The organism is Streptomyces sp. NPDC093591, from assembly GCF_044764885.1.
GTDB lineage: Bacteria > Actinomycetota > Actinomycetes > Streptomycetales > Streptomycetaceae > Streptomyces.
Genome location: NZ_JBIWIY010000002.1, coordinates 572,417 through 626,995, shown reverse-complemented (window position 1 = coordinate 626,995; position 54,579 = coordinate 572,417). Strand labels below are relative to the sequence as shown.

At 70.0% G+C, this 54,579-nt stretch carries 44 protein-coding genes, 1 other RNA gene and 5 pseudogenes (1 of these 50 running past the window's edge); 30 read left to right on the top strand and 20 right to left on the bottom strand.

Translation table 11 applies throughout. The annotated features are described in order from the left end of the window. The 3 genes and pseudogenes from ACIREI_RS06120 to ACIREI_RS06110 all read left to right on the top strand — a co-directional run. Window positions 1-190 (top strand): annotated as a pseudogene (locus ACIREI_RS06120) (glycosyltransferase family 1 protein); the annotation flags it as partial. Between the two features lie 61 nt (window positions 191-251). Further along, complete coding sequence (locus ACIREI_RS06115) at window positions 252-1,004, top strand: class I SAM-dependent methyltransferase (protein ID WP_403327825.1); 753 nt, start codon at window positions 252-254, stop codon at window positions 1,002-1,004. After that, entirely contained in the window at window positions 1,001-2,071 is a 1,071-nt protein-coding gene (locus ACIREI_RS06110) for a prenyltransferase (RefSeq protein WP_403327823.1), read from the top strand. The genes ACIREI_RS06115 and ACIREI_RS06110 overlap by 4 nt, the downstream gene beginning before the upstream one ends. A gap of 81 nt (window positions 2,072-2,152) precedes the next feature. Here the strand turns inward: ACIREI_RS06110 and ACIREI_RS06105 are convergent, their stop codons facing one another. Continuing rightward, window positions 2,153-2,446, bottom strand: coding sequence for a hypothetical protein (locus tag ACIREI_RS06105; RefSeq protein WP_369168975.1), 294 nt, complete (start codon window positions 2,444-2,446; stop codon window positions 2,153-2,155). Window positions 2,447-2,629: 183 nt separating this feature from the next. On the opposite strand from ACIREI_RS06105, the gene ACIREI_RS06100 reads away from it, so the two are divergent. Genes ACIREI_RS06100 through ACIREI_RS06090 form a run of 3 tightly spaced genes read left to right on the top strand, consistent with a single transcriptional unit; the run spans window position 2,630 to window position 6,184 of the window. Further along, a complete protein-coding gene (locus ACIREI_RS06100) occupies window positions 2,630-3,820 on the top strand; it encodes a hypothetical protein (protein ID WP_403327821.1) in 1,191 nt (396 codons plus the stop codon). Next, window positions 3,817-5,454, top strand: a complete 1,638-nt coding sequence (locus tag ACIREI_RS06095) for a VWA domain-containing protein (protein WP_403327819.1) — start codon at window positions 3,817-3,819, stop codon at window positions 5,452-5,454. The genes ACIREI_RS06100 and ACIREI_RS06095 overlap by 4 nt, the downstream gene beginning before the upstream one ends. Further along, window positions 5,441-6,184, top strand: coding sequence for a hypothetical protein (locus ACIREI_RS06090; RefSeq protein ID WP_403327817.1), 744 nt, complete (start codon window positions 5,441-5,443; stop codon window positions 6,182-6,184). The genes ACIREI_RS06095 and ACIREI_RS06090 overlap by 14 nt, the downstream gene beginning before the upstream one ends. 45 nt (window positions 6,185-6,229) lie before the next feature. Here the strand turns inward: ACIREI_RS06090 and ACIREI_RS06085 are convergent, their stop codons facing one another. From ACIREI_RS06085 to ACIREI_RS06065, 5 genes are all read right to left on the bottom strand, one after another. Next, window positions 6,230-7,246, bottom strand: a complete 1,017-nt coding sequence (locus tag ACIREI_RS06085) for an LLM class F420-dependent oxidoreductase (protein ID WP_403327815.1) — start codon at window positions 7,244-7,246, stop codon at window positions 6,230-6,232. Window positions 7,247-7,350: 104 nt separating this feature from the next. Beyond that, window positions 7,351-8,178: a hypothetical protein gene (locus ACIREI_RS06080; protein ID WP_403327813.1), complete on the bottom strand. Its 828-nt coding sequence runs from the start codon at window positions 8,176-8,178 to the stop codon at window positions 7,351-7,353. 164 nt (window positions 8,179-8,342) lie between these two features. Further along, window positions 8,343-9,278, bottom strand: a complete 936-nt coding sequence (locus ACIREI_RS06075) for an N-acetylmuramoyl-L-alanine amidase (protein ID WP_403327811.1) — start codon at window positions 9,276-9,278, stop codon at window positions 8,343-8,345. A gap of 75 nt (window positions 9,279-9,353) precedes the next feature. Then, complete coding sequence (locus tag ACIREI_RS06070) at window positions 9,354-10,004, bottom strand: class I SAM-dependent methyltransferase (RefSeq protein ID WP_403327809.1); 651 nt, start codon at window positions 10,002-10,004, stop codon at window positions 9,354-9,356. Window positions 10,005-10,137: 133 nt separating this feature from the next. Further along, window positions 10,138-11,880: an MFS transporter gene (locus ACIREI_RS06065; RefSeq protein WP_403327807.1), complete on the bottom strand. Its 1,743-nt coding sequence runs from the start codon at window positions 11,878-11,880 to the stop codon at window positions 10,138-10,140. A gap of 174 nt (window positions 11,881-12,054) precedes the next feature. Between ACIREI_RS06065 and ACIREI_RS06060 the strand changes: the two genes are divergently transcribed. Genes ACIREI_RS06060 through ACIREI_RS06050 form a run of 3 tightly spaced genes read left to right on the top strand, consistent with a single transcriptional unit; the run spans window position 12,055 to window position 14,976 of the window. After that, window positions 12,055-13,548: an MFS transporter gene (locus ACIREI_RS06060; protein ID WP_403327805.1), complete on the top strand. Its 1,494-nt coding sequence runs from the start codon at window positions 12,055-12,057 to the stop codon at window positions 13,546-13,548. Between the two features lie 52 nt (window positions 13,549-13,600). Beyond that, a complete protein-coding gene (locus ACIREI_RS06055) occupies window positions 13,601-14,140 on the top strand; it encodes a SigE family RNA polymerase sigma factor (protein WP_403327803.1) in 540 nt (179 codons plus the stop codon). Beyond that, entirely contained in the window at window positions 14,140-14,976 is an 837-nt protein-coding gene (locus ACIREI_RS06050) for a hypothetical protein (RefSeq protein WP_403327801.1), read from the top strand. The genes ACIREI_RS06055 and ACIREI_RS06050 overlap by 1 nt, the downstream gene beginning before the upstream one ends. A 36-nt stretch (window positions 14,977-15,012) precedes the next feature. On the opposite strand, the gene ACIREI_RS06045 is transcribed toward ACIREI_RS06050, so the two are convergent. Further along, on the bottom strand, window positions 15,013-15,654 hold the full coding sequence (locus ACIREI_RS06045; RefSeq protein WP_403327799.1) for a response regulator: 642 nt from the start codon (window positions 15,652-15,654) through the stop codon (window positions 15,013-15,015). Window positions 15,655-16,624: 970 nt separating this feature from the next. Between ACIREI_RS06045 and ACIREI_RS06040 the strand changes: the two genes are divergently transcribed. The 3 genes from ACIREI_RS06040 (at window position 16,625) to ACIREI_RS06030 (ending at window position 19,717) form a co-directional block, all read left to right on the top strand. Further along, complete coding sequence (locus ACIREI_RS06040) at window positions 16,625-17,485, top strand: MaoC/PaaZ C-terminal domain-containing protein (RefSeq protein WP_403327797.1); 861 nt, start codon at window positions 16,625-16,627, stop codon at window positions 17,483-17,485. A gap of 191 nt (window positions 17,486-17,676) precedes the next feature. Continuing rightward, window positions 17,677-18,753 carry a Zn-dependent alcohol dehydrogenase gene (locus tag ACIREI_RS06035; RefSeq protein WP_403327795.1) on the top strand — a complete coding sequence of 359 codons (1,077 nt, stop codon included), beginning with the start codon at window positions 17,677-17,679 and terminating at the stop codon, window positions 18,751-18,753. A gap of 25 nt (window positions 18,754-18,778) precedes the next feature. Then, window positions 18,779-19,717 carry a 3-oxoacyl-ACP reductase gene (locus ACIREI_RS06030; protein WP_403327793.1) on the top strand — a complete coding sequence of 313 codons (939 nt, stop codon included), beginning with the start codon at window positions 18,779-18,781 and terminating at the stop codon, window positions 19,715-19,717. Between the two features lie 351 nt (window positions 19,718-20,068). On the opposite strand, the gene ACIREI_RS06025 is transcribed toward ACIREI_RS06030, so the two are convergent. After that, the gene (locus ACIREI_RS06025; RefSeq protein ID WP_403327792.1) at window positions 20,069-21,277 is read right to left on the bottom strand and encodes a hypothetical protein; all 1,209 of its coding nucleotides are present in this window, start codon (window positions 21,275-21,277) and stop codon (window positions 20,069-20,071) included. A gap of 256 nt (window positions 21,278-21,533) precedes the next feature. On the opposite strand from ACIREI_RS06025, the gene ACIREI_RS06020 reads away from it, so the two are divergent. Genes ACIREI_RS06020 through ACIREI_RS06010 form a run of 3 tightly spaced genes read left to right on the top strand, consistent with a single transcriptional unit; the run spans window position 21,534 to window position 24,505 of the window. Continuing rightward, window positions 21,534-22,388, top strand: coding sequence for a Nif3-like dinuclear metal center hexameric protein (locus ACIREI_RS06020; RefSeq protein WP_403327791.1), 855 nt, complete (start codon window positions 21,534-21,536; stop codon window positions 22,386-22,388). Then, the gene (locus ACIREI_RS06015; protein WP_403328059.1) at window positions 22,385-23,128 is read left to right on the top strand and encodes a zinc ribbon domain-containing protein; all 744 of its coding nucleotides are present in this window, start codon (window positions 22,385-22,387) and stop codon (window positions 23,126-23,128) included. Before ACIREI_RS06020 ends, ACIREI_RS06015 begins: the two co-directional genes overlap by 4 nt. A gap of 51 nt (window positions 23,129-23,179) precedes the next feature. Further along, complete coding sequence (locus ACIREI_RS06010) at window positions 23,180-24,505, top strand: bifunctional RNase H/acid phosphatase (RefSeq protein WP_403327789.1); 1,326 nt, start codon at window positions 23,180-23,182, stop codon at window positions 24,503-24,505. On the opposite strand, the gene eda is transcribed toward ACIREI_RS06010, so the two are convergent. Beyond that, on the bottom strand, window positions 24,488-25,162 hold the full coding sequence (eda, locus tag ACIREI_RS06005) for a bifunctional 4-hydroxy-2-oxoglutarate aldolase/2-dehydro-3-deoxy-phosphogluconate aldolase (RefSeq protein WP_403327787.1): 675 nt from the start codon (window positions 25,160-25,162) through the stop codon (window positions 24,488-24,490). The two genes, ACIREI_RS06010 and eda, sit on opposite strands and share 18 nt — an antisense overlap. A gap of 162 nt (window positions 25,163-25,324) precedes the next feature. Continuing rightward, a complete protein-coding gene (gene yaaA / locus ACIREI_RS06000; RefSeq protein WP_403327785.1) occupies window positions 25,325-26,107 on the bottom strand; it encodes a peroxide stress protein YaaA in 783 nt (260 codons plus the stop codon). 73 nt (window positions 26,108-26,180) lie between these two features. On the opposite strand from yaaA, the gene ACIREI_RS05995 reads away from it, so the two are divergent. Continuing rightward, window positions 26,181-27,629: an RNB domain-containing ribonuclease gene (locus tag ACIREI_RS05995; RefSeq protein WP_403327783.1), complete on the top strand. Its 1,449-nt coding sequence runs from the start codon at window positions 26,181-26,183 to the stop codon at window positions 27,627-27,629. A gap of 15 nt (window positions 27,630-27,644) precedes the next feature. Here the strand turns inward: ACIREI_RS05995 and ACIREI_RS05990 are convergent, their stop codons facing one another. Both ACIREI_RS05990 and ACIREI_RS05985 read right to left on the bottom strand, forming a co-directional pair. After that, window positions 27,645-28,292: a hypothetical protein gene (locus ACIREI_RS05990; protein ID WP_403327781.1), complete on the bottom strand. Its 648-nt coding sequence runs from the start codon at window positions 28,290-28,292 to the stop codon at window positions 27,645-27,647. Further along, window positions 28,289-29,056: a MerR family transcriptional regulator gene (locus ACIREI_RS05985; protein ID WP_403327779.1), complete on the bottom strand. Its 768-nt coding sequence runs from the start codon at window positions 29,054-29,056 to the stop codon at window positions 28,289-28,291. Before ACIREI_RS05985 ends, ACIREI_RS05990 begins: the two co-directional genes overlap by 4 nt. 163 nt (window positions 29,057-29,219) lie before the next feature. Between ACIREI_RS05985 and ACIREI_RS05980 the strand changes: the two genes are divergently transcribed. The 4 genes from ACIREI_RS05980 to ACIREI_RS05965 all read left to right on the top strand — a co-directional run bounded on the left by ACIREI_RS05980 (window position 29,220) and on the right by ACIREI_RS05965 (window position 33,951). Then, a complete protein-coding gene (locus ACIREI_RS05980) occupies window positions 29,220-29,798 on the top strand; it encodes a Uma2 family endonuclease (RefSeq protein WP_403327777.1) in 579 nt (192 codons plus the stop codon). A 108-nt stretch (window positions 29,799-29,906) separates the two neighbouring features. Continuing rightward, an RNA gene (rnpB, locus tag ACIREI_RS05975) (RNase P RNA component class A) lies at window positions 29,907-30,320 on the top strand. Between the two features lie 1,992 nt (window positions 30,321-32,312). Next, window positions 32,313-33,107: a transposase gene (locus ACIREI_RS05970; protein WP_403327775.1), complete on the top strand. Its 795-nt coding sequence runs from the start codon at window positions 32,313-32,315 to the stop codon at window positions 33,105-33,107. Window positions 33,108-33,258: 151 nt separating this feature from the next. Further along, entirely contained in the window at window positions 33,259-33,951 is a 693-nt protein-coding gene (locus tag ACIREI_RS05965) for a transposase family protein (RefSeq protein ID WP_403327773.1), read from the top strand. A 132-nt stretch (window positions 33,952-34,083) separates the two neighbouring features. Here ACIREI_RS05965 and ACIREI_RS05960 read toward each other — a convergent pair whose 3' ends face one another. Then, window positions 34,084-34,392: a hypothetical protein gene (locus tag ACIREI_RS05960; RefSeq protein ID WP_403327771.1), complete on the bottom strand. Its 309-nt coding sequence runs from the start codon at window positions 34,390-34,392 to the stop codon at window positions 34,084-34,086. Between the two features lie 1,639 nt (window positions 34,393-36,031). On the opposite strand from ACIREI_RS05960, the gene ACIREI_RS05955 reads away from it, so the two are divergent. Both ACIREI_RS05955 and ACIREI_RS05950 read left to right on the top strand, forming a co-directional pair. Then, a complete protein-coding gene (locus ACIREI_RS05955) occupies window positions 36,032-36,571 on the top strand; it encodes a hypothetical protein (RefSeq protein ID WP_403327769.1) in 540 nt (179 codons plus the stop codon). Window positions 36,572-36,716: 145 nt separating this feature from the next. Continuing rightward, the gene (locus ACIREI_RS05950) at window positions 36,717-37,622 is read left to right on the top strand and encodes a transposase family protein (protein ID WP_403327767.1); all 906 of its coding nucleotides are present in this window, start codon (window positions 36,717-36,719) and stop codon (window positions 37,620-37,622) included. A 114-nt stretch (window positions 37,623-37,736) separates the two neighbouring features. Here the strand turns inward: ACIREI_RS05950 and ACIREI_RS05945 are convergent. Beyond that, window positions 37,737-38,108, bottom strand: a pseudogene (locus ACIREI_RS05945) (transposase family protein); the annotation flags it as partial. Window positions 38,109-38,125: 17 nt separating this feature from the next. Then, window positions 38,126-39,316 carry an IS110 family transposase gene (locus ACIREI_RS05940; RefSeq protein WP_403327765.1) on the bottom strand — a complete coding sequence of 397 codons (1,191 nt, stop codon included), beginning with the start codon at window positions 39,314-39,316 and terminating at the stop codon, window positions 38,126-38,128. 316 nt (window positions 39,317-39,632) lie between these two features. Between ACIREI_RS05940 and ACIREI_RS05935 the strand changes: the two genes are divergently transcribed. Next, the gene (locus tag ACIREI_RS05935) at window positions 39,633-40,661 is read left to right on the top strand and encodes an IS110 family transposase (protein WP_403327763.1); all 1,029 of its coding nucleotides are present in this window, start codon (window positions 39,633-39,635) and stop codon (window positions 40,659-40,661) included. Window positions 40,662-40,949: 288 nt separating this feature from the next. Here the strand turns inward: ACIREI_RS05935 and ACIREI_RS05930 are convergent. Further along, window positions 40,950-41,347: pseudogene (locus ACIREI_RS05930) on the bottom strand (transposase family protein); the annotation flags it as partial. Between the two features lie 287 nt (window positions 41,348-41,634). Between ACIREI_RS05930 and ACIREI_RS05925 the strand changes: the two are divergent. Then, a pseudogene (locus ACIREI_RS05925) lies at window positions 41,635-42,820 on the top strand (IS110 family transposase). 294 nt (window positions 42,821-43,114) lie between these two features. Continuing rightward, complete coding sequence (locus ACIREI_RS05920) at window positions 43,115-43,567, top strand: hypothetical protein (protein WP_403327762.1); 453 nt, start codon at window positions 43,115-43,117, stop codon at window positions 43,565-43,567. A gap of 304 nt (window positions 43,568-43,871) precedes the next feature. On the opposite strand, the gene ACIREI_RS05915 is transcribed toward ACIREI_RS05920, so the two are convergent. The 4 genes from ACIREI_RS05915 to ACIREI_RS05900 are packed head-to-tail and all read right to left on the bottom strand — an operon-like array spanning window position 43,872 to window position 48,534. After that, a complete protein-coding gene (locus ACIREI_RS05915) occupies window positions 43,872-44,105 on the bottom strand; it encodes a hypothetical protein (RefSeq protein WP_403327760.1) in 234 nt (77 codons plus the stop codon). Continuing rightward, a complete protein-coding gene (locus ACIREI_RS05910; RefSeq protein WP_403327758.1) occupies window positions 44,081-44,365 on the bottom strand; it encodes a hypothetical protein in 285 nt (94 codons plus the stop codon). The genes ACIREI_RS05915 and ACIREI_RS05910 overlap by 25 nt, the downstream gene beginning before the upstream one ends. A 48-nt stretch (window positions 44,366-44,413) precedes the next feature. Beyond that, window positions 44,414-45,556: an NAD(P)/FAD-dependent oxidoreductase gene (locus tag ACIREI_RS05905; RefSeq protein ID WP_403327756.1), complete on the bottom strand. Its 1,143-nt coding sequence runs from the start codon at window positions 45,554-45,556 to the stop codon at window positions 44,414-44,416. Beyond that, on the bottom strand, window positions 45,553-48,534 hold the full coding sequence (locus ACIREI_RS05900) for a LodA/GoxA family CTQ-dependent oxidase (protein ID WP_403327754.1): 2,982 nt from the start codon (window positions 48,532-48,534) through the stop codon (window positions 45,553-45,555). The genes ACIREI_RS05905 and ACIREI_RS05900 overlap by 4 nt, the downstream gene beginning before the upstream one ends. A 255-nt stretch (window positions 48,535-48,789) precedes the next feature. Here ACIREI_RS05900 and ACIREI_RS05895 point away from each other — a divergent pair, with 255 nt between their 5' ends. From ACIREI_RS05895 to ACIREI_RS05875, 5 genes and pseudogenes are all read left to right on the top strand, one after another. After that, window positions 48,790-49,176, top strand: coding sequence for a hypothetical protein (locus ACIREI_RS05895; RefSeq protein ID WP_403327752.1), 387 nt, complete (start codon window positions 48,790-48,792; stop codon window positions 49,174-49,176). Window positions 49,177-49,180: 4 nt separating this feature from the next. After that, window positions 49,181-49,341: pseudogene (locus tag ACIREI_RS05890) on the top strand (DUF3151 domain-containing protein); the annotation flags it as partial. Window positions 49,342-49,793: 452 nt separating this feature from the next. Beyond that, window positions 49,794-51,539 carry a relaxase/mobilization nuclease domain-containing protein gene (locus ACIREI_RS05885; RefSeq protein ID WP_403327750.1) on the top strand — a complete coding sequence of 582 codons (1,746 nt, stop codon included), beginning with the start codon at window positions 49,794-49,796 and terminating at the stop codon, window positions 51,537-51,539. 68 nt (window positions 51,540-51,607) lie between these two features. Then, entirely contained in the window at window positions 51,608-52,015 is a 408-nt protein-coding gene (locus ACIREI_RS05880) for a hypothetical protein (protein WP_403327748.1), read from the top strand. Between the two features lie 372 nt (window positions 52,016-52,387). After that, on the top strand, window positions 52,388-54,579 hold the 5' portion of the coding sequence (locus tag ACIREI_RS05875) for a sacsin N-terminal ATP-binding-like domain-containing protein (RefSeq protein ID WP_403327746.1). 3,109 nt of this gene lie beyond the right edge of the window; only the first 2,192 of its 5,301 coding nucleotides appear in the window; its start codon is at window positions 52,388-52,390; its stop codon lies off the right edge, out of view.

Sequence of the window (54,579 nt, the reverse complement as noted above, 5' to 3'; positions counted from 1 at the left end):
CGTCAGGGCCGGTGAGCCCGCCCGCGTCGCCGGGGCCGCGAAGGATGGCGAGTCCGTCCGGCTGACCGAGGGCGTCAGGGCCGGTGAGCCCGCCCGCGTCGCCGGGGCCGCGAAGGATGGCGAGTCCGTCCGGCTGACCGAGGGCGTCAGGGCCGGTGAGCCCGCCCGGGTCTCCGAGGGTGCCCAGTGAGCGCCGTGCGCACGATCGATCCCCGTCCCTCCAACCGTTCCGACCGCGAAAGCAGGCCCACGTGCTGACCGTCGACTTCTCCCGGTTCCCGCTCGCCCCGGGCGACCGCGTCCTGGACCTCGGCTGCGGTGCCGGCCGGCACGCGTTCGAGTGCTACCGGCGCGGCGCCCAGGTCGTGGCGCTGGACCAGAACGGTGAGGAGATCCGCGAGGTCGCGAAGTGGTTCGCGGCGATGAAGGAGGCGGGGGAGGCGCCGGAGGGGGCCACGGCCACCGCCATGGAGGGCGACGCCCTCGCGCTGCCCTTCCCGGACGAGTCCTTCGACGTCGTCATCATCTCCGAGGTCATGGAGCACATCCCGGACGACAAGGGCGTCCTCGCCGAGATGGTGCGGGTGCTCAGGCCCGGCGGCCGTATCGCCATCACCGTGCCCCGCTACGGCCCCGAGAAGGTCTGCTGGGCGCTGTCCGACGCCTACCACGAGGTCGAGGGCGGCCACATCCGCATCTACAAGGCGGACGAGCTGCTCGCGAAGATCAGGGAAGCCGGGCTGAAGCCGTACGGCACCCACCACGCCCACGCGCTGCACTCGCCGTACTGGTGGCTGAAGTGCGCGTTCGGCGTCGACAACGACAAGGCGCTGCCCGTGCGGGCGTACCACAAGCTGCTGGTCTGGGACATCATGAAGAAACCGCTGGCCACCCGGGTCGCCGAACAGGCGCTGAACCCGCTGATCGGCAAGAGCTTCGTGGCGTACGCGACCAAGCCCCACCTGCCCCGCGTCGACGAGACCCCCGAGGCGGCCGCCAAGTGACCACCCCCCGGACAGAACACCTCGTCCTGCCCGGGGTCCTCACCGCCGAGCAGGCCGCCGCGACCGTCGCCGGCATCCTCGCGGTCCAGCGGGAGGACGGGGCGATCCCGTGGTTCCGCGGACACCACCTCGATCCGTGGGACCACGTCGAGGCGGCGATGGCGCTGGACACGGCCGGTGAGCACACGGCCGCCGAGCGGGCGTACACCTGGCTGGCGACCCACCAGAACGAGGACGGCTCCTGGTACGCCGCCTACGCGGACGGCGCGCACGACGACGTCACCGACACCGGCCGCGAGACCAACTTCGTCGCCTACATAGCCGTAGGCGTCTGGCACCACTACCTCGCCACCGGCGACGACACGTTCCTCGACCGCATGTGGCCCTCCGTCTACGCGGCGATCGAGTTCGTCCTCCAGCTCCAGCAGCCGGGCGGCCAGATCGGCTGGCGGCGCGACGAGGACGGTACGGCGACGAACGACGCGCTGCTGACGGGCTCGTCGTCGATCCACCACGCGCTGCGCTGCGCGCTGGCCATCGCCGAGCAGCGGGAAGAGCCGCAGCCGGACTGGGAGTTGGCCGTCGGTGCGCTGCGGCACGCGATCCGTCGTCACCCGGAGCGGTTCCTGGACAAGGACCGCTACTCGATGGACTGGTACTACCCGGTGCTGGGCGGCGCGCTGACGGACGCCGAGGCCAAGTCCCGCATGGAGGAGAGCTGGGAGCGTTTCGTCGTTCCCGGACTCGGGGTGCGGTGCGTCGTGCCCAACCCGTGGGTGACCGGCGGGGAGTCCGCCGAACTCGCCCTGGCCCTGTGGGCGATGGGCGAGTCCGACCGGGCGCTGGACATCCTCCAGTCGATCCAGCATCTGCGGGATCCGGAGAGCGGGCTGTACTGGACCGGGTACGTCTTCGACGACGACGCCATCTGGCCGCGCGAGCTGACGACTTGGACCGCGGGGTCGCTGTTGCTGGCCGTCGCCGCGCTGGGCGGGCACGAGGCCACGTGCGCGGTGTTCGGCGGGGATCGCCTGCCGGCGGGGCTGGACCCGGATTGTTGCGCCTGAGCGCTCGGATGGTTCTCTCGTGTTGCGGGTGCGGGGCCGGTTGTGGCTGGTCGCGCAGTTCCCCGCGCCCCTAGGCGGGTTTCAGTGGCGGTGGACTCGATTGGCGATGGCGTGACCCACGAACAAGTACACGACCGCCGCCAAGCCGTACCCCGCCACGACCCTCGCCCACGCCTCGTCGAAGGTGAACAGGTCGTACGACCAGCCCGCCAGCCAGCGGGCCGCGTCATGGATGAACTGCACGAAATCGTTCGCGCGGTTCGCGTCCAGCAGATACATCAGGATCCACAGGCCCAGGATGAGGGCCATGATGTCGGCGACGATCGCTATGACCGTTCCGGCCTGGTTGGAACCGTTGCGATATCGAGGGGACATGCCCTCCGGGTAGCCCTGGAGGCGTGACTGAAACGCCGTCACCGTGAGCCGAACGGGACGGTACGTTCAACTGGCGTTCCCCCCAAGGTCATTCGGTGGTAAACGTGATCACCGACGATCCTGCCCCAGCCACGGGGGGAGACGCAGGTGCCCGCGAACAGACCCGCTACCGAAGAACCCCGCTTGGTCGTCACCAGACCCCCGCGCCGCCGTCTGCGCAGAGCGCTGGCGCTGGCGCTGCCCGTCCCCGTCATCGGCCTGGTCCTCCTCCTGGTCGGCGGGAACTTGCTGTTACCGCTGCGGCAGGTGGTCACCATCGAGGCGAAGATGGCCTCGAAGCGGGACTTCTTCCAGGATCCCGAGGTGGAGCGGCTCCTGATGAAGCACGGCTTCCGCGTGCACATCACGAGCATGGGCTCCCGCGAGATCGCCAAGCAGGACTTCGAGGGATACGACGTCGTCTTCCCCTCCGGCCAGCCCGCCGCCGACCTGATCAGCCGCGAGCGCGCCGAGGCGAACCGCCCGGTGCTCCTGTACCGCCCGTTCGTCAGCCCCATCGTGCTGGCCACCTACCGCAACTACGCAGAGGCGCTCAGCGATCACGGCGTCGCGACACCGCAGCCGGGCCCGGACGGCCGGCCGATGTACTACACCCTCGACATGACCGCCTTCGTGAAGCTCACCCGCGAGGGCAAACGCTGGAACGACATCCGCATCGAGCGGCACGGCGTCAGCAACTCCAACAAGATCCTCGCCCAGACCTCCGACATCTGCGAGTCCAACTCCGCCGGCACCTACCTCGGCCTGGTCGCCTTCATCGAGAACGACAAAGACGCCCCGGACGACGACAAGGAGGCCGCGGCGGTCGCCCGGAGGATCAAGCCGCTCCTCCTCGAGCAGGGCCTGCCGGGCTCCGAGCGGGCGGAAACGTATCTGTCCCCCGACGGCCCGAGCATCGCCCCGATCTCGGTGATCTACGAGCACCAGTTCCTCGCCCACCAGATCGGCCACCAGGCCCAGAAGGGCAGCACGGACACCGAACGCGTCCTGCTCTACCCGTCGACGCGCTTCGTCACCGAACCCCAGCTCGTCGCGCTGACCGGCGACGGCGCCCGGCTCGGCGAACTGGTCAGCGAGGATCCCGAACTCCAGCACCGCGCCATGGAACTGGGCTTCCGCGCCCGCAACACCAACGGCGGCACGAGCGGCGACACGGCCGGCGACGAACTCGTCGACTTCCTCACCGAACGGCACATCCCCGTGCCCACCACCTCCTCCAACGACACCCGTGCGGTCCTGCCCCAACTGCCCCTCCTGGAACAGATGATCAAGACGGTCGGCGACTGCCAGGACCGCAAGGACGACATCAAGTGAGCGGCAGAACAGGCCCGTTGGCCCCGCGTCCCGCGCTCGCCCCCGCGCGCCGCCCCGCTCTCGGCACTGTGCTCCGCCCCGTACTCCGTCTCGTGCTCTGTCTGGCGCTCCTGACCGCCGTCCTCACCGCCTGCTCGGGTGACGACCCCGACGAACCCCTCCGGCTGCGGGTGCTCGCGAGCCCCGACCTGGCCGTACTCACCCCACTCCTGGGCGAGTTGAGAGAGGAGACCGGCGTCGACCTCCGGCTGGACTTCCGGCCCGACGCCGAGACGAAGGCCCCGGACCGCGCCCGCTACGACCTCGCCTGGCTGTCCTCCGACCGCTATCTGCGGCTCACCGCCAAGAGCGCCGTACAGGGGTTGCAGCGCACGGCGACCATGACGTCCCCGGTGGTCATCGGCCTCGAACCGGCCGTGGCGCGCAAGCTCCGCGCAGGCGTGCCCGGCGGTCGCCTCACCTGGGCGGACATCGCCGACGCCGCCGCGACCGGCACGGTCCGCTTCGGGATGGCGGACCCACGGCGCTCCGCCAGCGGGCTCGCCGCCCTGGTCGGCGTCGCCACCGCCGCGGCCGACACGGGCGGCGCACTGCGCCCCGAGGACGTCTCCTGCGACCGGCTGCGCGGCTTCCGCTCCGGCCAGACCCTCACCGCGGACACGGGACCCGCCCTCGTCGACTCCTACGCCGACCACCAGGACCGGGCCAACGCCCTCATCACCTACGAGTCCGACCTGCTCGCCCTCAACGCCACCGACCGCCTCGACGACCCGCTGGAGGTCGTCCGCCCCGAGGACGGCATGGTCCTCGCGGACTTCCCCCTGCTGCTCCTCGACCCGTCCCAGCGGGCCGCCTACACCACGGTCACGCAGTGGCTCCAGCGCGACGCGACCCAGCGGAAGATCATGCAGCGCACCCTGCGCCGCCCGGTCACCACGACGGTCACCCGCACCCCGCAGCTGCGCGAGCCGGTGGGCAACGCGCTCTACTACCCCGACCAACTCGCCGTCATAGAAGCCCTGCTGGCGGACTACGGCGACCCGGCCCGACACACGGCCGACCAGGTCGTCTTCCTGCTCGACTTCTCGGGCTCGATGCGCGGCGACCGGATGGCGGGGTTGCGCGAGGCGTTCGCCGACCTGAGCGGCGCGGACTCCACGGCGTCCGGCAAGTTCACCCGCTTCTACCGGGGCGAACGGCTGACGGTGGTCCGGTTCGGCGGCCGCGTCCTGGAGGAGAAGACGGTCACCGTGACCGGCCCGAAGGACCTGAAGACCCTGGCCGACACGGTCGCCCGAGGCGGCTACGGCGACGCCACGGCCGTATGGTCCGCCCTCGACCACGGCTACCGCACCGCCGCCCGCGAACTGGCCGCCGACCCGGACCGTTCCCTCTCCCTCGTCCTGATGACCGACGGAGAGAACAACGCGGGCCTCGCCTATGACGACTTCGTACGCCACCACCAGGCGCTGCCCGCCGCCGTCCGCACGGGCGTCCCCACCTACCCCGTCCACTTCGGCGACGCCGACGCGGGCGAACTGCGGCGCGCGGCGGCGCAGACCGGCGGGCGCATGGTGGACACCGCCGACTCATCCCTTTCCGAGGCGTTCAAGGAGATCCGTGGCTGTCACTGACGCACTGTGGTGGAGCATGTGGTGGCCGTGGATGACGGTCTGGCTGGCGACGGCACTCGGCACAGCGGTCCTCGCGGTGGTCCTGGTACGTCAGTCCCGCGAGCGGCGCCGCCGGATGCGACGGTGGCAGTCGGCGTACAGCATCTGCCTGTACCTGGACGAGCAGTCCGTGATGGACCTCTACGAGATCGGCAACTACCGCTCCGCGCTGGAGGAGGCCGTGGAGCTGCGGACGAAGGTCGACACGAGCGTCGGCCTGTGGACCCGCTTCCTGGCCTGGCTGTTCCGCGCCAAGCGCGACGTCAGCCAGGAGACGTTCCGCAAGTTCGTCCGCAAGGACAAACCCATCAACGTCATCGGCATGCTCATCGACGCCTTCGAGCGTGCCGACGTCATCGTCCACGCCGACCTGCCCACCCTGACCGTCGTCCCCAACCGCGCCCTCGCCGACCGCCTCGGCGACGAACGTGAGGTACACCTGAGCCGCATAGGGGAATTCGTCTCGGTACGCGCCGAGTTCACCCGGGTCCCGGACGTGACGGAGGGCTTCGTCCTGCGCGCGGAATACGCCGACCAGCAACCCCCCGTCTGCGTCCGCGTCGTGGCCTCGGGCAACGCCCGCCGCTCCATCCCCGCCGGCACCTTCACGGCCCGCTGCCTGGGGAAGATGACGGGGTGGCGGGAGGACACCCGGGAGGCGACGTTGGAGGCGTTGGCGATCTTCTGGTGACGCCTTGACGGGCTCAGCCGCTCAGCCGTTCAGGCGTTCAGCGGCTCATGAGTTGAGCTCGGCGAGCACACGCAGGCTGTGCGGATCGGGCGCGAGGGCGAGCAGGTCGGTCACCGGCCCCTTCCGCCACAACTCCAGCCGCTCGGCGATGCGTTCACGCGGCCCGACGAGGGAGATCTCGTCGGCGAAGGCGTCGGGGACCGCGAGGACGGCCTCCTCGCGGCGGCCGTCCAGGAACAGCCGCTGAATTCGCCGGGCCTCCTCCTCGTACCCCATGCGCGCCATGAGGTCGGCGTGGAAGTTGCGGGCCGCGTGACCCATGCCGCCGATGTAGAAGCCGAGCATGACCTTGACGGGGAGGAGCCCTTCGGAGACGTCGTCGCACACCTGGACACGGGCCATGGGAGCCACGAGAAACCCGTCCGGCAGACCGGTGGCGACCGCCGCCTCCCCGTACACCTCGGGCCTGCTCGGCGACCAGTACAACGGCAGCCAGCCGTCGGCGATCCGGACGGTCTGCGCGACGTTCTTCGGCCCCTCGGCGCCGAGCAGGACGGGCAGATCGGACCGGAGGGGATGAGTGATCGGCTTCAGCGCCTTCCCGATCCCGGTGGCGTCCGGACCGCGGTACGGGTGCGAGTGAAACCGCCCGTCGAGCTCGACGGGCGCCTCGCGCCGCAGCACCTGCCGTACGACATCGACGTACTCGCGCGTGGCAGTCAGCGGTGAGCCGGGGAACGGCCGCCCGTACCACCCTTCCACCACCTGCGGCCCCGACAGCCCGAGCCCGAGCATCATGCGCCCGCCGGAGAGATGATCGAGGGTGAGCGCGTGCATGGCGGTGGTCGTGGGGGACCGGGCGGCCATCTGCGCAACCGCCGTACCGAGCCTGATCCTCGACGTCTGTGCGGCGATCCAGGTGAGCGGGGTGAAGGCGTCGGAGCCCCACGACTCGGCGGTCCACACCGACTCGTAGCCGAGCCGCTCGGCCTCCTGGGCGAGGGGCACATGCTCCGCCGAGGGGCCGCGCCCCCAGTAACCGAGTGCGAGCCCGAGCCGCATGTCTGCCTCCTGACGATGTGTCAGTTCTGTGTGGAGGCTTGCGACTGTACGACGACGGCCCCTCACCGGGAAGGGTGAGGGGCCGTCGTACGACTTTCTGTGGTTCAGCCGCGCTGGATACCGGACGTGTCCTGCAGTACACCGCGACGCCCGTCCTGCGTCTGCGCGACCAGGGCCGGGCCACGCTGCTCGACGGCCAGGTACCAGGTGCCCGGCGCGAGCTCGGCGATCGGGGTCGGCGAACCGTCCTCCGCGAACAGCGGCCGCGCCACGGGCACGGCGAACCAGAACGGCGAGAAGTCCGCGGCGGGCGCCTGCGGCTGCGGCTGCTGCTGGGCCTGCTGCGGCTGCCCACCGAACGGCTGCCCCGGCTGCGGCTGCCCACCGTAGGGCTGCTGCGGCTGCTGGGCACCGGGGTAGCCGTAACCGCCGGGGGGCTGGGCGCCGTAGGGCTGGGGGGCGGCGGGGCGGGGGGCCGGGATGAGGGGGGCCTGGAGGGCGGGGACGAGGGGGGTGGCGATGGCGGCGCCGGCGAGGGCCAGCGTGGCGACCAGCGCGAGGATCAGCCCGATGCCCGCGTCGGGGCCGGTGGAGGAGCTGTCGCCCACGTTGTTGGCGCCGCCCGCCGGGTCGAAGATGTTGCCGAGCGCGCTCCAGGCGGCGAAGACCGTGAAAGCGATGCCGAACTGGCCGAGGTCCAGACCGGCGATCTTGGGCACCTGCGGCAGCCCCCGGGCGACCACGATGAGCGCGGCGCCGATGAGGCCGGCCAGTACGACGCCGAGCAGGAGCGGTCCGCTGCCCCAGGCGTTCGGCAGCTCGATGCCCTCGGCACCGTCGACGGAGTAGATGTCGAGGAACGACGCGATGAACAGCAACACCGCTGCTCCGATCACCACGCCGTCGCCTCGAGTGAGGGAGCGGATATTCACTTCAGGTCCTTCGTCAGTCGTCTAGTCATCGGCATCGCTGGAGGCGTCGCTGTCACCATGTCGCCGTAAGGCCCCGGTGTGAAGCGCGGGGGTGGCCCCTCATCGTAGGGACGACCTTATCGTCCGACCGACGAGGGTGTCCGCCGGGATCAGCCCGCCGATCACTACCCGCGCAGGAAACTCACGATTCCCTCAGAGATCCCTCGCGCCGCCTTCTGTCGCCAAGCGCCACTGGTGAGCAACGCCGCGTCCTTGCTATCGCGCATGTTGCCGCACTCGATGAACACCTTGGGAACCGTTGACAGATTGAGACCGCCAAGATCCTCACGTGTGACGAGTCCGGTGCCGTCGCCGACGTAGTTGGACGGCGCGCTGCCCGTGGCGCGGACGAAGGAGCCCGCGATGCGCTCGCCGAGGTCGCGGGAGGGGGTGACGATGGGGCCGGTGTTCGCGGCGCCCGCGTTCACCTTGCCCGGGAGGATGACGTGGAAGCCCCGTTGGCCGGCGCTCGCGCCGTCCGCGTGGATGGAGACGACGGCGTCGGCGTGCGCCTTGTTGCCGATCTCGGCCCGCTCGTCGACGCAGGGGCCCCAGGAACGGTCGTTGTCCTGGGTGAACTTGACCGTGGCGCCCTGCTGCCGCAGCAGCGTGCGCAGGCGGTGGGCGACGTCCAGTGTGAACTCGGCCTCGGTGTAACCGTCGTTGGTGGACGTGCCCGTCGTATCGCATTCCTTCCAGTTCGTGCCGATGTTCACCTTGCGGTTGATTTCGGACGTGTGCTGGAAGTTGTTCGGGTTGTGGCCCGGGTCGATGACGACGACCTTGCCCTTGAGGGAGTCGGAGTCGGAGGCGGTAGGGGTCGGGCCCGGTGGTTTGTCGTCGTTCGTGGCGGAGATCGTCGGTGCCGTGTTCGTCGGTGCGGCGGACGGCCGTACGGCCGCGTTGCCCGACGCATCTCCGTCGCCGGGGTCGCCCACCGCCTCGTACAACACCCAACCGAGCAGGGCTCCCGGTACGAGGGCGGCGAGCGCGACGGTCAGGGCTCGGCGGCGGCTGCGGCGGGGCTGGGGAGGATCGAAGTCCGGACCTACGTACGACACGCCTGCCACCATACGGGCCGACCACACCCTGTGCCGGGAAGGCGCGGTCGAGCGGCGCCGGAGTTCAGACCCCGTTCAGACACCCGGCCCCGTCCGCTTCAGCACGCGCAGCGAGTCCGTGACCGACACCTCCGTGAACGCCCCGGACTCCAGTGCCCGCAGATAGACGCGGTACGGCGCCTGGCCGGTGAACTCGTCCCTCGGGTCCGGGAAGACGTCGTGGATGACGAGCAGGCCGTCCTCGGCGACATGCGGGGCCCAGCCCTCGTAGTCGGCGTTCGCGTGCTCGTCGGTGTGGCCGCCGTCGATGAAGACCAGGCCGAGGGGGGTGCCCCAGATCTTCGCCACCTGGGGTGAGCGGCCGACCAGGGCGATGGCGTGGTCCTCCAGGCCTGCCTTGTGCAACGTGCGGCGGAACGTCGGCAGCGTGTCCATCAGGCCGATCTCGGGGTCTACGGTCTCCGGGTCGTGGTAGTCCCAGCCGGGCTGCTGCTCCTCGCTGCCGCGGTGGTGGTCGACCGTGAGGGCCGTCACCCCGGCCTGCCGGGCGGCGTCGGCGAGGAGGATCGTGGAGCGGCCGCAGTAGGTGCCGACCTCCAGGAGGGGGAGGCCGAGGCGGCCCGCCTCGACGGCCGCCGCGTAGAGCGCGAGTCCCTCGTCCACGGGCATGAAGCCCTTGGCCGCCTCGAACGCGGCCAGGATCTCCGGCTTGGGGGCCGTGGACATGGGATTCCCTTCGGTCGTACGAACGTATGGGCGACCATGCTGCCGCACCCCCTGCCGGTGAAGCGACAGGGGGTGCGGGTGGTGTGGATCTCAGGTGAGCCCGGAGAACTCGCGGCTCGGGCGGCTCGGGCGCTCAGGCCGTGACCGTCTCTCCTGGCAGCGAGAGGTCCAGGTCCACCGGCCGCTCGTCGCCCGTGTGCGTGGCCGACGAGGCGAGCGGGCCGTGGCCGTCGGCCCGGGCGGCCAGGACGTAGGCGCCCTGGGCGGGGACGGTGAGGGTGTAGCTGCCGTCCGCCTCGGAGAGCGTCGCGCCCGCCTGGCGGCCGCGGCGGTCGATCAGGGTCACCTTGGCGCGGGGGACGGGGGTGCCGGTGGCGTCCAGGATGCGGCCGCGGAAGCCGCGCAGTGCCTCTTCGGCGCGCTCCAGGTTGGCGTCCTCCTCGCTGCTGGCGCGCAGCTGCGGGTGGGCGGCGGCCGGGCGCTGCTTCGGCAGGAAGAGGGCCAGGAGGAGGCCTACGGCGACGGCGGCGGTCGCGATCAGGAAGGAGACGCGGAAGCCGTGCATCGTCGGGATCTCGACGCCGCCGACGTTGTTCGCGGTGTTGGCCAGCACCATGCCGATGACGGCGCTCGACACGGACGTACCGATGGAGCGCATCAGGGTGTTGAGGCCGTTCGCCGCGCCGGTCTCCGAGGCCGGGACGGCGCCGACGATCAGGGCGGGGAGGGAGGAGTACGCGAGGCCGATGCCCGCGCCGAGGACCACCGAGATGACGAGGCTCTGCCAGGGGGCGCTCATCAGGCCGAGGCCGGCGCCGTAGCCGATGGCGATGATCAGCAGGCCGAGGATGAGGGTGGTCTTGGGGCCGTACTTCGCCGAGAGGCGGGCGTAGACGGGGGCGGTGAACATCATCGTCAGGCCCAGCGGGGCGACGAGCAGGCCCGCGACGACCATCGACTGGCCGAGGCCGTAGCCCGTCTCCTTCGGCAGCTGGAGCAGCTGGGGAAGGACGAGCGAGACGACGTAGAACGAGACACCGACCATGATCGACGCCAGGTTGGTGAAGAGGACGGCCGGGCGGGCCGTGGTGCGCAGGTCGACGAGGGGGGCCTGGGTGCGCAGCTCGTAGACGCCCCAGAGGACGAGGATGACCGCCGACGCGGCGAACAGGCCGAGCGTCGTGCCCGACGTCCAGCCCCAGTCGCTGCCCTTGGTGATGGGGAGGAGGAAGAGGACGAGGCCGGCGGAGAGGCCGAGGGCGCCGAGGGCGTCGAAGGAGCCTTCCGCGCGGACCTTGGACTCCGGTACGACGAGGAGGGTCAGGACGATGGAGAGGGCGCCGAGGCCGGCGGCGCCGTAGAAGAGGGCGTGCCAGTCGGCGTGCTGGGCGACCAGGGCCGCGGCGGGCAGCGCGAGTCCGCCGCCGACGCCGATCGAGGAGCTCATCAGGGCCATGGCCGAGCCGAGCCGTTCGCGGGGCAGCATGTCGCGCATGAGGCCGATGCCGAGGGGGATCGCGCCCATCGCGAAGCCCTGGAGGGTGCGGCCGGCGATCATGGGTATCAGGGTGCTGGTGAAGGCGCTGACCAGCGCGCCGACCACCATCACGGCCAGGCTGGCGATCAGCATGCGCCGCTTGCCGTAGAGGTCACCGAGCCGGCCCATGATCGGGGTGGCGACGGCGCCGGAGAGCAGGGTGGAGGTCAGGACCCAGGTGGCGTTGCTGGGCGCGGTGCTCAGCAGCTGCGGCAGGTCCTTGATGACCGGGACGAGCAGGGTCTGCATCACCGCGACAACGATGCCCGCGAAGGCGAGGACCGGGACGAGGGGGCCGGTCGCTCTGCCGGTGGGCTGGTCGTTCGTCGTTTGTGTCATGTGGGGGATCAACCCGGTGTGCCTGGGCAACTATTCCGATGCTTTGGCCAGCTAACGATTTCTTGACCTTCTCTTGAGAAACGGACCTAGGCCTCCCTCGTGAGCGGGCCTAAGCCGACGAGCGGAGCGGCCTGGTCCGAATTCCCGATGCCAGGAACGTCGGTCGTTGAGAGCATGACAGTCATGCTCGGAGCCGCTGACGCCACCACCCGCATATCCCGCCGTCCCGCGCCGCCCACCTGGCTGGTGGTGGCGCTCGCGTGCGCCGGGCAGTTCCTGGTCGTGCTCGACGTGTCCGTCGTGAACGTGGCGCTGCCTTCGATGCGGGCCGATCTGGGGCTGAGCGCCCAGGGCCTGCAATGGGTGGTGAACGCCTACGCGATCGCCTTCGCGGGGTTCATGCTGCTCGGCGGGCGGGCCGGGGACCTGTACGGCCGTAAGCGGATGTTCCTCGTCGGGCTCGGCCTGTTCACCCTGGCCTCGCTGGCCGGCGGGCTGGCCCAGCAGGACTGGCAGCTGTTGGTCGCGCGGGCGGTACAGGGGCTGGGCGCCGCGGTGCTGGCGCCTTCGACGCTGACGATCGTGACGGCGGCCGTGCCGGAGGGGGCGGCGCGGGCGCGGGCGATCGGGACCTGGACCGCCGTGGGCGCGGGGGGTGGCGCGGCGGGCGGGCTCGTCGGCGGGGTGCTGGTGGACGTGCTGTCGTGGCGGTGGGTGCTGCTGATCAACGTGCCGGTGGGCGCGGTGGTGCTGGCCGGTGCCGTGTGGTGGCTCGTGGAGAGCCGGGCGGGGGACGGGCGGCGGCTGGACCTTCCGGGAGCGGTGCTGGTGACGGCGGGGCTCGCGACGCTGGCGTACGGCATCTCGCAGACGGAGGCCGAGGGCTGGACGGCGACGGCCACGTTGGCGCCGCTGCTGGCAGGCCTGGCGCTGATCGGCGCCTTCCTCGTCGTGGAGTCGCGTACGGCGGCTCCGCTGATGCCGCTCGGGCTGTTCCGGGTGCGGGCGGTGTCGTCGGCGAACGTGGCGATGTTCCTGTGCGGGTCGGCCATGTTCTGCATGTGGTTCTTCATGACGCTGTACGTGCAGAACGTGCTCGGCTACACCCCGCTGGAGGCCGGCCTCGCGCTGGTGCCGAGCTCGCTGGCCGTGCTCATCGGCTCCAAGCTCGCGCCGCGGCTCATGCCGGTGCTGGGCGCGCGCAACGTGGCGGTGCTGGGCACGGTCGTCGCGGCCGTCGGCTTCGGCTGGCAGTCGACCATGGACATGCGGGGCGCGTACGTCACCTCGATCATGGTGCCGGGGATCCTGATGATGCTCGGCGCGGGTCTGGGGGCGACCCCCCTCGCGGCGCTGGCCACGGCCGGGGCACAGCCGGGTGAGGCCGGGCTGGTGTCGGGGCTGGTCAACACCTCCCGCACGATGGGGGGTTCGCTGGGGCTCGCGGTCATGTCGACGGTCGCGGCGGCGCGTTCGGGGCTCGCGGGAGATTCGGCTCATTCGGCTCATTCAGTGCATTCAGCGCATTCAGCGCATTCGGCGGGGAGCGGGGCGGCGCAGGCGCTGACGGACGGATACGCGTTGGTGTTTCGTACGTCGGCGGTGGTGCTCGTGGCGGGGGCTCTGCTGATGCTGCTGTGGCTGCCGAGAAAAAGGTCCGCGTCCTGAGGCAACGGTCCGGGCGGCTCATGGACTCCTTTGAATATCTAGGGAGGTGCCCATGGGGGATCGCAAGGCGGCTCGGGACTCGGAGTTCCAGAGCTTTGTCATCGGCCGCTGGCCGCGGCTGATGCGGACGGCATTTCTCCTCACGGGGGAGCAGCACGCCGCGGAGGATCTGGTCCAGTCGACGCTCGAGCGGGTCTATGTGGCCTGGCGCAGTGTCGGCTCGGCCGACGACCCGGAGGCGTATGTACGACGCGTGATGATCAACGCGCACGCACGCAAACACCGCAGAAGGCTCAGGGAGTTCCTCGCACCGAAGGACGACTCCGGCCTGATGCGCGAGGTGGCGGACACCGGTGACCGCATCACCCAGGCCGAGGACCGCAGCGCCCTGCTGTCGGCGCTCGCCCAACTGCCGCCACGACAGCGGGAGGCGGTGGTCCTGCGGTACTGGGAGGACCTGACCGAGACACAGACGGCGGAGGCGATGGGCTGCTCCGTCGGCGCGGTGAAGAGCAACGCGGCCAAGGGGATCGCGAAACTCCGCGCCATACCGGGACTGGCCGAGATGGTGACGCAGGGAGGGCGAAGCTGATGAGCGCGGACCGGGAGACGAACCACGGCATGACCAGCCACGACATGAGCCACACGGACATCGCCCTCCTGCTGGCCGACGCCGCGGACGAGGTCGAGATCGGTATAGCCCCCTACCAGGCGGTGATCCGGGGCGGCCGCCGCCGCAGGGCCCGCCGCTGGGCGGTGGCGACGGCCACGGCGCTGGTGCTGGTGGGCTCGGCGGGCACGCTGGCGGTGGCGGGGATGCCGGGCGGGGACGGGGGCAGGGGCTCCCACGTGGCGACGCAGCCGCCGTCGGCGGAGGACCGGCATGTGTACGTGCCTCAGCGATCCACCATCGCGACCGGCAGTGACCACGGCAAGGAGTGGTGGGTCACGATCGACGTGTGGGGTGCGCCGAGGAACGCGGCGGAGGCACAGGACCAGTGGGAGGCGATGGCCACCTACGGCGGCGACCGGCCCGTGGACAGGCCCTCCGAACTGATCGGCAAGAAGGCGTTCTTCGTGGCCCGCACCTACGGCGCCGGCGCCGAGCCGCAGATCACCATGCTGGACGTGTTCACCAAGGAGGACAGCAGCATGTCCGGCAGGGACATCGAGACCGCCGCACTCCCGCTGGACCCGGACTCCGAAGGCCCCAACCGCCTGGTGATCGGCCAGGTCGGCAAGACCGCCCGGACCGTCACCTGCACCTGGCAGGACGGCACGATGACCGACGTCCGCAGGGTGCCCGCGGGTTACGACATCAACACCGACGACCAGGTGATCCGCCCGGTGGACGGCTCCCCGGTGAACTGGTTCGTGTGCCTGGCGCCGGACGACACGGTCGCCAAGGAGGCGCATGTGTCGGAGTAGGGACAGGGAGCGGAGAGGCCCGGAGTGGCGGCAGGGCTACAGCCACCCCTGCTGCCGTGCCTCCCGCAGCGCCTCCAACCCGTTGCGGGTACCGGTCTTGCCGATGGCGGAGGAGAGGTGGTCGCGGACCGCGGACTCGGACAGGTGGAGCTTGCCGGCGATGTCGGCGGCCGTCGCGCCGTCCCCCGAGGCGTTGAGGACATCGCATTCGCGGGCGGTGAGCGGGTTGGGGCCGGTGCCGAGGGCAGCCGCCGCGAGGGCCGGGTCGATCACCGTCTCGCCGGTCAGGACGCGGCGGATGGCGACCGCCAGCTCCGCCACCGGGCCGTCCTTCACCAGGAAACCGGCGGCTCCCGCCGCCATGGCCCGGCGCAGATGGCCGGGGCGGCCGTGCGTGGTCAGGATCAGCACCCGACAGTCGGGGACCTGGTCGCGCAGCTCGGCCGCGGCGTCCAGCCCGCTGAGGACAGGGAGTTCGATGTCGAGGAGGGCGACGTCCGCACGGTAGGTGAGGGCGGTGTCCACGATGGCGTCCCCGGCCGACACCTGCGCCACGACCTCGATGTCCGGCTCCATCCCGAGCAGTAAGGCGAGCGCCCCGCGTGCCATGCCCTGGTCCTCGGCGAGCAGGACCCTGATGGACTTGGCGGGCCGGTGGTCCCGGGGCGTCTCGTTCACAGGGCCAGCGTATGGGGAACGGGCCTGGTGAGAGCCGGGTGGCGCGACCCCCGGCCCCCGGGGAAACGGTTGTCGAGGGGCGCCACCCGTGGCGATCACGTCAGGTCGCGATCACGTCAGACCCACGGCGTTCGTGATGAGCAGGCTCACGGTCACGGAGGAGACGAAACCGCCCCCACCCCCGATGAGAGCTGCCGGGAGCCCGGCGCCCCCCCGCGCTCATGAGGATTCCGACGACGATGCCCGCGATGATCGACAACAGGGCAACGATGACAACGACGAAGACCCGGTGATTGCACACCGGCGACGGAGCAGACAACGACGATCCTTCCGAGTTCTGTCAGAACATCGGCATCCGGATCCCGTGGGAGCAAGCGCACACGTCACCCGGACGGCCCATGTCCATGCACTGAGGCCGTAACCGCGGAAAGCCGCTCATGGAGCGGGCCCGGGGTAACCACGCGGCGGAACCGGCGTGGCCCAAGTGGTTCATGTGCATCCCCCTGCGCGTCGTCCTGGCTCTTCGGAACCGATCACTCGGAACTCGATGAGGCGAAACCCGATGAGTCGAAACCCGTTGACTGGGCCCTGGCCAGTCTACCGCCGGGGCATACAACAAGGCGTGATCGCAAGGGAGTTGATGACCGGATAGCGGCGATCGGTGGTTCGGTCGACCGTCATGAACGGCAGGCGAAGTGGTGAAAGGGTCGGTGAAGGAACCCGTGAAGAAGGCCGTGAATGTGGCTAGAAGTCGCCACTGGGCTCACGGCCTCCGGCGACGAGGGGGCCGGATCGGGAACCGTGATCTGATGAATCGTCAGGAGTCTTCACAAGTGCGGTGCGCTCGGCTATACAGGGGGCGCCGGACTGGAACGCGTTCTAGAACGGCCCGTGACGACCTCGGTGCGGCCGACGGTGCGGACGGCCGTACCGAGGTCTCCGATCCCAAGAGCGAGCCTTCAGGAGCCCCATGCCCATCGACGCGGCCAAGGCCGTCGCAGCAGAGCCCCGGAGGGGCGAGATCGCCTGGACCTCCAAGGACGTGCAGCTCTACCACCTCGGTATCGGAGCGGGCACCCCGGCGACCGACCTCGACGAACTGCGCTACACCCTGGAGTCCCGGCTGCACGTCCTGCCGAGCTTCGCCACCGTCGCGGGCTCCGGCTCACCCGGCGTGATCAACGGCCTGTCCATGCCCGGCATCGAGGTCGACCTCGCCCGCGTCCTGCACGGCGGGCAGACGCTGACGATCCACCGGCCCATCCCGGCCGCGGGCACCGCGACCGCCACCGGCCGCATCGCCGCCGTCTACGACAAGGGCAAGGCGGCCGTGCTCGTGATGCGCACCGACGTCGCCGACGCCGACGGCCCGTTGTGGACCAACGACGCCCAGATCTTCGTCCGCGGAGAAGGAGGGTGGGGTGGTGACCGGGGCCCGTCCGCCCGCCTCGAACCCCCCGCCGGCGAGCCCACCCGGACCGTCGAACGGCCCGTCCGCGAGGACCAGGCCCTGCTGTACCGCCTGTCCGGCGACTGGAACCCGCTGCACGCCGACCCGGAGTTCGCGAAGGTCGCCGGCTTCGAGCGGCCCATCCTGCACGGGCTGTGCACGTACGGCATGACCCTCAAGGCGGTCGTCGACACGCTCCTCGGCGGGGACGTGACCCGGGTGCGCTCGTACACCACCCGGTTCGCCGGGGTCGTATACCCGGGGGAGACCCTGCGCATCCGCATGTGGCGGCAGGAGGGCGATGCCGTCCGTGTGGCCGTGAGTGCGGTCGAACGGGACGACGCGCCCGTCCTCGCGGACACCGTCGTCGCACTCACCTGATGTCGGACGCACTTGATGTCGAGCACGCCTGATGTCGGACGCACCTGATGTGGAGCACGCCTGATGTCGGACGCACCTGATGTCGAACCCACCGGATCGGACGCACCTACGTCGAACCCACCGGACGTCGGACGCATCTGACGTCGTCGAACACACCTGAGTCCAGAACGCCGTACGAGGGGAGCCGCACCATGCGAGCAGCCGTACTGCACGAGATCGGCCAGGACAAGCTCGAGGTCCTCGACGACGTCGAGGCGGTGGGCTTCGGGCCCGGCAAGGTGAGGGTCCGGGTGCGGGCGACCGGGCTGTGCCACTCGGACCTGTCCGCGATGGCGGGGGTGCTTCCGCAGCCGGGGCCGTTCGTGCCCGGTCACGAGGGCGCGGGCGAGATCGTCGAAGTCGGCGATGGCGTGAGCACCCTGAAGCCCGGCGACCGGGTCGTCGTCTGCTGGCTGCCCGCCTGCGGTGCCTGCCCCGCCTGCAAGCGCGGCCAGACCCAGCTGTGCCTGGCCGGGTTCATGAATGCCGGCACCCCCAACTTCAAGCGCCCCGCAGGTGACGTCTTCGGCTTCGCCGGCACCGGCACCTTCGCCGAGGAGGTCGTCGTCGACGCCGGCTGCGCGGTGCCGATCCCCGACGACGTGCCCTTCGACATCGGCGCCCTCATCGGCTGCGGGGTGACCACGGGCCTCGGTGCCGCCCTCAACACCGCGGACGTGGAGGCCGGTTCGTCCGTCGCCGTCATCGGTTGCGGGGGCGTCGGCATCTCCGCGATCCAGGGCGCCCGGCTCAAGGGGGCCGCCGAGATCGTCGCCGTCGACCCGGTCGCCTCGCGCCGGGAGTCCGCGCTCAGGTTCGGGGCCACCAGGGCCGTCTCGCCGGACGAGCTGGCCGACGCCAAGCAGCAGGTCACCGCCGGCGAGGGCTTCGACTACGTCTTCGAGGTCGTCGGGAAGTCCGCCACCGCCCGCACGGCCTACGAGACCACCCGGCGCGGCGGCACACTCGTCGTCGTGGGCGCCGGAGCGATGGACGACTTCCTCCAGCTCAACATGTTCGAGCTGTTCTTCGACGAGAAGCGGATCCTGCCGTCCATGTACGGCGGCGGAGACGTCCTGCGCTCCTACGAGCGGACGATCACGCTCTGGCGCGCGGGCCGCATCGACCTCGCCGGCCTGATCACCCACCGCGTGCCGCTCGCCGACATCAACGAGGCCCTGGACCAGATGCGGACGGGCACGGCGCTGCGTACGTGCATCGAGATCTGAACCCACCGCCTGCGAAGGGACGTCGATGTCACTGCCACTGGAGGGACTGTCCGCCATCGTCACCGGCGCCGGCCGCGGTCTGGGCCGGGCCGAGGCGCTCGAACTCGCCCGGCTCGGCGCGGCCGTCGTCGTCAACGACTACGGGCAGCCGGGCCGGGACGGCTCGGGCGAGGCCTCCGCCGGCCCCGCCGAGGAGGTCGCCGCCGAGATACGCGGGGCGGGCGGCAGGGCGCTCGCCCACACCGGGGACGTCGCCGACTTCCAACAGGCGGGCGCACTGGTCGGGTTGGCGATCGCCGAGTTCGGCAAGCTGGACATCCTGGTCAACAACGCGGGCATCCTGCGTGACCGCATGGTCTTCTCCATGGCGGAGGAGGAGTGGGACTCGGTGATCCGGGTCCATCTCAAGGGCCACTTCAACACCATCCGCTTCGCCGCCGCGCATTGGCGCGAGCGGTCCAAGGCGGCGGGCGGGCCGGTGTACGGGCGGGTCGTGAACACCTCCTCGGAGGCGTTCCTCGCAGGGTCCGCCGGACAGCCCAACTACGCGGCCGCGAAAGGCGGAATCGTCGGGCTCACCACCTCGACCGCCCTCGCGCTCGCCAAGTACGGCGTGACCGCGAACGCCATCTGCCCACGCGCCCGGACCCGGATGACCGAGGACGTCTTCGCGGGCCTCGGCCAGCCGGACAACGGCCTGGACCCGCTCGCCCCGGAGCATGTCGCCCCGCTCGTCGGCTACTTGGCCTCGCCGGCCGCCGCCCGCATCAACGGCCAACTGCTCGTCGTGCACGGCGGCATGGTGGCGATCGTCGAACGGCCCCGGGTCGCCGCGAAGTTCGACAGCAAGCAGGAGGCCTTCACCTACGACGAGCTGGATGCCGTACTCGGTGCGCACTACGCGGACCGGCCGCAGGGGGAGACCTTCGGCGCGGTGGAAGTGCTGGGCCTGAAAAGGACGTAGAGACGGAAACCGAAATGGAAACGGAAACGGGCACGGAAACGGCCCCGTCCCGCAAGGGGACAGGGCCGTATGCCGTTGCCGGCGCGCGGCGTCAGGCCGCCGTCTCAGTCTCCTCGACCGGCTTGCGGTGACGGCCGCGGGGAGCCGCCTCGCTGTCGTGGGCCGAGACGGGACCCCGGTGCCTGCCGTGGCCGGAGGCCTTCTGAACGTCGTGAACGTCGGCCGGCCCCGGCTGGGTCGTGCTGGCGTTACTCATCGGAAAACTCACCCCGTCAACATGATCTTTCTTACAGCCGGGCGAGTTTAACCAGACGACCACGGGCCGAATCCAGGCGGCCACACCAACCGCCACTACTTCGTTACAAGACCGCCCAACGGCGCTTGCTGCAACGGCACGGGACGCGTCGCCGCGGGGGCCTCCGGCGGTGAGGAGGGCTCTGTGGGTGCCGCGTCATGTCGTTGGCCCTCCGCGGCGCCGTCGTGGCTTGTCGCGCCTGCGCGGCGGTAGCCGCAATTCGAATCCGGACTCGCGCCCCTTTGGGGCGCTTCCCAACGCGCTACCCCACAGGGCACCGCCCTCGTCGTGTACGGCAGTTGCAGCACACCCGCCCGCGTCCACCACCCCGCCCCCGCCAACCACCCCTCGGGCGCCGGAAGATGACGTACCCGGCGCTCGGCGGGCCGCCACACACCCACCCAGCTCCCGACCGGGCCGTCGATGCGCAGCGCCACCCCGCAGCTCTCCGGCGTCAGTACCTGCCCCGGCTGGATCGCGAACGGCGTCACCGCGCAGTCGGGCACCCGCAGACACTCCGGGAAGCGCACCGGCAGGGCGCTGCCCAGCACCCCCCAGCCCAGCCGTTCCCGCCCCGGCGAGGGAGCGTCCGACCGGATCAGCAGCAGCCCGCTGTCCGGGTCGGCGAGCAGCAGCCGGTCGACGCTGTCGTCCGCGATCTGCAGCAGCGGCGAGACCTCGCCGCCCCGCTCCAGATCGACCACGACGGCCTTCGTGCGGCCCCCGGACTCCCGGTCGAGCGCCAGCATCCGCCCGCCCCGGTCCAGCCACACCCCGCCCGAGCAGCGCCCCGGGATCTCCGCGAGAAGCTCGGGCCCGAAGGCGCCCCCCGCCACCAGCCACACCGCGCTGGAGCGCCGGCCCACCGCGAGGGCGTACGCCTTGTCGCCGCCCGGCGCCGGGGGCAGCATCCGCAGCCGGGCCCCCTCCTCCGGGCACTGGACCGCGCCCAGCAGCAGCTCACCGGTGCCGGGACCGGTCGGGTAGAGCAGCGAGAAGATGTGCCGTCCGTCGGTGGGGCGGCGGATGAGGACCCGTCCGTCACCCATGGGCTGCACCTCGGTGCCGGGCTCCTCCGGCTGGTGGGCGGGCAGCGGTACGGCGTAGGGCTCGGGGCCGTCCAGGGTCCAGCGCTCCGGGAACCAGCAGTCGCCGTCCAGCGCGAGGCGGGCGGCGTAGGAACCGTCCGCCGTGATGGTGCATACCGCCCGAGGCACATCGTCGTCCTCATGCTCCGCCGCGGGCTCGATTGCACAGGCCGTCATGGTCCGGTCACCTCCAGTGACGAAGCTAGTTTTCGCACGCACAGGCGTGGCATCACCGGAGTCCCCCTTTCACACAAAGGGGTGGCCGAGGAACGATTCGCCTGAGGAAACGGGGGGATTGTGCTGAGCGGGGCCGGTCGCGGCCACGGAACGACCAGGGGTCGGCCAGAGGTCGGCCGAGGACGCGATCCGCGCAGGACACCGGCGGCTCCGGCACCGGTACAGCCGTACGGACCAGCCAGGTAGCCTTGCTCCCGTGCCCCGTCTGTCTGAAGTCATCGCCGCGCTGGAGAACCTGTGGCCCGCCGAGCGGGCCGAGTCCTGGGACGCGGTCGGCACCGTCGTGGGCGACCCCGACCAGGAGGTCTCCCGGGTCCTGTTCGCCGTCGACCCGGTCCAGGAGATCGTGGACGAGGCGGTGAAGCTGGGCGCCGACCTGCTGGTCACCCACCACCCGCTCTACCTGCGCGGTACGACGACGGTCGCGGCCTCCACCTTCAAGGGGCGGGTCGTCCACACCCTGATCAAGAACGACATCGCGCTGCACGTCGCGCACACCAACGCGGACACCGCCGACCCGGGAGTCAGCGACGCGCTGGCCGGCGCGCTCGACCTGCGGGTCGTGCGACCGCTGGTGCCCGACGCGACCGACCCGGAGGGCCGCCGGGGCCTGGGCCGTATCTGCGAGCTCGACCACCCCCTCACCCTGCGCGAACTCGCCGCCCGCGCCGCCGAACGGCTGCCCGCCACCGCACAGGGCATCCGCGTGGCCGGCGACCCCGAGGCGACGGTCCGCACGATCGCCGTCAGCGGCGGTTCCGGCGACAGCCTCTTCGACCAGGTGCGCGCCGCCGGCGTCGACGCCTTCCTCACCGCGGACCTCCGCCACCACCCGGCGTCCGAGGCCGTCGCCCACAGTCCTCTCGCGCTGCTCGACGCGGCGCACTGGGCCACCGAATGGCCCTGGTGCGAGCTGGCCGCCGCCCAGCTCGACGAGATCTCCGACCGCAACGGATGGGACCTGCGCGTCCACGTCTCGAAGACGGTCACCGACCCCTGGACCGCCCACGCGGCATCCACCACCACGGACACATCTGGAGCCCCCAACTGAACGCCGAGCCCGCCGACCAGATCCGCCTCCTCGACGTCCAGGCCCTCGACGTCCGTCTCCAGCAGCTCGCGCACAAGCGGAGGTCGCTGCCGGAGCACGCCGAGATCGAGACGCTGAGCAAGGACCACACGCAGCTGCGTGACCTGCTCGTGGCCGCGCAGACCGAGGAGAGCGACTGCGCCCGCGAGCAGACCAAGGCCGAGCAGGACGTGGACCAGGTGCGCCAGCGCGCCGCCCGCGACCAGCAGCGCCTGGACTCCGGCGCCATCACCTCCCCGAAGGACCTGGAGAACCTCCAGCACGAGATCGCCTCCCTCGCCAAGCGCCAGGGCGACCTGGAGGACATCGTCCTGGAGGTCATGGAGCGCCGTGAGTCCGCGCAGGAGCGGGTCGCCGAACTGACCGAGCGCGTCGGGTCCGTCGAGTCGAAGATCGACGACGCGACCGCCCGCCGGGGCGCCGCGTTCGAGGAGATCGACGGCGAGGTGGCGTCGGTGACGAAGGAGCGCGAGGTCATCGCGGCCGCCGTCCCGGCCGACCTTCTGGGGCTCTACGACAAGCTGCGCCAGCAGCAGGGCGGCATCGGCGCGGCCAAGCTGTACCAGCGCACCTGCCAGGGCTGCCGCCAGGAGCTCGCCATCACCGAGCTGAGCGAGATCCGCGCGGCGGCGCCGAACACGGTGGTGCGGTGCGAGAACTGCCGCCGGATTCTGGTGCGTACGGCGGAGTCGGGCCTGTAGGACTCGGTGCGTTCGGTAGTTCGGTAGTTCGGTACGTAAGGGGCGTTGCTCGTGCGGGAGTTCATCGTCGAGGCCGACGGCGGTTCACGGGGCAACCCGGGGCCGGCGGGCTACGGTGCCGTGGTCGTCGACGCGGCCACGGGCCAGACGCTGGCCGAGCGGGCCGAGTACATCGGCATCGCCACGAACAACGTCGCCGAGTACCGGGGCCTGCTCGCCGGCCTGCGTGCCGCACGTGAGCTGGATCCGACGGCCACGGTCCACGTCCGTATGGACTCCAAGCTGGTCATCGAGCAGATGTCGGGCCGCTGGAAGATCAAGCACCCCGACATGAAGCCGCTGGCGTTCGAGGCGGCGCGGATCCTGCCGGCGACGCAGGTGACGTACGAGTGGATCCCCCGGGAGCAGAACAAGCACGCGGACCGGCTGGCCAACGAGGCGATGGACGCCGGGAAGCGGGGGGAGCAGTGGTCGGCGGCGGCCTCCACGGCGGAACTGGAGGCGGCCGACGCGAGGGCTGCGCTGGCCGCGGTGACGGAGGCGGCGTCGGTGACGGAGGTGGAGGCGGTCGCGGTGACGGAGGCGGTCGCAGGGGCCGAGGGGATCGCAGGCACCGAGGAGGTCGCGGGCACCGCGGCGGAGCCTGAGCCGTCCGGTCCGTCGGCAGAGGCCGCCGCGAAGGCGGAGGCCGATGTCAGGGCCGCGCGTACCGTGGCCGCGCCCTCGTCCGGCTGGGCTCCAGCCGACATGGGGGCGCCGGCCACCTTCGTGCTGCTGCGGCACGGGGAGACGCCCCTCACCCCCCAGAAGCGGTTCTCCGGCAGCGGCGGTACGGACCCGTCCCTCTCCGACGTCGGCCGGGAGCAGGCCGAGCGCGTGGGCGCCGCCCTCGCCCGGCGCGGCACCATCCAGGCCATCGTGGCGTCGCCGCTCACCCGTACCCGGGAGACCGCGGGCATCGTCGCCGCCCGCCTCGGCCTCGACGTGACCATCGACGAGGGCCTGCGCGAGACCGACTTCGGCGCCTGGGAGGGGCTCACCTTCGGCGAGGTCCGCGACCGCTACCCCGACGACCTCAACGCCTGGCTGGCCGACCCGGAGGCCCGCCCCACCGGCGACGGCGAGAGCTTCGCGGCGACCGCCACCCGTATCGCCGCCACCCGCGACAAGCTGATCGCGGCGTACACCGGCCGCACGGTCCTCCTCGTCTCGCACGTCACCCCGATCAAGACGTTCGTACGCCTCGCCCTGGGCGCCCCGGCCGAGTCCCTGTTCCGCATGGAACTCGCGGCGGCCTCCCTCTCGGCGGTGGCGTACTACGCCGACGGCAACGCGAGCGTACGGCTCTTCAACGACACGTCACACCTGCGCGCCTGACCCCTGGGAGCCGTCGGTCCTGAGCCCCGCCGCCTCCCGCGCCAGCGCCTCGACCCGCCCCCAGTCGCGCGCGGCCACCGCGTCCGCCGGAAGCATCCAACTCCCGCCGACGCAGCCGACGTTGGGCAGGGCGAGGTAGTCGGGGGCGGTCGCGGGTCCGATCCCGCCCGTCGGGCAGAACCGAGCCTGCGGCAACGGCCCGTACAGCGACTTGAGATACGCCGTACCGCCCGCCGCCTCCGCCGGGAAGAACTTCATCTCCCGCACCCCGCGCTCCAACAGCGCCACCACCTCGGACGTGGTCGACACCCCCGGCAGACACGGCACCCCCGACGCACGCATGGCCTCCAGGAGTACGTCCGTCCAGCCGGGGCTGACCAGAAAACCGGCCCCCGCGGCGACCGACTCCCTTACCTGCTCCGGCGTGATCACCGTGCCGGCCCCGACCACCGCGTCCGGTACGGCGTCCGCGATCTCCCGGATCGCCGCCAGTCCGGCCGGCGTCCGCAACGTCACCTCGATCGCGGGCAGCCCACCCGCGACCAGCGCCCGCGCCAGCGGTACGGCGTCGGAGGCGTCTTCGACGACGACGACGGGAACCACGGGGGCGAGATCCAGCACGGAGGCAGGCAGGGGAGAGGGCAGGGGAGAGGCCATGGCCTCATCCTGCCGTCTGCTGAACAGTATGCGCAAAGGTCATTGCGCATGTTGCAATGAATGGACGGGCGGATGGATGGACGGACGGGCGATGGATGGACGGGCGATGGATGGACGGGCGATGGATGGACGGGCGATGGATGGACGGGCGGACGGTCGGGCTCAGTGAACCTCCGTCACCAGCACATCCAGCGTCCACGCCTTCCCGGCCTTGGCCGGCGCCGCCACCTCCACCTCGTACCCGAGGTCCCGCAGCGCCTCGACCAGCTCGGCCGGCCCGTCGGGAGCCGCCCCCGCCGTCAGCAGACTCCGTACGATCCGCCCCTTCGTCGCCTTGTTGAAGTGGCTGACGACCTTCCGGGTCGGCGCGTGCAGCACCCGTACCGTCGCCGTCCGCACGGCCACCTCGCCCTTCGGCTTCCACGCCGCCGCGTAGGCCGACGACCGCAGATCGAGTACCAGCCCGTCCCCGGCGGCCTCGGGCAGCACGTCCGCCATCGGCGCCCGCCAGTACGCGCCGAGCGCACCGAGGGCGGGCAGCTTCACGCCCATCGAGCAGCGGTAGGAGGGGATGCGGTCGTTGACGCGCACCGCGCCCCAGAGCCCCGAGAAGACGAGCAGCGACCGGGCCGCCCGCTTCTTCGCCGCCGCGTCCAGCGACGCCAGGTCCAGGGCGTCGTACAGCACACCGGTGTAGATCTCCCCGGCCGGCCGCGCCCCCGCCGTCCGCAGCCCGGCGTTCTTGGCGACCTCGCCACGCAGCCCCTCACTCAGCCCGAGTACGTCCCGCGCCTTGTCCTCGTCGCCGCCGCACAGCTCGACCAGCTCGCTCAGCACGGCCTCACGGGCCTCGCTCAGCCCGGGCAGGGACAACGACTCCAGCTTCAGCGGCGCACCCCGACCGGACGAGGCCTTGCCTTCGGAAGGCGGCAGCAGGACAAGCACACGTACTCCTTCAGTCGAACTCCGCCACAGGGTACGGCGTGCCGCTGGGCGGTCCTCGCCCTACGCTCGTCGTATGCCTCGCCGCCCCATCCGCGTGACCGGCGCCCCCGAGGGCCCGCTGCGGGCCGCGCTCGCCGCGCTGCGCACCAAGCTCAAGGTCCCCGCCGGCTTCCCGCCCGAGGTGCTCGCGGCCGCCGAGCAGGCCGCGAAGGCGCCGGCGCTGCCGGAGCACGACGCCACCGACGTCCCCTTCTTCACCATCGACCCGCCCGGCTCCACCGACCTGGACCAGGCGATGCACCTGTCCCGGCAGGGCACCGGCTACCGCGTGCGGTACGCCATCGCCGACGTCGCCGCCTTCGTCGTACCCGGCGGGCCGCTGGACGAGGAGGCGCACCGGCGGGTGATGACCCTGTACTTCCCCGACCTCCGCATCCCGCTGCACCCGCAGCTGCTCAGCGAGGACGCCGCGAGCCTGCTGCCCGAGCGGACCCGCCCGGCCGCGCTGTGGACCGTCGACCTCGATGCGAGCGGCCGTACGATCGCCGTCGACGTCCGCCGCGCCCTGGTGCGCAGCCGGGCCAGGCTCGACTACGCGGGCGTGCAGGCGCGGATCGACGCCGGTACGGCGGAGGAGCCGCTGGTCCTGTTGAAGACGATCGGCCTGCTGCGCGAACAGCTGGAGATCGAACGCGGCGGCATCTCACTGAGCGTCCCCGAGCAGGAGATCGTCGAACGGGACCACAGCTACGAGCTGACCTACCGCGTCCCGCTCCCGGTCGAGGGCTGGAACGAGCAGCTCTCCCTGCTCACCGGCATGGCCGCCGCCCAGCTGATGCTGGCGCACGGCACGGGCATCCTGCGCACCCAGGCACCGACCACGGCCGGCAAGCTCGACGAGCTGCGCCGTACCGCGCACGCCCTGCACATCGACTGGCCGCACCATGTCTCGTACGCGCAACTGGTGCGCTCCCTCGACCCGGCCGAGCCGCGGCACGCGGCCTTCCTCCAGGCGTGCACCGGGCTGATGAACCGCGCCGAGTACACCGTCTTCAAAGGCGGCAACCTGCCACCGCACCCCACACACGCCGCCGTCGCCGCGCCCTACGCGCACTGCACGGCCCCGCTGCGGCGCCTCGTCGACCGGTACGCCGCCGAGATCTGCCTCGCCGCCGTCGCCGGCCGGGAGCCGCCCGCCTGGGTGCTCGCCGGGCTCGAAACCGTGCGGCGGCGGATGGCCGAGAGCGGCGGGCGCGCGGGCAGCATCGAGCGCAAGTGCGTCGACCTCGTGGAGGCCGCCGTGCTCAAGGACCGGGTCGGCGAGGTCTTCGAGGGCTGCGTGGTCGAGCGGGAGCACCCCGGGCACGACGGAAAAGTGGAACCCGGCGTCGTACAACTGGCGTCCCCGGCGGTCATCGGCGACATCACGGGAACGACCGAGGACTCCCTCGGCGAGCGCCGCCCCGTCCGCCTCACCCGGGCGGACATGAAGGCCCCGACGGTGAGCTTCGCGCTCGCCTGACCGGCTGGGCGCGGCTCACGCGGGCCGATCCGGGAGCGGGGAAGGCGCGGTCCGCGCCGACGTGACGGCTGTGATCTCGCGGATCTCGCGGATCTCGCGGATCTCCCGGATTTCCCTTACGAGGTGGTCGGCGTCGTCGGCGTGGAAGCGGACGAGGTGGACGTCGCGCCGACGGCCGAGGAAGGTGAAGTGGGGGACGCTCTCGCCGAGTTGAAGCGTGACGGAGGTCTGCGAGCCCACGGCGACGTCGAGTTCCCCCTCGGCCCGCTCATGGGTGGTACGCAGCTCGCGCCGCACGCTCACGACCTTCTCCAGCGGTATGCGCAGGTCGACGTGGACGCCACGCCGGACGCGCAGGAAGCCGGAGTCGAGCACGTGTGGCCGTACGACGGAGGCGGCGTGCAGTCCGATGGTGATCACGACGGTGTACACATCGAGTGCGAGCCACACCCGGTGCACGGTGGGGAAGTCCCGCAGCAGCACCGACATGGTCACCGACTCGACCACGCACACGAAGGCGAACCCGAACATCACCGGCCCCTGCCCGCGCGCATAGCCGAAGGCGAGCCCGCCATCCGTGACGTGCCGACGCCGGGCCACCCAGAGCACGAGGCAGACCAACAGCCGCAGTTCATGCCGGACCAGCGTGCGTACGGCTGTCACGATCCCTCCTCCATGAGCGACCGCAAGGCACGGCGGATCGCCTCCGCCTGTGCCGGGGCGAAGTCGGCGTAGAAGGCGCGCAGGAAGCTGTTGTCCTGGTCGATGTCGGCCTCCGTGATCAGTTCGCGGGGGATCAGCTCGGCGAGCAGCCGGGCCGCCTCGGTCACCCGCGGGTCGTCGGGCTCGGCATCGGCGAGGGCGTCGAGCAGCGCATACGCCTCGTGCGCCCGCGCCACGGCATCCGGACTCCCCAGCGCACCGCTCCACAGGGACATCAACTGCTCCCGGACCTCCGGCGACGCCGCCGTGTCGAGCAGCGCGAGGATCTCCCGGTCCTTGGCGGCCATGGGGGAGTCGGACAGGCCGGACAGCTCGGACAGCCGCCCGGTCCGGGCGAACAACTCACTCAGCTCGGGCGAGACGGGCCCCTCCGCGGGCAACTCCTCCGCCTCCAGCAGCCCCCGAAGCCGGGCCCGCCGCTCCCGGATCGCCGCCTCCTGCCGGGCAAGATCCTCATCCAGCTCGGTGAGCACCTCGACGAGATCCTTCCCGGCATCCTCGGCGAGCACGTCCCGCACCTCCGCGAGCCCCAGCCCCAACTCGGTCAGCCGCCGGATCCGGGCAAGGACGACGGCATGCCGCAGGGTGTAATCCCGGTAGCCGTTCGGACGCCGCTCGGGCTCGGGCAGCAGCCCCTGATGGTGGTAGTGCCGCACGGTCCGCGTGGTGACGCCGACGGCGGCGGCGAGTTCTCCGATCCGCATGGGATCAGTAGAGACGTTGACGTCGCGGCAGGGTCAAGGGCCCGGCTTGCCGCCTGACGGCGGCTCTGCTGGTGTGCCACGATCGAGGGAACGGATCCCGATCTCACGGACAGGTGATCTTCCGATGTCCCAGTCTGACGGGCGACAGAAGGAGGGGCGTGACATGACTGCCATGGCCCATGAGCCGCTCACGCAGGAAGACGTCCTGCTGGAGGGCTTTCTCGCCCTGGAGACACCGGAGGGTTTCCGGGCCGAGCTGATCGAGGGGGAGATCGTTGTGACGCCGCCGCCGGACGGGGATCACGAGGACTACATCGAGCTGATCGTGAACCAGGTGTACAGACGATCCCGGACCGACATGCAGTTCTCCGGGAACAAGGGGCTGAAGCTGAAGAGCGGGGGCGGCTGCCCGAAGGATCACGTGATCCCGGACGGCACGTTCGCTCCCAGGAAGCTGCGCCTCTACCGGGGTGCCGACTCCTGGATGCCCTGCGACGGCGTCGCCATGGTCCTCGAGGTGACGTCCACCAAGCCCCAGGCCGACCGCGAGGCGAAACGCCGGTGCTATGCCCGCGGCGGCATCCCGCTCTACCTGCTCGTCGATCGTGAGGCCTCGTCGGTCACGCTGTTCAGCGATCCGGAGAAGGACGACTACCGAGAGCACTGCACGCGCCCGCTCGGCAAGCCCCTCGCCCTCCCGGAACCCTTCGCCTTCGAACTGGAGACGGCGGACTTCCTCTGAGGGGGGCGACGGCCCGGAAGGATGGGGGGCGACGGCCCCCGAATGATGGAGGCGACGGCCCGGGAGCGACCCTCGGCCCGCTCCCGGTACCATGGTCGACACGGCAGACGAGCCGGGCGGGCGGCCGCGTGGAGTACCCCCAGGGGGCTCCCCGAGGAACGTCCGGGCTCCACAGGGCAGGGTGGTGGCTAACGGCCACCCGGGGTGACCCGCGGGACAGTGCCACAGAAAGCAAACCGCCGGGGGTCCAGGCCCTCGGTAAGGGTGAAACGGTGGTGTAAGAGACCACCAGTGCCCAGGGTGACCTGGGCAGCTAGGTAAACCCCACCCGGAGCAAGGTCAAGAGGGGCCGCCTTCTCGAAAGAGGGGCGACCCTGCGCGGACGTTCGAGGGCTGCCCGCCCGAGTCCGCGGGTAGACCGCAGGAGGCCGGCGGCAACGCCGGTCCTAGATGGATGGCCGTCGCCCGGGGTTCCGTGAGGGGCCCTGGGAACAGAACCCGGCGTATAGCCCGACTCGTCTGCCGCTACCTGCGGCTTTGCCTTGGAAAGGGCCTCTGATCTGGGACGGAGGCCCTTTCCAGTCTTTCGGGGGCTTGCCGCGTTACGCGGCGGAAAGTCCCGTGGAAGTCCCTCGGACAGGCTGAAAGTCCCTGAAAAGTCCCTGGAGCGGAGGGGCGGGCGGTCCCGGCTGGCACGGGACGCGCGAGAGCCTTTGGAGGCCGTTGCCTCGACCGACAGCGAGGCGACCCACGACGTGGACCTTTGCCCGTTCCTGCTCGGCGAGATGGTCTGCTGGTACCTGACCGACTGCGATTGGCCAGTCCCCTTCCACCTTTCGGGCCTATGTTCCAGGCAGCGGACTGAGTTGGAACCGCATCGTAGCGGCGTGCGCACGCAATCCATTTCCAGGCCGCGGGCAGACACAACCGGCGGCCGATGTAGGCGTGCCCGCCCGGGGCGGCGTACGTCAGCTCTCGTAGCCTCCGGTATCCATGTCCACCATTCGGGGCTCGCCGCACGCCGATGGGCATCTTTTACCTGATCGAGGGAAAGGCAGCATGCGTGTACTCAGCACCCCTTCGGTGCCTCCGCACCAGTAGGAGAACGCCGTCCGAGTGGCGCGGCTGTGTCCTGGTTGCGGCACTTAAGGCAGGATTTCTTGCAAATAACGGACGCAGTGGCCTTCTGGAGGCCGATCCGGAGGCAGCGAAGCACGTGCACGCATATCGCGCAGGTGCAGCGTACGGACGCAATATCAGATCACGCATCGGCGCGGCACCTTGTTGCCGTCTGATCTGACTGGTGAAATGACGGCGCTGCCCCTAAATCCTGGGGCATACGCCACATCGACCGGAGGATGGATGAGCGCCGAAAGAATCGCTCCAGAACATATCGCAAGGGCTGCCGCCGAGGGCGTGGCGATCGCACTCGCCGCCCGGAACATCCCTGGTGACATCGAGTCCCGCGGACCTGTCGTAGCCGGATATTTTCCCGACGCACTCTTCGAAGTGATGCTGGAGCGAAATGCGGCCACAGGCGGATTCCAGGTGAGGAGTATCGAGCCGTACCAGCCTGGTCGGTAGCATTGGAGTCGCACGACGAAACGGACAGAAACGACGCAGAGCTTCTCTGCCCCAGCGCGCCTGCGCATCCCGAGGCGGTTCTTATCGGAGTTTTGTCCGGAACGGCGGATGAGCCGCGAATCATTCCAACCGAAATTGCGATGCCGGTGACTCCCGAGCTCATCGATATGGCCGGACCTGTAGCTCCCACCGAGGCCTTTCGGTTCGCAGCCACGTGCCGTGCCGGTGGCTGCATTCACTTTAGGAATGCAGCTTGTCAAATCGCCGCGCGCAGCACAGTGCTGTTGGATGAAGTGGTCGTCAACCTGCCCAAGTGTCCGATCCGGGCGCAGTGTCGCTGGTTTCATGAGGAGGGTGCGGATATGTGCCGGCGCTGCCCACAAATCGTGACGAAGCAGTTTGCGCCTTCTGCCGAAATGCTGCGCATTGTGAATGAGACCAATCCCCCTCCGGCGGGCTCCCTGGGTCAGTGAGCGTTTTCAGAGTGGCCACCGGTTGGGTGACGGGGTGGTCTTCCGCAACGGGCAAGGCTCCTGCGCCGTTGAGAGAGGTGTTCGACGTCTCAACTCATCAGCGCAGGAGCCTCGTTGGTTCCCTATCCTGCCTCACTCGGCCTGCCTCACACCTTGGTCGAGTGAGTCTGATTCGAAACCCCCCAACGCCGCAGTTCAGATCGGTTCCGCTAATTGGAGGGGCACTTGATAGCCGAGCATGTTGAGCTGGCTGACCAGGCGCCGCGTCTGGCGGCCCGGCCGGTTCGTTGGAGGAAGTAGTCCGCTCCGAGGTCGGCGTACTCGGCGTCGTTGGTGAGCATGTGCCAGATCGAGGTCAGGATGGTGTGGCCGAGGGCGACCAGGGCCCGCTTCTTGCCGCGGCGGATGGCGATGCGTTTGTAGCGGGACGCGAGGACGCGCCCGCGAGCCCCAGCGGTTGCAGAACCTGCTGGAGGACTGCGGGATCAAGCTCACCTCGGTGGTGTCCGACTTCCTCGGTGTCTCCGGACGCCGGATGCTTGAGGCGCTGATCGGCGGCACGCGTGATCCGAAGGTGCTGGCCGAGCTGGCCGCCCCGAACCTCAGGACCCGGCGTGAGGTCCTGGTCGAGGCGCTGACCGGCTACTTCACCGATCACCACGCGCTCTTGGCGCGGACCATGCTGGACCGGATCGACGAGGCCACCGCCATGGAACGGCGGCTCAACGCCCGGATCGAGGCACATGTCCGTTCGTTCCAGCGCCAGGTCGAACTGCTGGCCACCATCCCCAGGGTGAGCGCGCACACCGCCGAGGTGATCCTCGCCGAGATCGGTGCGGACATCACTCGCTTCCCCTCCGCAGGTCACCTCGCCTCGTGGGCGGGGCTGTGTCCGGGCAACCACGAGTCCGCGGGCAAGAGCCCTTCCGGCAGGACTCGGCCCGGTGATCCGTGGCTGAAGGGGGTGCTCGGCCAGGCCGCGATCTCGGTCTGCCGCACCAAGGCCACCTACCTCGCCGCCCGCTACCGACGCCTGGTCGGCCGCCGCGGCCGCCGCCGGGCCCTGGTCGCCCTGCAGCACTCGATCATCGTCTCAATCTGGCAGATGTTCACCCACGACAAGGAGTACGCCGACCTCGGCGGCGACTACTTCCTCGAACGCACCGGCAAGACCCGGGCAACCCGCCGCCTGGTCAGCCAGCTCAACCACCTCGGCTTCCAGGTCAGTCTCCAACCAGTGGGAGCCACATGAAGCACGCTGACCTGCATCGAGGAGGGATTTTCGTATCAGCAGCCGGAGCGTCCCGAAGGACCGGGCGGCCACTCACTCAAAGCCATCAATGGCAGGCCACCATCAGCCACACCCAGTCCTCCCGGACCACCAGCATGCTTAAGGGGTCGCGATGCTCATCGTCACCCGCGAGGGTGACCGCCGCTGCAAGCTTCCGCCCCACCAGCGTGCTCTCGTCGCCCTGGTGTACCTCCGGCGGCACGGCCCGCTCACGCAGATCGCCACCGGGTTCGGCATATCCGTCGGCACTGCCCATGCCTACGTCACCGCCGTCGTCGACCACCTCTCCCGGCGGGCACACGGCCTGCTGTGGGTCCTGCGGGAGACCGATCCCGAGTACGTCCTGCACGACGGCACGCTCGCTGAGTGCGACCGGGTCGGTGACAGCCGGGCCGATTTCTCCCACAAGCACCGCCGCCAGGGCGTGAACGTGCAGGTCGTGGCCGACCCTGCGGGCAAGCTGCTGTGGATCTCGCCCGCACTGCCCGGCCGCACCCACGACCTGACCGCGGCCCGCACCCACCGCATCATCCGGATCTGCGAACGCCAGGGCGTGCCCGTCCTCGCCGACCGCGCCTACATCCGGGCCGGCCTCTGGGTGACCACACCGATCAGACGTCTTCCACACCAGGACCTCACCGCGACCCAGCGGACGATCAACCGGGGCCTGTCAGCGGCACGAGCACCGGTCGAACGAAGCGTCGCGAGACTGAAATCCTGGCGGATCTTCCACAGAGCCCGCTGCAGCCCCAACCGCATGACCGTCATCGCCGCTGCCGTCTTCACAGTGGAGAGGCAATGCTGAAAACGCTCAGTAAAACCCATAAAGCCAGCTGGGGTAAGCCGAAGCCGCTGGCGGTCGACGTGGACTTGGCATGCCGCTTTCGACCACCGAGGGCTTCGGCTCAAATTCAATGCTATGGGTCGTCAGCTGGGACTACATGAGGACTCTTTCGCACACACACTGTTCGTCCTGGTATCCGCAGATCCACCCCCAGCTGCTGGACTCAGGCAAATCCCGGACGACTGGATCGTCCTGGTCAGTGATCCACGTCTGCTTCCTGGTGTCCCAGACATGGTCTTTCACAACGACTGACACGTTGTTCACCGCGAAGCCAAGCTCCCTAAGCGTGCCTACGGGGTTCGTGAGGAACGTCGGGAACTCCTCTTGGCTGAACTTGATGTAGCACATGGGTGGCAGATAGCCGTCACCGTTCTCTGGCTGCAGTTTTACGATCTCAGGCAATGGAACCACTCCTCCATCAAAGGCTCGGCGTCTTTCCCGCTGAACCTTCCTCGAAGGGTCGTGCGCTAACGGGTTTGCGCGAGAATTCCAGCGATCGGAGTGCAGGCCGCCCTCTGGCTCGGAGTAGGTGAGCGACCGGCCGAGCCTGGAATCCGTAGCACGTCACAGGGCCTCGTCCGGTGGCCCACCGTGGTCACCTGGGTCAGGATGAAGAGCGTACGGGCAGCACACTCGTGTGCGCGGTACCACCGCTCCGCACGACCTGGGGCTGTGGCCCGTCTTCGCTCCCACTCCGCACTTGCGGTGTACCGGGATGTACGGGTCCTGGGGATCACCCGAGTACACGAACACGGGCCTGTGCAGGATTCGTATGGTGCGGGATGGTAATTGGACCGGCTACGGTGCGACGCATCGCTGCGTGAGGCGGGTGCGGAACTGCTCGAGGGACGGGTCGTAGATTCCGCGGATGCGCGAGAGATACGGCGCGCAGGAGCTGCGCTGTGCCTTGCTGTCGACGCGACGGGCCGACGTGCCATCCTCGCACGACGCCGGGCGGTCCGCCTGCGCCAAGGCCGGTTGGTGGCCGCGCACATACTGCTGCCTCGCCGACAGGCTCCGTGCCTCGGGGAGCCGACCGGGAAACGAGAATCCTGGTCGAGGCGGTCGCTGGAGGCTGGTGATACACCACGCTGGTTCCCGGTGGCCGGACGGTGGTCTACCTGACCGATATCGACCCCTCGCCGACGCCGCTCTGCGCACGCCGAAGGGATTCGCAAGGGCCGTCGCGAGCACGCGGCACGTGCGTGGCCGACTAACCGACGCTGGCCTCTTCGATCCTCCCACCCCCAGTGGGTACCTGCCACAGAGCACGCCTGGCCCCATACTGCGACCACGGTTGCTTCGCCGCGGGAGACGCTGCGTCGCCTGCGATCCCCTCTCCTCCCAGGGCATCCTCATCGCCCTGCACTCCGGAGCACGTACCGGCCTAACAGACCTCTTTGACGGCGTCGCGGCGGCGTACACACATCACCACGAAGAGGTTTACGCGGCAGAATGCCGCTGGCCTGAGCACTCCTTCTGGCAGCGGCGACGGGGCTGCCAGAAACCCGAGTTGCCGACGTTCCACGCCTAGCGCGGCAGTACAGCATCCGAACTTGCGTCCGGAACCGGCTTCGCTTTTGGACTGCTCCACCGGTGCCTCGGACACCAGCGTGTCGCGAGCATCGACGGCGCTGGCGATCCCTGCCCCCCGGCGATGAGGTCGGCAACTGCGTAGTGCGCTGAACATCCATCAAAGCAGGGGCGTGGCGCGTTCCCCTGTGAACAGGGCCGAGCGCACCGTCCCGGCGGCGCTCGCGGTGGAGGGACTGCGTGCAACTGACAGTTGAAGCCGGAACGAGCAGGCGATTGCCGTGATCCAGGCCCCGTACGGGCTGCGTCCCATCACTCCGCCAGACGGATGGAGGCGCCCTAGCCCTAGCAACCCTCAAATGTTTCTGCAGATGCGCACGTAGCTGCAAAGGCGCAACATAACAAGTGGGAAGTCTCAGATGGCGTTGCCAGCTATCTCAGCAAGTCAGCCACAGGCGCTGGGTCTTACGCCGTCGAACAAGGCAAGTCATGCCGAAGGAGAACGACAATGCCAAACGAAGTCACCGGGCGGCCTCAGCCCACCGACGGCCCGCTTCGGCCCGAACCCAGCGGGGATTATCTGCCTTACCCGTCTCCGTGGGACAATATCCCGCGGCCCATCCCTTGGTGGCCCACCCCCTGGTGCGACAAGCTGCCGTGGATCATCCGCTCGGTCACACGCGAACTGGAACTCCTCAAGGCGGCCCCCCCAGAGGTTCAGAAGAAGCACTTCGAGGCGACGCTCAACGGGCTCAAGGAAGTCGGGGTGCTTGACGAGGGTGATGTGCAGACGCTGCTAGGTGCGTCCGCTGGCACTCGAGCAAACATCCCGCCAGCCGTCACCCCTGACGGGTCCCCCTCGCTGTGCGGCATGATCGGCGCAACTCTTGGTCCTGGCCTTGGCATTGAGAGAAGTTGGAGGGACGTTGGTGTCGCCGGTGGCGCGGCACTTGGTGCAGCCGCCGGGGCTGGAGTCGGTGGAAGCGCCGGGGCCATCGCTGGTGCAGCTCTGGGAGCGCTCGTCGCATCCTCCGTGCTGCCGAAGTGACTACCTTTCACGTATGAGGGACGGCCGTGTCATGCTGGCAGCCCCTCAACTTGTTCCTAACGACCTCGTGCACGGTTGGCCGTGGCTCGTCGCTCAGGTGGCTCGTTGAACCGTGCATGGCGGGGCTGGGGCGCGTGAGTTGATCGTGGCGGAGTACCGGGTCACTGGGCTGACGCCGGATGTCATCGCAGAACTCATCGCTGAGGTGCGGCCGTTGTGGCACGAGCAGCATCAGGCTCGGCTCACGGCTCGGCCACGGCGGCGGGCTGTAGGAGCCGGAGCGAAGCACAAGTTCGTCTTCGTCGACCGGCTGCTGGCCACCCTGGTGAGTCTGCGCCATGGCACCACTCATGACGTGCTAGCTTGCTGGTTCGGCGTGGACCGCTCCACCATCACCCGCGCCATCGGCGGGGTACGGCCCCTGCTCGCCCAGCGGGGCTGCACCGTCGCACCGGGCATCCGCCTGTGCACTCTCGCCGAGGTCATCGAGCACCTGGGTGCCGACGGCCAGACCGGGATCATCGATGGCACGGAGATCCGCGTGCGACGCCCAGCCGCAGGCCGCCAGGACCGGGACAAATTCGTATCCGGCAAGACCAAGCAGAATGCCGTGAAGTCCATGGTCCTCACGGACGCCGATGGGCGGCTGCTGTGCTGCAGCCCGGTCCGGCCGGGCAGCTGCGCCGACGTCACCCAGGCCCGACAGCTCGGACTGGTCAAGCTCCTGTCCGACGGCCCGTTCATGGAGATCCTCGCGAACGCCGGCTATCAGGGTATGGGAGCGCAGACCGGCGGACGGGTGGTCACACCACCACACCGCAAGTTCAAGAAGAACGCTCCCGCCTGGTATGAGGAGCGGCACGAACTCCAGCGCAAAGCACACTCTTCACGGCGCATCCGGGTCGAGCATGGCATCGCGCACTTGAAGAACTGGCGGGCTCTTGCCCGCCATCTTGGCCGTCGGGAGCACATGAGCGACATAGTCCAAGCCGTCGCTGGACTGCTCTCACACCAGCGGACCGCCATCCTCTCCCGCGGCTTTCCAGCCTAACCCGCTGCCAGCACCACACCCTCGACGATCCACGGCTCACCGTGCACGAGGTCGTAAAGCGAGTTGCACAAGGCCGTGATCAGGCAGCCTGAGCTGGGTTGTTGGCGTGTTTGGTCATGCGGCCAGGGCGAGGTTGTGCATGCGGGCGACGGCCTGGACCGCGTGATGGAGGCCGCTGCCGCGCTGCCGGCAGTCGCGGAGGATCTTGTAGTTTTTCATCCGGCCGATGACATGTTCCACGCGGGCGCGGACCCTGCGGTGCTCGGCGTTGTCGTCCTCCTCACCCGGGAGCAGAGCCCGTCCCGGGCGTTTGCGGTGCGGGACCGCCATCCCGCAGTTGAGGTAGGCGCCGTCGCCGAGCACGGTCACGCCCTGGCAGTGGATGCTCAGCCCGGACTTCCGCCAGGCGTGAGCGTCCGCGGTGGTGCCCGGCACCGGGCGGGCGGCTGCGATCACCAGCCGAGTGTCCGCGTCCACGATGACCTGACCTCCTAATGAGGTTGTCAAGCCGCAGCAGTGACGGGGACTGCTGGGTCGTAGCACCGTCCGTCACGGATGAGGGCCCACAGGACGTTCACGCGTCGCCGGGCCAAGGCGAGGACGGCCTGGGTGTGCCGCTTGCCCTCGGCGCGCTTGCGCTCGTAGAAGCGGCGGGAGGCGTCGCAGGTACGGATGCTGACGAGCGCGGAGGTGTAGAAGAGGCGTTGCAGTCCGCGGTCGTAGCGGCGGGGCCGGTGCAGGTTGCCGCTGACCCGGCCGGAGTCGCGGGGCACGGGGGCGACTCCGGCGAGGCTGGCCAGCCGATCCGGGGTGCCGAAGCGGCGGAGGTCGCCGGCCGTGGCAGCCAGGAACTCCGCGCCCAGCAGCGGTCCGATGCCGGGCACGCTGCCGATCACCTCGGCCAAGTCGTGGGCGCGGAACCGGGCCTCGATGAGCTTGTCGATCTCGGCGATCTCCTCGCACAGGTCCCGTATCTCCTTCGCCAGAGTGCGGACCACCTGGGCGGTGACCTTCTCCCCGGGCAGGGCGGTGTGCTGGCGCTCGGCCGCCTCCAGCGCGGCCGCGGCCAGGGGCTCGGCGCCGCGGACCTTGCGGCTGCGCAACCAGGTTTCCAGACGTCTGCGGCCGATCCGGCGCAGGGCGGCGGGGGTCTGGTAGCCGCTCAGCAGGACCAGTGGGCCGAGATTGCCCAGTTCCAGCGCCCGCTCCAACGCGGGGAAGATGCCGGCAAGTTGGCCGCGCAGGCGGTTGGTCTTCCGGGTGCGGTCGGCGACGAGGTCGGCCCGCCGGTTGGTGAGGATGCGCAGTTCGACGACCTGTTCGTCCTCCGGCCGCAGGATGGTCAGGTCCCGGCGCATCCGGGCCTGATCGGCGATGACGGTGGCGTCCTTGGCGTCGGTCTTGCCGGTTCCGCGGTAGCCGGCAGAGGCGCGGTTGACCACGAGGCCGGGTATGTAGACGAGCTGCTGGCCGTGGTTGAGCAGGATGTTGATCCACAAGGCGGCCATGCCATCGGCGACGTCGACCGCCCAGACGACGTCTTCGTCCAGGACCAGGACTTCGGCGAGCAGGGCCAGCAGCTCCGGCTCGTCGTTCAGTACCCGCCGGGACAGCAGCCGGTTGCCTTCACTGTCCAGCACCACGCAGTGGTGGTGGGTCTTGCCGATGTCTGTCCCTGCCCAGATTCGGGCCACGGGTTCCTCCGGTCGTTCGATGTACACGTGCGTTACGACGACGACCGCGCCGACGTGGTCCTACTCAGCGATGCACCCCAGGGGCCCGCAGCTCCTAATCAGTGGCCGAGGTCGTCGTGAGACACCGGCGGCCAGGTCAGGTGAACCATCGGGGGCAACCCTATGAGAGCCATACCCGGTGTCTCTGGATCTCTGGACCTTACGACTGGCCCGTCCAACCCGATCAAGAAGGTAGGACCCTATGAGGGCCGGGGCTCCCCAGGAGGCGGTCCGGCGGGAAGATGGGCTCGGGGAGCCGGGTCGAAGAGGGCCCGAGATGCAGGCATACGTAGGGATCGACGTGCATCGCCGCCGGTCGCAGATCGCCGTGATGGACGGTGGCGGTCGTACGGCGGTGAATCGGAACGTGCCCAACGGGCGTGAGACGCTGCGGGAGGTGATCGGCGACCTGCCCGTCGGCACGCCGGTTGCTTTCGAGGCGGCCTTCGGCTGGGGCTGGCTGCTCGAGCTGCTCCAGGACCAGGGCTTCGAACCGCACTTGGCGCACCCGCTGCAGTGCAGGGCGATCGCGGCCGCCCGACTGAAGAACGACAAGGTTGACGCCGAGACCCTTGCGCACCTGCTGCGGGCGGACTTGCTTCCGGAGGCGTGGATTGCCCCGCCGCACGTCCGCCAGCAGCGCACAATCCTGCGCCATCGCGCCCAGTTGGTGCGGTTGCGCACATTGCTGCGCAACCGGATCCACGCGGTGCTCGCCGATCACGGCTTCGACCGCAAGGGCGCGGCACGCAACTGCTGGAGTGCTCGGGGCCGTGCATGGATGCATGAGCTGCCGCTGCCGGCGGCCGCGCACATGGTGGTCGCTGACTTGCTGGAGACGATTGATGCGCTGCAGCAGGTCATAGACCGTCTCGACACCGCGCTGACGCAGACGGCCAAGGCGGACCCGCGGGTGAAGGCTCTCACGGCCCTGCCCGGCATCGGCCGGCTTACCGCACTGATCATCCTGGCGGAGGTCGGCGATGTGTCCCGGTTCGGGTCGGCCCGCAAGCTGGCCTCGTGGGCCGGGCTCACCCCAACGGTGCGCGGTTCGGACCGTACCGTGCGCTACGGACACATCTCCAAACAGGGCGACCCGTGGTTGCGCTGGATCATGTGCGAAGCCGCACACGTCGCGAAACGGAGCCCGGACTACATCGACTTCTACGCACGTATCGCCCACCGCCGCGGCAAGAAGATCGCCATCATCGCGGTCGTTCGCAAACTCCTCACCCGCGCCTACCACGTGCTGCGTGAGGCCGACGAGGCGGCGCGTGACACAACGGAGCCGTGCTCCTTGCCATGACCGACCAACGCCGCCTGCGGGGAAGGACGCAAGCCCCGGGTGCGCTCGAGAATGTGCATGAGACGCCAACGACGCTCTCGATGACCTGAATGAGCAGCCCGGTCCCGGACCACGGTCATGGCGCCGATTCCCGGCGCCGAATGGGTGCGTGTGAGTCCTCTCCGCCCGACCACGCCCCGGGACACCGCATCGCGTCCCCACGTTCCATAGCGTCACCCCATCCCGACGGAGAACCCGGCCGCCGGAACAGGTGACTCTGTGCCTTGACACCCCCAGCCCTCATGGGTGCACGTTTGCTGAGAAGCGGTAGTTACGCGAGGAGGCACCCACACCTCGGTCACACACCGGGACGAGGGTGCCGTCCACGATCCACAACCGCTCGACGGCCTCCTGCGGGGCACGTACCGGCTCGAGCGCGAGCAGCGGCCCCAGCCGCTGGATCACCCGGCACACGGTCGCCGGGGAGATACCGAACAGCGGGGCGAGCTGCCGCATCGTGAGGTTCGTGCGGTAGTGGACAGCCACCAGCAGCACCCGCTCGGCCAGCGGAAGCCGCCACGGACGACCCCACCCGCACCCCTCACCACCACGTTCCCGAACCGCCCTCAGCAGCCGCCCGAACTGCTCAACCCGCAGACCGGTGAACGTCTCCACCCAGACCGACTCGCCCTCAACGCCCCACCCATACAAGGGAAATGCCCTGATCACGGCGTTCTGCAAAGCGCTTTAAAGGCTGTCCTACCTTTCAAGGCATGGGTCTGATCCGATCACTCGTACGATCGGAGGGCCCGGGGGCTGGGCTTCGGGTATGGCTGTAAAGGCTGAGCCGTTGGATGGCTTACGGGACTTGGCCGCCCGGAGCTCCGCGACGACTCGACCGCAAATTGGGAGACGCGACTCGATCGCTGCTGTAGGACAACGCCGGCGAGGTCGTCTGCGGGATCGATGCACGACGAGCTGGCGGAGGTGGCCCGTGCCCGAGATCTGGGCCGGTGTAGACATCGGCAAGACACATCACCACTGTGTGGTGATCAACGCGAAGGGTGAGCGGCTGCTGTCGCGCCGGACCCTCAACGACGAGACTGAGCTGCTGGCGCTGATCGGCGATGTGCTGGCGTTATCCGACGATGTGCTGTGGGCCGTCGACCTCAATCATGGTGGTGCCGCCCTGCTGATCGGCCTGCTCACTGTCCACAGCCAGTCCATTTCCTATCTCACCGGCCTTGCGGTCCATCGGGCCTCGGCCACTTACCGGAGCGAGGGAAAAACTGACGCGAAGGACGCCTTCGTCATCGCCGATCAGGCGCGCGTCCGCCGTGACCTGGGGCTGCTGTGGCCCGGCGATGAGATCGCCACTGACCTTCGCACCCTGAGGACCCGGCGCCTGGATCTCGTCTTCGACCGCACCCGCCAGATCAACCGCCTCCGGGCCCAATTGCTGCTTCCCTGCGTTGGAGCGGGCACTGGACCTGGCGAATAAGGGCCCGATCATGTTCCTGACGGGATATCAGACTCCGGCAGCGATCCGTCACGCAGGCGCGAAACGGATCGAGACCTGGTTGAAGAACCGCAAGGTCAAAGGTGCCGCCGCACTGGCTCGCACCGCCGTGGAGGCAGCGCAGGCCCAGCACACCGCGTTGCCCGGCGAGTAGCTGGCAGCCGCCATGGTGGTCCGCCTCGCGAAGGCAGTGATGGCCCTCGAAGAGGAGATCGTGGAGCTTGATGCCCTCATCGAGGCGAGGTTTCGTGAGCATCCGTACGCCGAGGTGATCCGCAGCCTGCCCGGTATGGGCGCACGGTTTGGTGCCGAGTTCATCGCCGCAACTGGCGGGGACCTGGCCATCTTCGGCAGTGCGGACCGGCTGGCAGGCTTCGCCGGCCTGGCTCCACAGCCGCGTGACCCTGGTCGTGTCAGCGGAAACCTGCGCAGGCCCTGCCGCTACCACCGCGGCCTGCTCCGGACCATGTACTTGTCGGCGATGGCCAGTCTCAAGTCCTGCCCTGCCTCCAAGGCTTACTACCAGCGGAAGCGCAATGAAGGGAAGGGGCACAAACAGGCCCTCCTTGCCCTCGCACGCCGACGTGTCAACGTCTTATGGGCGATGATCCGTGACAGAGAGAGCTACCACATTCCACTCCCCGTCGCGGCATCAGCTTGAATCAGCATTGGGAAGTCCCGTAACCGCGGGTCACGGGTGAGATGATCTTGTCTGTTGTGATCGCGGCGTCGGAGTCGGCTTGGATAGCCCCGTTCGCCGGGCTGACCCCACCTCAGTCAGTTCAGCAAGCTGATCGCCGCGCTGCGCGACGAAGGAGCGGACCCGGTTCGCAGCGGGCGCCGTGGATGGTTTCGGCTAAGCCGAGCCGGTGCTCTGAATGGCCTATTCCGGGGTGCTCGTCATCTGCGGCTCGACTAGGCTGCAATTATCCCTAATGAGTCGGAGGCCCATTAAATGCGCGTGCATGAGCCGAGCGAGTTTTTGTCCATGCTTTCCCTGTCTGAGCTGCCCGATCCGGCGGAGGTGTCAGTCTTTGGCATTGTGAAGGTCGTCGAGGGGTCTTCGGAGGTCGTCGACTTCACCACGTCGCTTAGGTGCGAAAATTGGCTTCAACTTCCGGTCGAAATGGTCGATTCATTTACCCATCTGAAAAATATCCCATGCCAAGACCATGAACATCCGCTCGTCAGAGTCAAGTTCAAGCAGCCTGACGAAGCGCGCCAGGATTTGGCATTCCTGCTTAAGATGCTTTCCTGGGCGCAATCCTCCTCTTCTCGCCTTCGAAGGCGTCCAACGCGCGTCACTCCAAGTGAACGGGAGGACGGTTGTGATGTGTGGGAGTTGGGTGGTGAATACTTCGTGTGCTGTCAATATGCTGGAGGAGTCGATTGCACTGGAATTGTGTAACAAGCGGCGCTTGTGAGGTCGGATTGGGGCATAAACTAAAGCCTGTCCCGCAGTTTCTTGCGCGGGACAGGCTTCGTTGCGGTCGTGTGCGGCGCCCAATTCACGCAGCTGTGCGCCGGAAGCCTCACGCCACTCGTCCGCGACGTTGCGGGTTTCATCCAGGGCTGGATCGCGACTCCCGCCGGGTGTATAGGCCGGAGATCGATCTGCACGTAGCGGTACGTGGGCGCAGTACCACGCCACGCCCGCTTGGCGCCTGCTTGCTCCGCTTCCGTGCCCGTCCGGAGATACTCGAGCAGCGCCGTCATGACCCGACGGCGTCCGAATGCGTAAACCGCCGGCTCGACGAACCAGCGACCACATTGTCCTCCGACGGGTGCGCCGCCCGGTGTGCGCTCTCCCGGAGCGGCTCGATCCGTACGCTCGCATGCGCCGCCTCCAGGTCCAGAGCCGGGCTGCCCTGCCGGGTCAGCTCGTCGACCAGGGAGTCCACGGCGTACAGCCGCAGCTGGTTCAGCCGCTCACGCTCAAAGAGCACCCACTCCTCGTTCCAGCCGGGCAGCAGCTCACCGCCGCCCAGCAGGACTGGTGGCGCGGGGCCGTGCGGGGTGGAGCCTCCGCGCGCACGACGCTGAGCGCCGTCTCGGCCAGGGCCTGGGCGTCCACCCGCAGGGCATCGGTGAGCGCCACGGACTCCCCGCTGCACCGCACGAGCGGCCGGTCGCCGTGCGGCAGCTTCCACAAGGTGGTGCGCAGACTGCCCCGAGCATGCTCCTCGATGACATTCGGCCACAGCATCCCGGCGAGGACGCTGCGACATGGCCGGCACCACGCAGAACATCTGCCTCAACCCGGCGTGAGGACCCCGGACAGGGCCGCCACTGCCGGGCGGCGCCGCGCCCAGAACGGCGACGACACCCAGCGGGCTTCGTCGGCGTAGGCCCGGGCGTGCAGGGCGAGGTAGCGCGCCGCGATCCCGTCGACGAAGGCGTGGTACGCGACTAGGGCGCCCGCCTCGCCGCGCAGGGAGTCGTCGACGGCCGCGGCCGCGCGGGCGCCGGTGTGCAGGGCCGTGAGGATCCCCTGGGAGGAGAGCGGGTCGCAGGCGAGCGCGGCGTCCCCGGCGGCCACCCAGCCCGGCCCGGCCGGCGGGGCGAGACGCTGCCCGTGGGCTGGCGCCCATCGCGGTTCAGGCAGCCGCCCGGCGGCGTAGCCGTCCAGCCGGGTCCGTACGTGCCGGGTGCCGGCCGCCCCCTCCAGGAACCCGGTGGCGGTGCGCAGCCGAGGCTCGACCAGGTCGAGGTCGGTGAGGTGTGCGACCAGCCGCCCGGTCGGCACCCGTGCGGTGTACCACCAGCCGCCTGGCGCCGACTCGACGAGAGTGCGCAGGTCCTGGTCGGCCGGTACGGGGCCGGTCAGCAGGGCATACGCGGCGACGAGCCGATCCTGCCGCAGGCGTACGGCGCCCTGCCGGGCGATCACCGCGCGCCGGCCGGTGGCATCCACTAGCCACGCGCAGGGCAGCTCCCGCTCCACCCCGCGCTCGCGGACCACAAGCCGCCACGCCCCCGGCCGGCCGGTCCGGCGCACCGCGACGCCGCACACGGGCCGGGCCCCGGCTTCCTCGGCCGCGCCGCGCAGGAACGCGTCGAAGCGGACGCGGTCCAGGTGCCAGCCGTGGCCGTGCGGGTCCATGACGTGACTGCGTCCGTGCAGCTGCTCCGAGCCCCAGGCGGCGTCGGTGCCGGTGCAGGGCAGGTGCCCGCCGGTGTCGAGCCCGGCCAGCAGCCCGAGGTCGCGCAGCAGAGGCCGGGCGGCGGGCGGCAGGGTCTCGCCGATCCGGTACGGGCCTGCTCCCCGCGGCCCAGGGAGGTCCCGCGGCCGGGGGGCGAGGAGCAGGACCCGGCGGCCCGCGCGGGCCAGGCACAGCGCCGCGACCGACCCGGCCGGCCCGGCGCCCGCCACGACCGCGTCGCAGCCGCCCGTCACTGGCGGTCCGTCAAGCGGGTCATTTTGTTGATGAAGCCGGCCGAGACCTCATCGTCGGGCGGCTCGGCCATCGCTACGGCCGCGGCCACGGCGTCGGCCCGTACCGCCGGATCGGCGGCCTCCGGCACGTGCACGGTGATCAGATTGCGTTCGCGGGGCGGTGCGGGCTCGGGAGCGAAGGTCACTTCGGACTCCACCAGCATGGTCTCCGGAAGCCCAGGGGTGTCCTGCGGTCCGGGACGGCGCTCGACGATGCCGAGCTTGCCGAAGTCCCGGACCATCGCATTCATCTGGGGCTCGTAGCCGGTGGGCAGCCAGCGCAGCCACACGGACCTGCGTTCGAAGGCGAGCCGGCGCTCCTCCTGAGGCCGCGCGGGGTCCATCGCGATCGTGTACTCCTCCTCGGCCAGGACGTGATTGGGCACCTTGGCCGGCCAGAACGTGGGCAGGTACGGGTCGTAGCGGGGCCCGAAGCCCTGGTCGTAGCCGGAGCGGCAGCTCGCCGTGTCGGTGTGCCAGGGGACGGCCATCCACCGGGTGAGGTGGCCGGGCCCCTGCGCGTACAGCGGGCCGTCGACCCCGAGTGCGGCCTGGGGCGTGAGGGCTCGGCCGTAACTCTGGTCGGGCAGACCCGGGTCGCGGTGTTTGATCCGGAAGGGCGCCGAGTACATCGTGGCGTGCCGCATCGGCCAGGTGAGCTCGCAGCCAGGGTGGAAGGCGTCGGCGAGGCAGAACGACAGCGCGGCCCGGTCCAGCGTAGCGGGGCGCTCGGCGAGCGGAACGTCCTCCAGCCTGGTTACCGGAGCGGCGGCCGGATCGAAGTCCTCGACGAAGGCGCCGTCCATCCAGCGCGTCAGCAGGTCATACTGCAGGGGCGAGAGGGCGAGGTGCTGGCGCGGGGAGACCGGCGGCAGATTCACGGCGTCGCCGTACACCGAGGGCCAGGGGACGGTGGACATGCCGTCGCGGTCGAGGTGCCGCAGCGATGCCCAGACCTGGCGCCGCAGCTCTTTGTGGACCGGGTCCTTGCTCGCCAGCCGGGTGAGCCGCTCGGGCGCCAGCAGATGGTCGCGGCCGCCGTGGCCGAACTGGACGGCGAGTCCGTGGTTGACCCACTGCAGGTCGCACAGCCGCCTCAGCACCGGCAGCACGTCGTGGGTGAAGGAGACCCGCTGCGGGCGTGGCAGCAGCCCGGCCGTCACGTAGGTGTCGCGGAGCAGGTCGTAGAGCGTGCGGACGGACTTGAGGCCGGGCGCGTAGTCGGGAGGCGCGACGACAACCCAGGCGGGCTCGACGGGGATGGTCCGGCCGTCGATCCGCACCTCGGCCCGCACCGGCCCGTCGGCGATGTCGTCGTGCCAGCCGTCGTTGTTGGCGTAGTCGGTGGCGGGGAGGTTGTCCGCCGACGCCGCCTTGCCGCGGCCGCCGAGGAAGAGGAGCCTGCCGGCCCGGTCGGTGCGCAGTTCACCCAGGTAGACGGGGGTGCCCATGAACGCACCGGTGTCGAACCGGAGCTCGGGCAGCCCGGCCCGGTCGCGGCCGCGCACCGACCGGGAGCCGGGGTCGATGACCAGCCGGCTCCGGGGCCGGACGGTTGCGTTGCGCAGTCTGCTCTCCGGGGCCTGAGCGGCCTCCGGGATGTCCAGGGCGAGCTGGAACTGATACCAAGCAGCCTTCTTATTGGCCACGTGCACGGTCCACCGCACGTCGGCGTTGTCCGCGGTCAGCTCGGCGACCGCCTCCCCTGCGGCGTTGAAGCCGTACACCCTGAAGCGGACCGCCTGCCGCTTCAGGGCCCCGGTCGCGTCCTTGTACGACGCCTCGGTGGGCCCAGCGTCGACCTCGGGGGCGAGGAAGAACCCCTCGGCGCTGTCGCCGACCCGGGCCACGCCGATCGCCGGGTGGATGGCGGCGCGGACGATCCGGGTGTCGCGGCCGGGCGGCTCGGTGGACGCCGGCCGTGCGGGGCCGGGCTCGGTCACGGGGACACCGTTGGCGTCGCGCCGCCGCGCGGCCGAGGCGAGGTACACGACCCGGCGGGCCTCAGCGATGCTGCCAGCCGGGCGGTGCTCGGGCAGGGAGTGCCAGGGGTTGAAGGCGAGGTTCTCGCCGTACGCGGCCTGACCGCGCGCCTCGGTGTTCTGCTGATGCAGGGTCAGCCTGGCCACCCGCACCGGAGCGCTCGCCGCCTCGTCCCAGCGGACCGTGGCCCGGTCCAGAGGCATACCGTCCGGGTCGGTGCGCAGCTGTACGAACAGGTCGAAGGCCGCCTCCCCGGCGGCCAGCCGGTGCCGCAGGTCGCCGCGGAAGAAGGACGGGTCCTCGTCGGGCGGCACGGCCTGCGGATCGCCGTCCGGGCAGCCCGCGGGGACCAGCTTGTACTTGACGTGCCGCTCGTCCCCGAAGCTGTACGGAAGCACGCTCCAGTACGTGGCCGTCAGCGTGCTCTTCTCGGCCTTGGCCATGTCCTGGAGGACCGTCCGGGTGACCGGATGGCTGTCCAGATAGGCCTGGAGGGTGTTGTCGACCACCCCGGCCCGGGTGAATTCGCACATGTCGCGGGCCGTGTCGACGAAGAACACGTCGTGGTTCTGGAGCAGCAGGTCCTGGGTGCCTGCGGTGCTGTCGTCCGCCAGGACCTTCACGCCGGGCACCCCGAAGAGCTTGATCCCGATGCCGAGGGTGGTGCGCAGGTCGGACCGGGTGGGCACGGTGTCGCTGGAGAACCGCACCCAGGCGGTCAGCCCGCCCTGGGCTCGGGCGGCCTCCAGGAAGCCGACGCGCAGTTCCTCGGGCAGGTCGGCGTCGACGGTGAGGACGCCCCGGGCGGAGCCGTGGACCTTGAGGAAGACGGGCCGCAGCGCGGGTTCCTGCCCCTGTGCGATCCGCCTGCCCTGCACGAGGTCCACGAACATGGCGCGCAGTGCGCCGGTGGGGTCGTCGGCGCAGTCGGGCAGGGGTTCCATGGGTCCGGACATGGGTGGCGGGCCTTCCGGGCGGGGTCTTTCTGCCACTGTCTGTGGGGGGCCCGAGGGCCGCCAGCCCGCCGGGCCCGGGGGAGTGAGGAGCAGCTTCCGCCGTGCGGGGCAGACGAGTGGCGCATACGGCGGGAAAGGGGCAGAAGGAAGATCTGGGCCTACTCATGGCCGGCTTCCCCGCACCGGCTCTCTCCGTCGCGCGACGGGGGCCGCTGTGCGCCCAGCCATCCGACCCATGGGATTCGAGGAGTCACCATGGCCACGTACACCAAGCCCGCGCTCAATCCGCAGACCTTCGAGAAGCTAATCCAGCGGCTGAAGCAGGACGAGCAGGAACGCCGCAGGGCGATCGGGATCGTCCAGAACGACGGCGTCCTGGCGTTCGGGGACGAGTACTTCGCGCTCGCGGACAAGCAGCCCGACATGCTGGTGAAGGTCACCTCCGACCCCGCGGAGGCCTTCCGGTGGAAGGCGCTGATCAGCCAGGGACTTGCCGACGGCATACCGATCTCCATCGTCCTGGTGGAGAGGGAGTCGTCCATCGATATCGGCATCCACACGGGGGGACGTGGACATCGACATTCACATCGAGTGCCCCATCTGAGCCGCCGGCCCGCCACCCGGCCCCGTCGGGCAGACTGACCCCATGGCCATCCTCGAGAGCCTGCTGGGAGGACCGCCCCCCCCACCTGTCTGCCCGAGGAGCCGGAGCCGCGTGAGCTGCTCGCGGCTGGCACCGCGCCCGACGAGGTCGCCGCGCAGTACCCGACCTCCCCTGAGAGGTGGCGACCGGTCGTGGGGGACGCTGGCGCTGAAGCTGGCGCACTACACGTACGGTGCCGAGGATCGGCTCCGCTCATGCCTGCAAGCCGAGCAGGTCGCGGCGTGGGTCGGCATCCTGGGTGAGCGGCGGCACCATTTCGACCTGGAAAGACGCGGTCCCGGTGACGGGAATCCGTCCATCGTCTAGGTTCATCGAGTCGAAAAAGGCCAGGCATTTGCCCACGCACTGGACGACTCGGCCGTCGACTCGGAAGACCGCTCCTGCCTCGTAGTCGACATCGGTGCTCTGACCCTGCCAAACGGCTTCAAGTACCACAACTCACCGCGGCGTAAAGGCGTCTTGCGGGGAATACCTAGAGACAGACTGTCCTCACACAGCCCTCGTCGGATGGAAGGCCGGACGACGCGGTCGCCCGTGTTCTGCGCGCGGCGGACCGGGTCGAGGCCGCCGCGATCGAGATCGCGCGGCGCTGACGGTGGTACCCGACATCTCTACCGGCAGCCGGACTTACGGACTGCTCAACTACCTCTATGGCCCCGGCCGTCGGGACGAGCACACCGACCCGCACCTCGTCGCGTCCTGGATGCCAGGGCTTGCCCCCGACCCCGGACGCGATCCGGCCGCCACGCTCAAGCAGCTCACCGACCGGCTCGACCTGCCAGTGCTCGCCCTTCCGAAGAATCGCCGTCCGGCCCGGCACGTGTGGCACTGCCCCGTTCGCACGGCACCCGGCGACCGTCACCTCAGCGACGCCGAATGGGCCGAGGTCGCCCGCCGCATTGTCCACGCCACCGGTATCGCCGAGGATGGTGACGCGAAGGCCTGCCGGTGGATCGCCGTACGCCACGCCGACGACCACATCCACATCGTCGCCACCCTCGTCCGCGAAGACGGCCGCCGCCCCCGCCGTCACGAGGACGGCATCCGTGCCCAGGCCGAGTGCCGAAAGATCGAAGCCGAGTTCGGCCTTCAGGTCCTCAACGGCGGCGACCGCACCGCCGCCCAGCGCCCCACCAGCGCCGAACGTTCCAAGGCCGAGCGATCCGGCCGTACCGAGACGCCACGCGAGACGCTGCGGGAGAGCGTCCGCCACGCTCTGGCCGGAGCCGCCAGCGAGGAGGAGTTCTTCCACCGCCTGGCCGAAGCCGGCCTTCGGGTCGAACGGCGCACCGCCCCGTCCGGCGACACCCTCGGATACAAGGTCGCCCTCCCCGGCGACCGCAACCGTGACGGCGAACCCGTCTGGTTCTCCGGCTCGAAACTCGCCCCGGACCTCTCTCTCCCCAGGATCCGCCAGCGCCTCGACGTGGGACCGTCCGATGACGAGTCCGTCGCCGACCAAGCCGGTGAACGAGCACCTCGCCCGGCCCGCGCCCGACGCCAGGCAGCCCCGGTCGCCGAACGGGCGGCATCGATCCTCGCCGGGAACGACGACGAGGACTCCGCCGCCCAACTGGTCGGCGTCGGCGAGCTCCTCGACGCACTCGCCCACACCGCCCCGGCCTCGACCCGCAAGGAGCTCGCCGAGGCCGCTCGCGCCTTCGAACGCGCCACCCGCTCCCACATCCGCGCCGAGCGTGCCGACAACCGAGCCATCCGCTCCGCCGCCCGCGGCATCATCCGCGCCGGCAACGCCCTCGGCAAAGGCGAAGACGGCGGCACCACCGCGATGCTCCTGTCCACGATGGTCCTCGTCACCATCGCCGCCGTGCGCTGGCACTCTGCCCGCGGCCACGCCCAGCAGGCAGCCGCCGCCCAACGAGCCGCGCAACACCTGCGCAGCGCCTACCGATCAGCCGCCGCTGCCCCCATGCACGCGATGCGCGAGCACGGCCGTCGCCTTCCCGAACCCGTACGAGAGCGGTACGCCGGCACCCTCGAAACCGCTCTGCCCGAGCAGGCCCACTCCGTACGCCGCGAGCCCGGTTGGGACGCCCTCGCCGCCACCCTGGACCAGGCCGAGCGCGCAGGACACGACCCCAATTCCCTGCTCCGGCAGGCCATCGAATGGCGCGAACTGGACACAGCGGACAGCGTCACCGACGTCCTCGTCTGGCGACTGCGACGCATCGGCAAACTCCCCGCCACCATGGACCCGCCCTGTGCCCGTACGAACGCGCCGACAGCGCAATCACGCTCCCACCCGTCCCCGCCACAGGCGCCCGAGACGACCGCTGAGATCCGCCATGTCGCCCCTCGCTCCCGAGGACCGAGGCGCTGAGCAGCACAAAGAGCTGGACACCGACCGCCAGTGCCTGTTAGGGCTGGTTGATTATGGAGAAGGAGACGATGCAGATCCTCGACGAAGTCCTCCACCCTCAGAGAACCGTTCTGCCGAAGACGGCCCTCGGTGACGACCCTCTGCTGCGGCTCCAGCAGGAGACGCAGCTCGGCGACGGCAACATCGGTCTCCGTGCCACCACCCACCCCGAGGAAATCGTCATCACCGGTATCCCCGTGATGTGCCCGCAGTGCGGCGCCCGGCGCGACTGGATGGTGATCTGCGACCGCAACGAGATCAGCATCCGCTGCCGCTGCGCACATCAGTGGGTCGAGTGCGAACTGACCCGAGCGGACTACGAGGCGATGATCGACGTCGGAGGGCATGACTACCCGAGCCTGGAGGCTGCGGCCCAGGCCGCGGGCTACGACGGCACGCTCGCCGGCGTCTATCTGACCGAGCCCAGGCCCGAATAGGGCCTGCGACCAAGCGCCGTAGACGCCGCCCGGTGGCGCATGCACTCAGGCTCATGAGGTTTCCCGAGAACGACCAGCTCTCGCTTAACCCGCGTTTGATCACAACCGCAGACAGCCCCTAGCACCCGCCTCTGACAATTCGGGCTGCCGACGAGCTTCTTTCGGTCGTCCCGCCGTTAACCACATCTGAGGGTGCCCGGACGTCGCAGGGGACCGAGGGGGCCCACCCCCTCTCGCATCGACATGTGAGCTTTCAGGGAATTGGCTGGAAAACGTGGCTGGTGCCCCCTTCCGGACACACTGACGAGCACGATTCCCGGCAGGCACGCACAGGCATGCCGGTTCAGCGAGGGGGGAACGGCCATCACACCGATGAGGGGCAACGGATCAGGGGCGGGGTTCGGGGACGCGATCACCGCCCTGACACGACGGCGGATTGAGATCTTCGACGGGGCGGGAGGAGACTGGCGCTTCGCCGAGAGTCTGAAGTCCGTCAGCGAGGACACGGCCAAGGAGTACGAGGGCCGCACGATCCTGGAGCTCATCCAGAACGGACACGACGCCCTGGCGGCGGGGGGCACCGGCAGGATCGCCGTGCTGGCGATCCGCCAGGAGGACGGTGGTGGTGTCCTGTACGTCGCCAACGAAGGCACCGGATTCACCGTGGAGAACTTCAAGGCCATCACCGAACTGGCCCTCTCCAGCAAGGGAGCCGGTGAGGGCATCGGCAACAAGGGGCTCGGCTTCCGTAGTGTGCTGCAGCTGACCGACTGGCCGGAGATCTACTCCAAGGCGTCGCCCGCCGCCGACTCGTTCGACGGCTACTGCTTCCGTTTCGCCCGACCGGACGACATCCACGCCGTCGTCGACGACCCCGCCCTCGCCGCCCGGGTGATCAAGGACGTCTCCCCGCTGGCACTGCCGGTGCCCGCCGAGGCCGCGGACCCCGTGCTCAAGGAACTCGCCACGGACGGCTACGCGACTGTCGTACGACTGCCGCTGCGCAACGACCACGCCTGGAGCCTCGTCGTGGCGCAGGCCGAGAACGTGGTGGACGACGAGGCGCCCCTGCTGCTCTTCCTCGACCGCGTACGGGAACTGGTCGTGGAGATCCGTGACGGGGCCGAGGGCGGCACACGACATGTGCTGTCACGTGCCCAACGCCCCTGGGACCTGGTCGCGTCCCGGACCGCGGACTGGATCAGCGAGGTCGACCTCGGTGACGCCGGGCGGTATCTGCTGGCACGGCGGACCCTGGACACCGAGGCGCTGCGCGTGGCGATCGAGCGCAGCGTCGACGTCCACGGGATCGACGCGAAATGGCTGGACTGGCAGGGCGAGGCGTGGGTCGGGGTCGCGCTCCGACTGGACCGGCCGCTGTCGCGGAACGGCCGGATGTACACCTTCATCCCGATGTCGGAGGCGTCCTCCGCGCCGTTCCCGGGCCACGCCCACGCGCCGTTCTTCACCAAGCTCGCCCGGCTCGACATCAGCGAGGCGGTGGCCCTCAACGATCTGCTGCTCGACCAACTGGCGGTTCTTTGCGTGGAATCGGCCAGACGCCTGCGTAACGAGACCCCGCACGCCCGCGCCGGGGACCTCGTCCTCGACCTCATGTGCTGGGAGACCCCGGACCGCCTCGGCAAGGCGGTGGACGGGCGGCTCGCCGTCGAGCCGTTCCTCCCCCTGGAGGGCGGGGAGTCCTGGGGCACCTTGAGAGACACCTACGCCTGGCCGGACGGCCGACGCCCCTGGCGGGTCCTCACCGCCGGGGCGCTCGCCAGGGCCGGAGCCCATCTGCTGGCCGCCTCCGCAGGCCAGGACCGGTACGCCCGTGCCGACCGGCTGGCCAAGGCGGTCGTCTCCCGGGCTCTGCGTCCTCCGCTGGTCAGGACCGCCGACTGGGTCGAGGCGGTGGCCGAGGAGATCCGGGCAGAAGGCGGTGAGTCGCCGAGCCCGCGCTGGGCGGACTTCTACAACGACCTGGCCCATGCCTTCACCGGCCAGCACACCGCGCTGCGGGGCCGGCGGATCGTCCTCGACCAGGACAGCGGCCTGCGGCCTGCGCTCGGCGGTGTGGCGGAGCAGGGAAAGAAGGGCCAGAAGGAAGGCACCGTCTTCTTCCACCCCGGGGACGAGGACGACGGCGCCGGTACCCGCGTCCCCGGCGACCTCAAGGCGCTGCGCCGACGTATCGCCTTCACCCACCCCGACATCACCTGGGAGAGCCTCGGACGGGACTTCCTGCTGCGGGGCGGGCTGGTCCGCTCCTACCAGCTGGACCAGGTCCTCGACGCGCTGCACGACCTGCTCGGGGCACGGCCCTCGGAGGCCCTCAGCCGCGACGCCCTCACCTTCGCCCTGCGGCAGTTCCCGGCGCTCACGCCGGGGCAGCGCGACCGGCTGTCGCGGATCGCCTTCCGGGTCCCGCTCGCCGACGGCGGCTGGGCGAGGGCGGCACGCTGCTCGATCTCGCCGGGCTGGGGCACCGAAGGCGCGCAACGGCTGGAGAGGTTCCTCAAAGCGGGCGGTTCCCGGATCCCCAAGCTGGCGGACCAGCGGCG

What these genes read in the sequence shown, in the direction of transcription:
- ACIREI_RS05900 (WP_403327754.1), bottom strand. Translation starts at nt 48,534, where the DNA reads ATGTCCGGACCCATGGAACCCCTGCCCGACTGCGCCGACGACCCCACC.
- ACIREI_RS05935 (WP_403327763.1), top strand. Translation starts at nt 39,633, where the DNA reads ATGCAGGCATACGTAGGGATCGACGTGCATCGCCGCCGGTCGCAGATC.
- ACIREI_RS06025 (WP_403327792.1), bottom strand. Translation starts at nt 21,277, where the DNA reads ATGACGGCCTGTGCAATCGAGCCCGCGGCGGAGCATGAGGACGACGAT.
- ACIREI_RS05910 (WP_403327758.1), bottom strand. Translation starts at nt 44,365, where the DNA reads ATGCTGTGGCCGAATGTCATCGAGGAGCATGCTCGGGGCAGTCTGCGC.
- ACIREI_RS06030 (WP_403327793.1), top strand. Translation starts at nt 18,779, where the DNA reads ATGTCACTGCCACTGGAGGGACTGTCCGCCATCGTCACCGGCGCCGGC.
- ACIREI_RS05895 (WP_403327752.1), top strand. Translation starts at nt 48,790, where the DNA reads ATGGCCACGTACACCAAGCCCGCGCTCAATCCGCAGACCTTCGAGAAG.
- ACIREI_RS05880 (WP_403327748.1), top strand. Translation starts at nt 51,608, where the DNA reads ATGCAGATCCTCGACGAAGTCCTCCACCCTCAGAGAACCGTTCTGCCG.
- eda (WP_403327787.1), bottom strand. Translation starts at nt 25,162, where the DNA reads ATGGCCTCTCCCCTGCCCTCTCCCCTGCCTGCCTCCGTGCTGGATCTC.
- ACIREI_RS06035 (WP_403327795.1), top strand. Translation starts at nt 17,677, where the DNA reads ATGCGAGCAGCCGTACTGCACGAGATCGGCCAGGACAAGCTCGAGGTC.
- ACIREI_RS06050 (WP_403327801.1), top strand. Translation starts at nt 14,140, where the DNA reads ATGAGCGCGGACCGGGAGACGAACCACGGCATGACCAGCCACGACATG.
- ACIREI_RS05920 (WP_403327762.1), top strand. Translation starts at nt 43,115, where the DNA reads ATGCGCGTGCATGAGCCGAGCGAGTTTTTGTCCATGCTTTCCCTGTCT.
- ACIREI_RS05985 (WP_403327779.1), bottom strand. Translation starts at nt 29,056, where the DNA reads ATGCGGATCGGAGAACTCGCCGCCGCCGTCGGCGTCACCACGCGGACC.
- ACIREI_RS06040 (WP_403327797.1), top strand. Translation starts at nt 16,625, where the DNA reads ATGCCCATCGACGCGGCCAAGGCCGTCGCAGCAGAGCCCCGGAGGGGC.
- ACIREI_RS06055 (WP_403327803.1), top strand. Translation starts at nt 13,601, where the DNA reads ATGGGGGATCGCAAGGCGGCTCGGGACTCGGAGTTCCAGAGCTTTGTC.
- ACIREI_RS06085 (WP_403327815.1), bottom strand. Translation starts at nt 7,246, where the DNA reads ATGCGGCTCGGGCTCGCACTCGGTTACTGGGGGCGCGGCCCCTCGGCG.
- ACIREI_RS06065 (WP_403327807.1), bottom strand. Translation starts at nt 11,880, where the DNA reads ATGACACAAACGACGAACGACCAGCCCACCGGCAGAGCGACCGGCCCC.
- ACIREI_RS05955 (WP_403327769.1), top strand. Translation starts at nt 36,032, where the DNA reads ATGCCAAACGAAGTCACCGGGCGGCCTCAGCCCACCGACGGCCCGCTT.
- ACIREI_RS05965 (WP_403327773.1), top strand. Translation starts at nt 33,259, where the DNA reads ATGCTCATCGTCACCCGCGAGGGTGACCGCCGCTGCAAGCTTCCGCCC.
- ACIREI_RS05995 (WP_403327783.1), top strand. Translation starts at nt 26,181, where the DNA reads ATGCCTCGCCGCCCCATCCGCGTGACCGGCGCCCCCGAGGGCCCGCTG.
- ACIREI_RS05980 (WP_403327777.1), top strand. Translation starts at nt 29,220, where the DNA reads ATGACTGCCATGGCCCATGAGCCGCTCACGCAGGAAGACGTCCTGCTG.
- ACIREI_RS06105 (WP_369168975.1), bottom strand. Translation starts at nt 2,446, where the DNA reads ATGTCCCCTCGATATCGCAACGGTTCCAACCAGGCCGGAACGGTCATA.
- ACIREI_RS06060 (WP_403327805.1), top strand. Translation starts at nt 12,055, where the DNA reads ATGACAGTCATGCTCGGAGCCGCTGACGCCACCACCCGCATATCCCGC.
- ACIREI_RS06070 (WP_403327809.1), bottom strand. Translation starts at nt 10,004, where the DNA reads ATGTCCACGGCCCCCAAGCCGGAGATCCTGGCCGCGTTCGAGGCGGCC.